We start from the raw sequence: 57,671 nt of genomic DNA, 5'->3' as shown, positions 1-57,671 counted from the left end.
TAGCTCACCTATCTTAGTAGAGATATTAGTACTTCTCATCAGTGCCTCTCCTACTAGAATACCATCAATCCCATGGTCAGCCAGCAGTTCTACATCATTTCTATTCTTAATCCCACTTTCACTGATGACTACCTTATCTTTAGGAATCGATCTTTTTAACCCTAAAGTTGTCGCTAAGTCAACCTCAAAGACCCTCAAATCTCGATTATTAATTCCAATTATATCACAATCTTCCTGTAAAACAAGGGTCAATTCCTTTCTATTATGAACCTCTACCAGAACACCCAATCCTAGAGATTTTGCTAAAGCTAAATAATCCTTTAATTGCTCTTTACTTAAAATAGCTACAATCAATAAGATAGCATCAGCACCACAGGCTCTAGCTTGATAAATCTGATAAGGATCAATGATAAAGTCTTTTCTTAACAAAGGTAAATCAACCTCTGCTTTTACCCCAGTTAAATAGTCTAATTTTCCTTGAAAAAACTTTTCATCAGTTAAGACCGATAATGCTTTAGCCCCTGCCTGTTGATACTCTTTAGCTATAGCAATAGGATTAAAATCTTCCCGTATTACCCCTTTAGATGGTGAAGCCTTCTTAATTTCAGCAATCAGGCTCATTCCCTCAGCCTCTAAAGCACCTTTAAAATCTCTAGTATGTTCCAAAGTCTCAATCTTCTGCTTTAACTCTGCTAAACTAACTTCTTGTTTCTGCTGCTCTACTTCTAATTTTTTATGTTCAACTATCTTATCTAAAATCAATTTAGCTTACCTCCTTAGCCAATCGGTTAGTTACATCCACTAGCTCCTCTAACTTCTTCAAAGCCAAACCTTCATCTATTATTTTAGCAGCCAACTCTATTCCTTCAGCTAGACCCTCAGCTTTATCTGCTGCTACTAAAGCTGCTGCTGCATTTAAGATTACAATATCCCTCTTCTTATCAACCTTGCCCTTGAGAATATCTAAAGTAATCTTAGCATTCTCTTCAGGATTTCCTCCTGCTAACTCCTCTATAGTAGTTTCTTCTAGCCCCAAATCTGTTGGATGGAGATTATAAGTCTTTACTTCTTCGTCTTTAAGCTGACTAATCTTAGTCTCTCCTACCGTTGATAATTCATCTAAACCAAGCATTCCATGGACTACAAAGGCTGACTTAACACCTAAGTTCTTCAATACATAAGCAATTGGTTCTGTTAATTCGGGACTATAAACTCCTAATAACTGTACTTCTGCCTGAGCAGGATTGGTCAAAGGTCCTAAAAGATTAAAGATAGTCCTTGCTCCTATCTCTTTTCTTGGTCCAATAGCATACTTCATTGCTTGATGGAAGACGGGGGCATACATAAATCCTATCCCAATCTCATCAATGCAACTTCCTACTTGAGCTGGCGAAAGATTGAGATTGACCCCTAATTTCTCTAACAAATCAGCACTCCCACTCTTACTAGAGACTGAACGGTTACCATGCTTAGCCACAGCTACACCTGCTGCTGCCACCACAAAGGCTGTAGTAGTTGAGATATTAAAAGTATTCAGCTTATCCCCACCAGTACCACAGACATCTACTAATACTTCTTGATTAGTCTCTATTTTAGAGGACTTCTCTCTCATCACCAAGGCTGCCCCTGTTATCTCTTCAATGGTCTCACCCTTCATTCTCAAAGCTGTAATAAAACTGGCTATCTGAGCTTCAGTAGCTTCACCACTCATAATAGCTTCCATCGTCTCTCTACTCTCCTCAATTGATAAATCTTCTCCATTTATCACCTGATTAATCACTCTTCTCATCTCTGCTCATCCTCCTTTTAAGTTCAGTAACAAGTTATTAGTGACGGATAACTAGTAAAAAAACAAAACAACTGACAATGGTTATCAAATCTCTTCACTCTTCACCGCTAAAAAATTATTAACAATCTCCTTACCTGTCTTACTCATTATCGATTCAGGATGGAACTGTAGTCCATATAAACCCTTCTCTTGATTCTCAATTGCCATGATTATTCCATCTTCAGTCTCAGCAGTAATTTCAAAGTTATTAGTTAAAGTACCCCGGTCAATAATTAAAGAATGATAACGAGTTGCTTCAAAATCACCTATTCCTGCTAAAATACCTTTATCTTTATTAATTATCTTAGATACCTTCCCATGAATTAGTTCTGGTGCTTTGATTATCTTAGCTCCAAAGGCTGCCCCCATAGTCTGGTGACCTAAGCAAATTCCTAAAATCGGTATCTCTCCTGACAACTCTTTAACTAAATCTAAAGATATCCCTGCATCCTCTGGTCTACCTGGTCCTGGTGAGATAATTATCTTGTTAGGTGCTAGCTCTCTAATCCTATCCACACTAACCTTGTCATTTCTTATAACTTCAATCTCATGGTCCATCTCTCCAATTAACTGTACCAAGTTATAAGTAAAGGAATCATAATTATCGATCACTAAAATCATTAATAGACACCCCCTTCAGCCAATCTTACCGCTTCCAATAATGCCTGTGCTTTATTTAAGGTCTCTTGATATTCAAATTCTGGGTCAGAATCTGCGACAATACCAGCACCTGCCTGAACATATGCCTTCTTATCTTTAATAACCATAGTCCTAATCGTAATACAGCTATCTAGATTCCCAGAATAACCAAAGTAACCAATACTTCCTCCATAAGGTCCTCTTCTAGTATTCTCTAACTCATCAATAATCTCCATTGCCCTAATCTTAGGAGCACCTGATAAGGTTCCAGCTGGAAAACAAGACTGTAAACCAGAATAGATATCCTCATCATTTTTTAGCTTACCTTGAACATCAGAGACGATATGCATTACATGGGAATAGTACTCAATCTCCATTAATCTACTTACCTCTACACTCCCATACTCGCTAACCTTTCCAATATCATTACGTCCTAGATCAACTAGCATAATATGCTCTGCCCGCTCCTTCTCATCACCTAATAAATCTTGAGCTAGCTCTCTATCCTCTTGACTGTCTTTACCTCTCTTGCGTGTTCCAGCAATCGGTCTATTCTCAATAACTCCATCCTCTACCCTTACTAGAAGCTCTGGTGATGAACCAACAATCTCAAAATCTACAAAGTCTAAATAGTACATATAAGGGGAAGGATTGACCCTTCTTAGCTGGCGATAGATATCAAAGGACCCTGCAGTTATAGGAACCTCTAACCTCTGTGATAAAACCACCTGAAAGATATCCCCTTCTCTAATATAATCTTTAGCTTTCTCTACATTCTTCATAAACTCTTCTTTACTGATATTAGATTTAAACTTTAATTTTTTTTCTTTAACTTCTGATCTACTCTCTTCCTTTAATGGGGTATCTAGCTTAGTAATTATCTTATCGATCTTCTCTTTAGCTAATCTATAGTCACTTTCAAGGTTATCACTTACTTTAACATTAGTAACTACTTTGATACTGTGATGTAGGTGGTCAAAGATTACTAAGGTATCACTTAAGATAAAGTTCATCTCTGGTAAAACCAGATCATCCTCATTATCTTGAGGGATATTTTCAAAATATTTCACAACATCATAACCTAAATAACCTACAGCACCACCATAAAATAAGGGCAAGCCTTCAACCTCTACCGATTGATACTTAGATAAAATATCCTTCAAATCTTGGAGTGGATTCTCTGTATCTTTACTCTTTAATATCTTGCCAGAGCTATCCTTTACTACTAATTGACCATCCTTGGAGCTGACTATTGCATGATAATCAATCCCAATAAAGGAATAGCGCCCTATCTTCTGCCCCTGTTCTACACTTTCTAGTAGATAAGAGTAACCCTCCCCCTTCAATTTCTTAAAAGCAGATACTGGAGTCTCCATATCAGCAACTATCTCTTTATAGACAGGAATTATATTGGCATCTTCACTTAGCTTTAAGAATTCTTCCTTAGCTGGATAGTACATTCAATATCACCTTCTTCTTATCTCTACTCATCTTAACTCATCTCCTCTTTAAAATGTTATTTATAAACAAAAAGGTCACCAGACTAAAGTCTGATGACCTTGGAATATGTATAATAATACCTGTAATTAGATACAGATATACTTACCCCTTGGCTAATCTCACACTCTACTCATCTCGTCTCAACTCTACTCTTCTCAGCTAATCATATTCAGTTTTAAATTCAGTTTCTCTCATCTCATCTATTATCTAATCTCTACTAATCTTTTAATTGTACATTGTAAATTATCAATTATTTCATTCTGATTCTACACTACCATGCTTTGTCATAAGCTCAGCTTTTCCTCTAATCTTAATTGCAGATGTATGCTCTGTAAATTGAGCAACCATCACTTCACCAGCATCTAACTTCTCTGTATGATGAAATTTAGTCTGCTGCCCACGAGTTAAACCTATAATAGTAACTCCATCCTCTAAGGCTTTAATTACTATATATTCTTCACTTTTTGGTATATTCATTATTGCCTCCTTAATGAAAACACTTAGTTAATATTATGATATACAAATTTAGTAGATGTGTCAATACTAGATTGAAGATTTACCATATTTACCAGATGATAAATCTAGACTTTAATCAATCCCTTCTTTTATCCAACCACCAAATCAACAAAACTCCTAAAACAAATCCTATAACCTCTAAAAGACCAATCTGATCTGGAATAACACTTCTCATCGATCCCAAAATCAACCCTGTTAAAAATGCCATTAATAAAGAATTATAATGTTCCAATAAGTAAGATAATACCCAAGAAAAACTCAACAACCCTGCTACTACTCCAAAGCCAAAGGAGATTATTATAGGTAAATCTAAAGTAGTAATCGCCTGTAAGACCCCTTGATATAATCCCAACATAATAAGGATTGTTCCACCACTAACTCCTGGCAATATCATCGCTACACTACCAATAGCTCCCCCCCAGAAGAACTTAAATAGATTAACCTCTTGCATGGCTTCTGCCGAATCAATATCTATTGAATATCTATAAGCAAGAATTAAGCCTAAAAGTACCAGAGCAATAGTCTTTAAATTAAATTTCTCTACCTCTTGAACGGTTACTTTGCTAGAAGCAAAGATTAATCCCAACAAAAAAGCAACCAGAAAACCACGATAATCACTTTCTAACAGACCCGTAATAACCTTAGAGCCAAATAAAACCCCTATTACTGCCCCTAAACCAATCGGTATTAAAACTTTAAGATTAATCCTCTTAATACCATTGATCAATCTCTCATATATATTCAAGATTAAAGCTATGGTTCCACCACTAATCCCTGGTAGAGTATTTGAGATTCCAATAGGAATTCCCTTGATCACTAATTGCCAAAAATCATTCATGTTTTCACCTCTATTTTTATCATTAACTCTATACTATAATTTTATAGCTAGAATTTAATATAAATAACACAAAATTAAATCCCCTCATGTTGAGGAGACTTAATATCTAGTGATTATATCTAATTCAGCTCACCTTTATACTTCTTAAGTAGAAACTTCAATAAACGTTTTTCAGCTTTATACTCCTCTATTGGTTTGGCAGGTGACCCTATCACAGTAATCCCCTTCTCTATAACTCTACCATAGGGTACAGTTGCTCCAGAACCAACAGTTGCACCATCACAGACTGTGGCTGTATGGACAACAGCATTAGACCCAATCATAACTTTAGAACCGATCTTTCCCCCTACAATAGCTCCACTACCAATAAAGGTTCCTGAATCTATAATAGTATAAATAACTTGTCTGTCTTCATCAGACTCTATTTCTGCCCTCTTACGACCGACATTAAAGATCCGAGACATAGGTCCTATTCTGACACCATCTTTGATCTGGACATTACTCTCAATATTAGCAGCTGTTCCAAGGGAAACACTATCTCCAATAGATACATTGGCTCTAATTGTCACATTCTCTTCAATAGTTACATTATCACCAATGCTAACATTATTACCTATAATAGCTCCTGTGCCAATATGACAATTGTTCCCGATAACTGTATGACCTCTGACAACTACACCACTACCTATAAAGGTTCCTTCTCCAATCTTAACATCCTCTTGCAAGATAGCATTGCCCACAATCCGGCTCAAAGCACCTATCTCTACACCATCATAAAGCTCTGATAATGAACTAACACTAGCAGTGGGAGCTAGAGTAATATCTCTGACCAGCTTATCTTTAATTGGATTATTATACTCTAATACTGGAGTGATTGCAATCACTGGATCAAGGCTACTTTCCCTAATCAGCTTTAATATTTCTTCCTTCTGCTCTTTAGGCACAATCGTAGCAAACTCTAACTTACGACCATCACTCTGCTTAACTACTTTAATCGAATAATCGAGCTTGTGGTAATTGAATATATGCCTTAAACGATAACTTATTGTTCCCCTAACTGTAGCAATAATCTGATAATAATCCATCTCCCCACTCCCTTCAAGCAATTCAAAATTTACAACTGATAATATACAATTAAATTAAATAATCTACATTATGATAAATTTAGTTTGTATTATTTTAGGCTGAATATAATAAGTCTTAAGCTCAACCTTAATCTCAAACTTATAATCCTATTACTAATCATCACTTGTACACTTTTAATTATTATGATACTTCTCTTTCTGCTTCCTCTTGCTCATTTCTCTTTTGATGGGCAATTCTAGCTGATGCTGCTGAAGCAATACCTGCTACTAAATCATCCAAAAAGGTATTAACTTTATCCTTGCTTGTATCTAGTCTTTTCATTGCTCCAAATTTATTCTTATCTAAGTATCCAAAGCTAGTAAAACCGATAGTTCCATAGATATTAGCGATAGCTAAAGCCAAACTCTCATCAACTCCATATAAGGGCTCATCCCTTTTAATAATACTAGCTAGAGGCTCTTCTACCTTACCCTCTTCTGTTAATTTATCTAAAGCTATTCCTGTTAATAAGGTATATTGTACCTCACGCTTTTCTAAAACTCTATCAACTGACTCCAAACATTCTTCTATATTCAAAGTATCACTATAAGGCTTTTGTAAGGCATAGACAATTTCTGCAATCTCTTGTATTTGAACTCCTCTTTCTCTTAATTTTTCAATAATTATATCTTTCATATATTCTCCCCCTCTTTAATTTATACATATATTATATGGTGCTAGATTTAAATTTGTTATACTTTTTATAAATTTAGTTTATTTATTATTGGATTAGCAGCCATCTTTACTCAATCATTAGTAATAGAATATCTTATCTCTAATTGTCCTAACTGCTTCTCTAGCTTCTGATTTATCTTAACATCATAGTCAGAAGATAATTTGACAATTACTCTCTTAGTCTGAATAAGTAGATGAAGATAAACTTTGCTATCCCCTTGATACCCTAATAGTATATTCTTTAGATTATCTAATATTTCTAAATCCAAAGTTTTTAATTGAATATGAAGAATTTTCTCCTTAGTAGCATTGCTCTGCTTTTGAGAAAAATCATCTTCTATACCACCTAATCTACTGGCAATAACCTTACCTTCTTCATTCAACTTACCCTCAACTAGGATAACCTCATCCTCTAAAAGAAACTCTTGATAATTTTCATAAATATTTGGAAAGACAATTACTTCAACCTCTCCAAATTCATCTTCCAAAGTTACAAAAGACATTTTCTTATGATTCTTAGTTAATATTTCGCGATTAGCAGTGATTAATCCTCCTAGGATAACCTTTTCTTTAAATTTTCCAGATTTTCTACTATCTAAAGTCCTCTTGGCTTTAATCTTTGGTAGATAACCCTTAATAGGATGTCCTGTTAGATAAAATCCTAACATCTCTTTTTCTAGGGCTAATAGCCTTCTTGAATCAAACTCCTCTATTTCAGGCACCTTTATTCCATCATCCATAAATTCATCCTCATTAAATATATCAAAAAAACTGGTCTGCCCATTACTTTTTTGTTTCTGTACCTGCTGTGCTTGAGTAAAGACATCATCTAATATATCTAAAAGCTGAGAGCGATATAAATCCAAAGAATCAAAAGCACCTGCCTTAATCAAACTCTCTATCACTCGATGATTGACTCTAGATAGATTAACCCGCTCACAAAAATCCTTTAAATCTTCAAACTTCTTCTCTTCTCTTGCTTCAATAATTGCCTCAATAGCCTTTGAACCCACATTTTTAATCCCTGCTAGTCCAAAACGAATCTTTTCTTCCTCTACAGTAAACTCAACCCTACTGTAATTAACATCTGGTGGAAGAATCTCTATCCCCATTGTCTCTAACTCTGAAATATACTCTGCTATCTTATCACTATTACCAATCACACTAGTCATTAAAGCAGCCATAAATTCTACAGGGGAATGGGTCTTAAAATAAGCTGTCTGATATGAGATATACGCATAGGCTGTACTATGGGCCTTATTAAAGCCATAACCACTAAAATATTCAATCAACTCAAATAGTTCTTCAGCTAACTCTTGGCTATATCCTCGATTGATAGCTCCATCTACAGTATCATTACCATTGATAAATATCTCATAATGTTTCTTCATCTCTTCAGGCTTTTTTTTGCCCATAGCTCTTCTGAGTAAATCTGCTTCCCCAAGAGAATATCCTGCAATCTTTTGGGCAATCTGCATTACCTGCTCTTGATATAGGATAACTCCATAGGTTGGCTCTAATATCTCTTTTAAGTCATCATGAGGATATTCAACCTCTTGTTTACCATGGCGTCTAGCAATATAGTCATCTACCATCCCACTTCCTAGAGGTCCTGGTCGATATAACGCCAGTAAAGCGATGATATCCTCAATCTCCTCAGGTTCTAATTTGGCGATTAACCGCCTCATCCCATCACTCTCTAACTGAAATACCCCGAGACTATCACCAGTACTTAACATCTCAAATACCTTATTATCATCCAAAGGAATCTCTGATAATTCCAACTCTACCCCTTGAGTCTCCTTAATCAAAGCTAAGGTTTTATTAATTACTGTCAATGTTCTTAAGCCTAGAAAGTCCATCTTCAATAGACCCAAAGCCTCCAAATCTCCCATTGGATATTGGGTAGTAACCTCACCCTTACTCTGATAAAGAGGCGTATAATTGGTAATATCATCTTTAGTGATGATTACTCCAGCTGCATGAGTAGAGGCATGGCGGGTTAAGCCCTCAATCTTTCTAGAGTAATCTATGATCTCTTTGACCTGATAGTCTTTATGATATAAGTTCTTCAGCTCTTCTGACTCATTTAATGCTTGTTCAATTGTAATTCCTAAAGAATTAGGAATAGCCTTAGCCACCTTATCACCTTTATCATAGGATACTCCTAAGGCTCTAGAGATATCGCGTATAGCCCCCTTAGCTGCCATCGTTCCAAAGGTAATAATCTGGGCTACCCTATCTTGCCTATATTTTTTGACTACATAATCTATTACTTCATCACGCCGCTCGTAACAGAAGTCAATGTCAATATCTGGCATTGAAATGCGAGCAGGGTTTAAAAACCTTTCAAATAATAGATTATATTCTAATGGATCAATCTCTGTAATGTCAAGTAGATAAGAGACTATACTTGAAGCAGCACTTCCTCTCCCAGGACCTACAATAATCTCATTATCCTTAGCATACTTGATAAAATCTCTGACAATCAAGAAATAAGCAGGATAACCCATCTGATTGATTACACCTAATTCATATTCTAACCTCTCTTCAATCTCTGCTGTTAGTTCATCATACTTATCCTCTACACCTTCATAAACCAGCTTGCGTAAATAAGACTCTAAACTCTCTCCTTCCGGTACTTGATAATGGGGTAAGAGAATTTGGTCAAAGTCCAGCTCTACATTACAACGCTTAGCAATCTTGACTGTATTCTCAATAGCCGCTGGATAATCCTTAAAGATTTCAGACATCTCTTCAGCTGATTTAAAGTAGAATTGGTCATTAGGAAACTTCATTCTATTTTTATCGTCAACATCCTTACCTGTCTGAATACATAAGAGCAGATCATGTACCTTATTATCCTCCTGATCTAGATAATGGACATCATTAGTTGCCACCAGAGGAATCTCTAACTCTTGGCTTAGCTCTATCAATCCTTTATTTGCTAAATGCTGATCAGCTAAGCCATGATCTTGTAGCTCTAAGAAGAAGTTTCCTTCTCCAAAGATTCGCTGATATTGTAATGCCACTTCCTTGGCTCTTTCCTGCTGATTATTCCTTACTAAAGTAGCTAGCTCTCCTGCTAGACAGCTACTTAAACAGATAATCCCTTCACTATAATCACGTAATAAGTTCTTATCAACTCTAGGTTTATAATAAAATCCCTGTAAAAAAGACAAAGAAACTAACTTCAGTAAGTTTTGATAGCCTTGATTATTTTCAGCCAATAAGACTAGATGGGCTAGTTTTCTATTATTGATATCCTTCTTCAGATGGTTATCAGCAACATAGACCTCACAACCAATAATCGGCTTAATCCCCTCTTTTTTTGCCTGCCGATAAAAATCTACTGCCCCATACATTACTCCATGATCGGTCATAGCAACAGCAGGCATATTGTGCTGTTTTGCCTTCCTAACTAAATCCTTGATTCTAACAGCACCATCTAATAAACTATACTCTGTATGCAAATGTAGATGAATAAATTTTCCCATAGATTACACCTCCTTAAATTAAAATTGATAATTGAAAGATTTTAAACCGAAAAGATTCACAATATATTTCTTATTCTAAATAATAAACTCCATCGATATTTTAATGATGCTATGAAAATTTCTAAAAATCTAATACTTTATTATTTCCCGATTGACCTCCTTTTATCCTCCTTATTAATAGATATGGTATAATTAATTTATACGTAAAATAAATATATTGTACGGTTTGTATTTTAACCTATTAGAACTTATATCTTTTTACGACTTCTATAAAAAACTCTATACAGCAAACTCAATTTATATAATTTTAGTCTAAGCTAAGTATAAGCTTGAGTTAAAACAGAGTATTTATTTTACTTTTACAAATTTACTTATCCTTAATCTTAAGCTTAATCTAATTGTACTTTCTAATCAGAAAGCTTATTGACCAGAATTATTAATTTTAGATTATCAACTAACAACTAAATTACTGTGGGTGATAAAATGGAAAGGTTAATCTTAGTCTTTTTTGTATCTTTAGGGGTTGTACTTGGTGGGTCTATATTAGGGAGTATAGGAGCTACTTTAGCCAAGCAATCACCTATCAAAGTAATGTCACAGCTAGCACAAGAGATTAAACTTTGGGCTGTAGTCACAGCTATGGGCGGAAGTTTCTCTTATTTAAGGATGATTGAAGGTGGGGTCTTTGAGGGGAAGGTGATTGTGATATTCAAGCAGTTTATCATTTTAACTGTAGCCTTTCTAGGAGCACAATTAGGTATCTGGATCATCTCTGTTTTAACTGGAGGAAATTAAATTGAGCTTTAACTTCCTAACTTTAACCAAGGATGATATTTTACGTCTATTTGCGGCTTTTCTTTTAGGAATAATTGTCGGGATAACTATACTTAACTTATTGGTTGGACCCCAGCTAGACCAACTTATCTTTGAAAAAGAGGAGCTATTATCTAAAATAGAGAGTCAACAGACTACCTTAGATAAACTAGAAGAGAGCTTAGCAGAAGAACGGAAGAAGGTAATTCAAGATTTAACTATAGAGATAGAAAATAAGATGGATAAGCATGTTAAACAGGAACTGAAAAAAGATATCTTTGAAATATTAAAGAGCTTAATAGGTAGAGATATCTCAAAGATAGATGGTAAATTATTAGCTCAAACTCTTGATGGTAGAATAATTATAGTAGAAAAGAAGAGTTATAAACTAGATTTTCTCTGGATTGTAATTCAGCCTGATACAACTATATCCTTTAAGATAATTGAAAAGAAATAGGGAGCATGATTTCCCATGCTCCCTACAAGTATATTAACCTACAAATTTAGCAATTCTCTTAATTGCTTCATTAATTTCAGCTTCACTAGTAGCATAAGATAATCTAATATAACCAGCCATCCCAAAAGCTGAACCTGGTACTGTAGCTACTCCAGCCTCTTCTAGCAATAGCTCTACCAATTGATAATCATCTTTAATCTTTTCTCCTAATAAACCTTTTACATTCACAAAGATATAGAAGGAACCTTCTGGTTTATTAACTTTTAAACCTTCGATATTATTTATTCCATCAGTAATGATATCCCTTCTTGCTTTAAAAGCCTCTACCATCTTATATGTAGGTTCTTGAGTCCCACCAATAGCAGCTAAACTAGCCTTTTGAGCAATTGAATTGGCATTAGAGGTACTATGGCTTTGTAACCTACCCATAGCTTGAATAATCTCTTTAGGTCCAATAGCATAACCTATTCTCCAGCCAGTCATCGCATAAGCCTTAGAGACACCATCAATAATAATAGTCCGCTTCTTTACCTCTTCACCCAAAGTAGCAATGCTGACTACCTCTTTAGTGTAACTTACCTTCCGATAGATCTCATCAGAGATTATGAAAATATCATTCTCCACAGCTATTTGAGCAATCTCTGCTAACTCATCTTTAGTATAGACAGAGCCTGTAGGATTAGATGGACTATTGATAATTACTAATTTAGTCTTAGCGGTAATTGCAGATTTAAATCCTTCAGCAGTCATCTTAAAGTCATTCTCTTCAGAAGTCTCAACTATTACAGTCTTTCCTCCAGCAAACTTAATCTGTTCAGGATAACTCACCCAGAAAGGAGCAGGTAAGATCACTTCATCCCCTTCATCTATCAGTGCTTGAATAGCATTGAACAATGAACTTTTTGCTCCACTAGAAACTATTACTTGATCAGTGGTATACTCTAATCCTCTCTCAATCTTACAACTACTACAGATTGCCTCCCTCAACTCTTGAATACCTACAGTAGCAGTATATGTAGTAAAGCCTTCTTCAATAGCTTTAATAGCAGCTTCTTTCACATGTGCAGGAGTTTTAAAGTCAGGTTCCCCTGCTCCTAAACTGATAATCTCTCTCCCAGCTTCCTTTAAAGCCTTTGCCTTAGCAGTAATTGCTAATGTAGGAGAGTTTGCAATTCCTTGAACACGTGCTGATAATTTCATTTAATTTATTCCTCCTCAATCCTTCACTACTTATATTCTTATGTGAAAATAATATCTTTATTAGAGCAAGGGTAAATAGAATCTACCCCTGCATAATATATCAGACTCACTACTTACCAGATTTAATACGCTTTTTCTTATCCAAAATCTTCTTTCTCAATCTAATGTTAATTGGAGTAACCTCAACAAGCTCTGCACTTGTAATATACTCCAAAGCTTCCTCTAAAGTAAACTTGGTAGCTGGTGTCAGCATAATTGCATCATCAGAACCAGAGGACCTCATATTATCAAGCTTCTTCTCTTTGCAGATATTCACATCTAAATCCTGCTCTCTAGAGTTTGAACCCACGATCATTCCTGCATAAATCTTAGTTCCTGGATCCACAAAGATAGTACCTCTATCTTGAGCATTAAAGATTCCATAACGAGTTGCCTCTCCTGCTCTATCAGCTACTATCGAACCATTTCTACGAGTATTCATATCTCCACGATAATTATCATAGTGGGAGAAAGTACTATTTAAAATCCCTTCACCTTTGGTTTTAGTCAAGAATTCAGACCTAAAACCAATCAACCCACGAGCAGGGATTTCAAAGGTCAACCTAATTCTAGTTTGGCTTAAGTGAGTCATATTCTTCATTTCACCTTTACGCTTGCCTAGCTCTTCAATGATAGTACCCATAAACTCTTCCGGTACATCGATAGTAACCTCTTCAATCGGTTCCATCTTTTGACCATCTACTTCTTTAATGATAGCTTCTGGCTTAGATACTTGCAACTCATAGCCTTCACGTCGCATCGTCTCAATTAAGATAGATAAGTGTAGCTCACCTCTACCTGAGACTTTAAAGGTATCAGGGCTTAGCTCCTCTACTCTTAAGGCCACATTCTTCTCTAATTCCTTTAATAATCTATCCTTTAGTTGGCGAGAAGTAACATAATCTCCTTCTTGCCCAGATAAAGGACTATCATTGGTGGTAAAGGTCATAGTTACAGTCGGCTCTTCTATAGTAATAAAAGGTAAAGCCTCTGGATTTTCAGCATCAGCAATGGTCTCACCAATATTGATATCCTCAGTTCCAGCAAGAGCAATGATATCACCCATCTTAGCACTTTCAACCTCTTCCTTACCTAAGCCTTGGTAGGTAAAGATTTTAGTGATATTCTTATACTCTATACTCTCATCCTGCTTACAGACAGCTACCTTTTCACCTCTTTTAACCTCTCCTCGATTGACCTTACCAATAGCCATTCTTCCTACATAATCATTATATTCAATAGTAGTAACTATCATTTGAAATGGTGCCTCTATCTCCCCATAAGGAGCTGGAATATGCTCAATAACAGACTTAAATAAAGGTTCTAAATTATCACTATCCTCATCCAAATCTGTCTTAGCAAAACCTTCTAAAGCCGATGCATAAACTACTGGAAATTCAATCTGCTCTTCACTGGCACCTAACTCAATAAATAAATCTAAGACCATATCCTCTACAACCTGTGGTCGTGAGTCAGGACGGTCAACCTTATTGATTACCACAATTGGTGTCAAATCTAACTCTAACGCTTTAGTTAACACAAACTTAGTTTGAGGCATTGGACCCTCAAAAGCATCAACAATTAACAATACTCCATCAACCATCTTTAAGATACGCTCTACCTCTCCTCCAAAATCAGCATGACCTGGAGTATCAACAATATTAATCTTAGTATCTTTATACTTGATAGCAGTATTTTTGGCTAGAATAGTAATTCCTCGCTCTTTCTCTAAATCATTACTATCCATTACTCTCTCTTCAACTTCTTGTTTAGCATGGAAGATTCCACTTTGCTTTAACATTCCATCTACTAAAGTAGTCTTACCATGGTCAACATGAGCAATAATTGCTATATTTCTAATATCATCTCTTCTTTTCATCTTTTCCTCCTTGGGTATAAAAGCAGATTACACTAATCTATTTTTCCTTAAATTGTAATTTTCATTAAAGAAATTATACTATGCTTAGATTATAATATCTGACGATAATTGTCAATAATAATTGGAGTTAAAAGAAATTATTCTTAAAGAAATTTGCTCAACTACAAAATTTTACTGATAATTATAATCATTCTAAATTAGAAAAAGATCTAATTCTATTCAACTTTGATAAAATAAAACAATATTGATCAGACAAAACAAATTAAAAAGACATCCGTACGGATGTCTTTTTAATTTCAAGCAATATGCTTTAAAACTGGAACCGCTTCATCATCAATTGTAATTTTTGAGCCATATCTGATAGCTCTTGGGCAGAATTGGTCATTTCATTAGACATATGAGCTACATTTCTAGAAGCACCTATTACTTCATCACTATTAACTGCTAATTGTTCTGTTACCACTGTAGCTTGACTTATCTGGTTAGCAGTATTATCTACCAAGTTCCTAATTAAAGCAAAGATATTACCAGTCTCTTCTATTACCGTCTTGCCTTTCTCTGCCTTAGCCTCTACCTCTTTAACTACCTCTAATCCTACCTTAGATTTATCCTGGGTCTCTTTGACTATAGTGACGATTTCATCAGTAGCCTTAGCAGTCTCTTCAGCCAGCTCTCTAATCTCATCAGCAACTACAGCAAAGCCTTGTCCATATTCACCAGCTCGTGCTGCTTCAATTGCAGCATTGAGTGCTAATAAATTGGTCTGATCAGCAATATTAGTAATCAATTCTACTATTTGCCCTATCTCCTTAGATTTCTTCTCTAAATCTCCAATTACTTCTACGGATTTATGTACTGAACTATTGATCTCTTTGATATTATTTACTGCATTAGTTATATTCTCATTACCTATATCAGTTTGAGTACTTGCCTTTTGAGCTAAACCACTTACTTCCTGACTACTAGCAGACATCTGTTCTATTCCTGCATTTATCTTCTCTAAGTTGCTATGGGTAATATCAATAGTAGCATCCCCCTCCTCAGCTACTGCATATAACTCCTGACTATATGCAGACAGATGCTCTATATCCTCCAATATTTCACTTACAATCTCTTTTAAACTATGACTCATTTTATTGACACTATCTAGTAATTGACCTATTTCATCCTCCCTATCTACATTAAGCTTAACCCTTAAATCTCCATTGGCTATCTTCTTAGTCATTGTTATAACCTGATCTAAGGGGTTAAATAATAGCTTATTAAAGGGGATAATTAATAAAGACTGGATAATAATTTGACTGATAATAAATATTCCAAAAATCCACCAGAATATCCTCTTAATTACTGGATTGACTAAATGATTAGGCGCTCCTATGTACCAGATTCCTATAATCTCACCCTGACTATCATAAATAGGTGTGTAAGCAGTATAATAGCTGTTACCTACCACTTCTGCTTTACCATAATAATTTGTGCCATCTTTTAATACTTGAGCAGCTACTTTCTTGGAAACCTCAGTTTTAACAGCTCTAGAACCATCTTCTTTCTTTACATTAGTAGCAACTCTAAGGTTATCAGCAAAGACAGTTACTGTACCACCAGTCATCTTTGCAATATAATCAACAACCTCATTATTATCATTTATTAAAAGATCACCTTTATATAAATTTTTACCTTCTTTATGCCATTTTCCTGGATACTTAACATCAAGGATTTCATATGCCATCTTAAGCTCCCTTTTAACAAATTGTACTGAGACCTGTTTACTAACTACCATATCTACACCGACTAAAACAGCAATAGCTAATATCAGCATTGATAATCCAACAATAAAGTTTAATTTAAATTTTAATGATATCTGCTTTAACATCTTCCCACTCCTCACATTCTCCTCTAATTCATCCTATATTATTAAAAATTATAACAAAAATTTGTCAATTATACAATAAATTATACGATGTCTGACTTGATTATTAGTTAATCTTACAGATAAATACATTAATCCTCTAGTTTTAATCTTTGTATACTAATGAAAAAAGGTAGCCCATGTTAGGGACTACCCTTAGTATCTGGCTAATTAATTATCCTTTTAAGCTTGCTAAGGTCTCTTCTAACTGTACCTTTTTAGCACTATATTCTTCTTTCTTTCTTCTCTCTTCTTCCACCAGATGATCTGGGGCATTATTCACAAATCCTGGATTAGATAACTTACCTGTAGCACGTTTAATCTCAGCTTCCATCTTCTTAATCTCATCCTCTAAACGAGCAATCTCCTTCTCTATATCTACCATACCAGCAAGGGGTAAGATAATCTCAATCTCACTAGTAATTGCAGTAGACGCCTGTTCTGGTCGAGCAGCTACTTCCTTACTGATAGTTAGCTCTTCAATATTAGCCAGATCAGCAATATAATCCTTTCCTTCTTCTACTACCGCTAACTTACCCTCAACTTCAGAGCTTAAAATGGCTGTAATCTTTCTACCTGGATTGACCTTCATCTCATTTCTGATATTTCTGATACTACGAATTATATCCATCACTAACTCCATTTTAGACTCTGCTTGATTATTTGTAACTAAGCTATCAGCTTCTGGCCAATGAGAGACCATCAAGCTCTCTTCTTCTTTAGCAGTTACATGTTGCCAAATCTCCTCAGTAATAAAGGGCATAAATGGATGTAATAATCTCAAGATATTATCTAAGGTAAACCAAGTTACGTACTGAGCAGTCTGACGGTCAACTGAATTCTCTTGTTGATATAATCTAGGTTTAACCAATTCGATATACCAATCACAGAACTCTCTCCACACAAAGTCATATAACTCTTGAGTTGCTTGACCAAATTGATACTCTTCCAATAATTCAGTTACTTGATTTATCTTCTTATTCAGTCTACTTAGAATCCATTGATCTGCTAAAGTATAATTTAGCTCTCCATAATCTATCGCTTCTAAGTCAAAATCTTCTAGGTTCATCAATACAAAGCGGGAAGCATTCCATAGTTTATTAGCAAAGTTACGGCTTGATTCTACTCTTTCGGGGCGATATCTAATATCATTACCTGGAGTATTTCCAGTAATCAAACTGAATCTTAAAGTATCTGTACCAAATTCTTCAATTACCTCAATTGGATCTACACCATTTCCTAAAGACTTACTCATCTTACGACCTTCAGAGTCTCTAACAAGTCCATGAATATAAATATCCTTAAATGGTATCTCACCTTTACACTCTAATGCCATAAAGATCATTCTAGCTACCCAGAAGAAGATGATATCTCTACCAGTTACTAGTACATCAGTTGGATAGAAGTAATCTACATCCTCTTTATTGTCAGGCCACCCTAGAGTAGAGAAAGGCCATAGTCCTGAGCTAAACCAAGTATCTAGTACATCTTCATCCTGCTTTAGATTAGTGCTAGCACACTTTGGACATTTTGCTGGCTCTTTTGTTCTTACAATTACCTCATCACAGTCTTGGCAATACCAGACTGGAATCTGATGACCCCACCATAGTTGGCGAGAGATACACCAATCTCTGATATTCTCCATCCAGTTGAAGTACACTTTAGAGAATCTATCTGGAACAAAATTAATATCACCATCTTTAACCGCCTCAATAGCAGGCTTAGCTAGCTTGTCCATAGCTACAAACCATTGCTTAGATACTAATGGTTCAATAGTAGTATCACAACGATAGCATTGTCCAACAGAATGGTCATGCTCCTCTATCTTCTCAATTAATCCTGCAGATTTCAAATCATCAATTAACTGGGTTCTACATTCATAACGATCTAAGCCTTCATATTTTGCTGCTGCTTTGGTCATCACTGCATCATCACCAATTACTTTGATAATCTCTAAATCATGGCGTTCACCGATTTCAAAGTCATTAGGGTCATGGGCAGGAGTTACCTTAACTAGACCTGTACCAAATTCAGAGTCTACATAATCATCAGCTACTATCTCAATCTCCCGATTGACTACTGGTACAATAACCTGTTTACCGATTATATCTTGATAACGTTCATCATCAGGATTTACTGCTACCCCTGTATCTCCAAGCAATGTCTCTGGACGGGTAGTAGCTACTACAATATAATCATCACTATCCTTAAGATTATATCTAATATGATATAGTTTACCTGGCTTGTCCTCATGTTCTACCTCTATATCCGATAGAGTAGTCTTACACTCTGGACACCAGTTGACTATATAATCTCCTTGATAGATTAAACCTTTCTCATATAATTGAACAAAGGCTTCTTTGACAGCCTCATTACATCCTTCATCCATGGTAAATCTCTCTCTCTGCCAATCACAAGAGACACCTAACTTTTTAAGCTGTTTAGTAATTCGTCCACCATACTCCTCTTTCCATTTCCAAGCTCTCTCTAAAAATCCATCACGACCAACGTCCTCTTTATTTAAACCTTCCTCTTCTTTCATCTTCTTAACTACCTTAACCTCAGTAGCGATACTAGCATGGTCGGTTCCTGGCACCCATAAAGCTTCATAGCCTTGCATTCTCTTCCATCTAGTTAAGATATCTTGGAAAGTCATATCTAAGGCATGACCGATATGTAATTGACCAGTTACATTTGGAGGAGGCATCATAATTGTAAAAGACTCCTTCTCAGCATTCGGTTCTGCATGGAAATAACCTTGGGAATTCCAATATTCATACCATTTCTCTTCTACTTGACTAGGATCATAGGTTGTTGATAAATTCTTCTTCTCTTCACTCATAATCTCACTTCCTTTATTTATTGAAATATTTTAATAATTATAGATAAAAAGACCCCTCCATCCTTAAATTAAGGACGAAAGAGTCTCTATCTTCCGCGGTACCACCTTATTTCTAGCTTAGCACTCACTTCAGGTATATGTAAGAATAAATAACTGTTCTAATGAACCTGATACTAGATAACGGCTAGCTTCCGATTAAGCCTACTGAATTTTCAGCTTAACAGCTCAAGAGCTACTTCAGCTAATATCCCTAAAAATACCTTCCAGCCTAAGGGTATTTATCTCTGTTAGGGAGGGATTAACCTACTCCTCTCCTTCATTGCTTTTGATAATCTATTTAACTATCACATATTATCATATAATTAATAGTTCTTCTTGTCAACTATTAACTCGCTGCTTGTCTTAATCCATAAACTGACCAATAAATTGAATCACCTTATCCTTACCTTCTCCAGTTTCTGTAGAAAAGAAGGTAAAAGGTGCAAGATCGGTAATACGCAAAGTATCCTTAATTAACTTCTCTTGCTTCTTTCTTTGGCTCTTCTTAAGCTTATCTACCTTAGTAGCCACTATCATAGCAGGCATATTCATTTCAATTATCCAATCCAACATCTGCACATCATCTTGAGTTGGTTTATGGCGAGCATCTATTACTAATATCAAAGCCTCTAAGTTACTACGATTAATTAGGTAATTCTCAATCATTCTACCCCATTCTTCTTTCTCTTCTTTGGATACTCGGGCAAATCCATAGCCTGGTAAATCTACAAAGTAGAAATAATTATCTATTTGATAGAAATTGATTGTTTGGGTTTTCCCAGGCTTAGAACTAGTAAAGGCCATCTTCTTTCTATTAACAACCTTATTAATCAAAGATGATTTACCTACATTAGAACGACCTGCTAAAGCAATTTCAGGAAGATGATGAAAGGGATAGTCCTTAGGGTAAACTGCACTAAGAATATACTCCGGATTATTAATCTTCATTTTCATCGCCCTCCACTATTGCCTCTGCTAGTACTTGTTCCATCTCTTCAACTAAGACAAAATTTAAATCTCGCTTGATATTGTCAGGAATATCTTCTAAGTCTTTTTCATTCTTCTTACATAAAATTATCTTCTTGATTCCTGCTCTGTGGGCAGCCAAGACCTTGCTTTTGATTCCACCAACTGGTAAAACTCTACCTCTAAGGGTTACCTCTCCTGTCATCGCTACTTCTCCATCTACCTCTTTGTTTGATAAAGCAGAGATTAAAGCAGTTGCTAAAGTAATTCCTGCCGATGGTCCATCTTTAGGAATAGCCCCTTCAGGAACATGGACATGGATATCATATTTTTTATAGAATTCTTCTGGGAAATTATACTCTTTAGATTTAGTTCTAGCATAACTTAATGCTATTCGAGCAGACTCCTTCATTACATCTCCCAATTTACCAGTCAAGATCAACTTTCCATCACCTGGAATAATCGACACCTCGATATCGAGTATATCTCCACCCAATTGAGTCCAAGCCAATCCAGTTACTACCCCAACTCTATTTTCACCTTCAGCTTTACCATAATCATATTTAGGAATTCCCAAATATTTGTCTAAGTTTCTGATATCAATTCTAGTAGCAGTCTCTTTTCCTTCTACAACATCTTTAGCTACTTTACGGCAGATTTTTCCTAAGGTTCTTTCTAAACTCCTTACACCAGCTTCTCTAGTATAATTTCTAATAACCTTTTTGAGAGCATTTTCTGATAGATTAAAATTGTCTTCTATCAATCCATGATTTTTAATCTGCTGTGGTAATAGATGGCGCCCAGCAATCTCTATCTTCTCACCTTCGGTATAGCCTGAAAGGCTGATAACTTCCATTCTATCTAATAATGGTCTAGGAATGGTGCTAATAGTATTAGCTGTTGTAATGAACATAACATCAGATAAATCAAAGCTCAACTCTAAATAATGATCAGTAAAATCATTATTCTGTTCAGGGTCTAATACTTCCAATAAAGCAGCTGCAGGATCACCTCTAAAATCACTAGTAATCTTGTCAATCTCATCTAATAAGAAGACTGGATTCATCGTTCCTGCATCACGCATAGCATTTATTATTCTTCCTGGTCTAGCACCTATGTAAGTTCTACGATGTCCTCTAATCTCAGCTTCATCTCTAACCCCCCCTAAAGACAATCTAACAAACTCTCTGTTGATAGAGTTTGCAATAGATTTACCTAATGAGGTCTTTCCAACCCCAGGAGGTCCTACTAAGCATAAGATTGGACTTTTTAGCTCATCACTTAACTTTCTAACAGCTAAATACTCTAAAATCCTCTCTTTAACATCATCTAGTCCATAATGCTTCTCATTCAATTGGTTTTCTACCTCTTTAATTACCAATTTATCTTCACTGTAATTATTCCATGGTAAATCAAATATGCAGTCTAAATAATTTCTAACTACAACACCTTCACTTGAATTTCTAGGCATCTTTTGAAGCTTATCCAGCTCTTCTTCTACCTTCTTCTCAACATCCTCTGGTAGCTCTAGTTCTTCTAATTTAGATTTGTACTCATTTATCTCTTCAGTAAAGCTATCTTCTTCACCTAACTCTTTCTTAATCGCTTTCATCTGCTCTTTTAAATAATACTCTTTCTGCCTCTTCTCTACTTGCTTTCTAACTTCATTATTGATCTTATTTTTAACCTTTAAAATCTCTATCTCTTTCTCTAAAAGCTTATATAACTTAGTTAAACGCTCTTCATAAGAGATTGTAGCTAAAATCTCTTGTTGCTGTTTAACCTTTAAAGAGATATGGGAAACAATGATGTCAATTAACCTGTCAGGATCTTCTATATTAATTATTGTCATCATAGCTTCTGGTGGTACTACTTTATTAAGCTTTATGTACTCCTCAAAACTATTAATTACCCCTCTCATTAAGGCCTCTATCTCTGTATCTACCTCTTCTTCATGCAGAATCTCTTCAATTCCAATCTCAAAATAAGGTTCTTCTTGAATAAAATCTGCAATCTTTACCCTTCTTAATCCTTCTACTAAGATTTTAACAGTTCCATCAGGCAATCTCATTAACTGTTTTATCTCTCCAACAGTACCTACATTATAAATATCATCTTTAGTTGGATCTTCAACAGTCTCATCATGCTGAGCAGCTAATAAAATCTCTTTATCCTCTACCATTGCTTTTTCTAAAGCTTCTAAAGATTGTTCTCTGCCAACAAGCAAAGGAATTATCATATTTGGGAATATAACTAACCCTCTTAAGGCCAATAAGGGCATAGAATTTCTCTTCTTCTTCTCATTTTTTAACTCTTTAGCCATAACTACACCTCCATTTATAGAATCATCACCTATCATTATTCTATTAATCACAATTAAAGTCCTTCAATTACTTTAAGTTATTAGTATTAATTCTTTTTAATCAAGTTGATAATTGGACCTTGAAGACTGAAAATAATGGTAATTATTTGATTATGCCAAAGGGGCAGAGACAAGGTCAGAATCTAGATCTATTTTAAGCTTCTCTTCTTCTACTTCTTCTATTAATATTGATTCTCGCAAAGCCTCATCAAAAGTAGTTATTTTAATTATATCGATTTGTGCAAACTCTTCGCCATTAAATATCTGTTGCCAATTATCTGCTGGAATCAATACCTTTTTTACCCCTGCTCTAATAGCTGCCCTTACCTTAGGAACAACCCCTCCAATTGGACGCACAATACCATTAATTGATATCTTTCCAGTCATAGCAACTGTATTATCTATGGGATATCCTGTTAAAGACGAATAAAGAGCTACTGCCATTGTTATCCCAGCAGAAGGACCATCGACAACAGCATCACTAGTAAAGTCAATATGTATAAAATAATCTCGTAAATCAACATCCATAATCTTACTCAAAACAGTAATAACATTCTCAGCTGAACCCTTGACCATACTCTTTCTTCTAATCTTTCTATATTGATTCCCCTGTTCCTCTTCTTCGGCAATACCAGTAATATTTAAATTTCCCTTACCATCACCCACTTCATTAGCTGAAACCTCCAATTGATTCACAGTACCCATATTAGCACCAATAACAGCTAATCCATTAACAACACCAACCTGTGGACTTTCAGGAATCTTATCCATAGGTCTAGGGTTATAACGACCATTCATTATTACCCTCTCTATATCTGCAACACTAATAATAAAGCGATTAGCTGTTCGAGCAATACCAGCTGCAGTTTGCACCATATTAATAGCCTGCCTTCCATTGGCAGCATACTTTTTAATAACATCAATAACTCCATCCTCAACCCTGAAATTAATCTTTGCTATTGCAGTATTTACAATCCTTTCAACATGATTAGGGTCTAAAGGATTGAAATAAACCTCTAAACAACGAGAACGAATAGCAGGTGGAATATTTTCTGGTCCTCTAGTAGTAGCACCTATTAATCTAAAATCTGCTGGTAGTCCATTCTGAAAGATTTCATGGATATGGCGTGGAATATTCTTATCATCTTCATGGTAATAAGAACTATCTAAAAAGACCTTCCTATCTTCTAGAACCTTTAGCAACTTATTCATCTGTATATGATGCAACTCCCCAATCTCATCTATAAAAAGAATTCCTCCATGGGCTTTTGTTACAGCACCAGGTTTAGGTTGTGGAATACCAGCTGTACCCATCGCCCCTGCTCCTTGATAGATAGGATCATGGACTGAACCAATTAAAGGATCAGCGATTCCACGTTCATCAAACCTAGCAGTAGTTGCATCCATCTCTACAAATTTAGACTCATCGTCAAAGGGAGAGTCTTGATTTTTTTTAGCTTCTTCTAATATTAAACGGGCTGCTGCTGTCTTTCCAACCCCAGGTGGCCCATAAATAATTACATGCTGAGGATTAGGACCACATAAAGCTGCTCTTAAAGCCTCTAATCCATCTTCTTGACCAATTACTTCAGAAAAATCACTAGGTCTAATTTTTTCTGATAAAGGTTCTGTCAGAGACCGCCTTCTCATTTTATATAATTTTTCCATCTCTTTTTTTGACTCTCTATTTATTGCTACTTTACTATTTCTCTGTTTTTTGAGCATATTCCAAAAGTAAATACCAATTACAATAGCAAAAAATAATTGAACTATACTAAAAACATTGATTGCAAGATTCATTAAATCTCCTCCTGTATGGCCTTTCAGGCAATTTATATTTTCAAAAGCCTGATTTAATTTGTCATAAATTAGTATAACCTTAGGAAGAGATTTTATCCTTAAACAGAAAAGAAACTGCTTAAATATTTAAGCAGTTTCCTCTTTTGTTTCATCAATTGTAACCAATTTAGGCTTTTCTCTCTTTTCGATTACATCCTGAGTGATAATACACTTAGCGATATCATCTCTTGATGGTATATCATACATGATATCTAAGATCGCATTTTCTACTATAGAACGTAATCCTCTTGCTCCTGTCTCCTGTTTTAATGCCTTTTTAGCAATTGATTTTAAAGCTTCCTCACTAAACTCTAGCTCTACATTATCTAGCTCAAAGAATTTAACATACTGCTTAATTAATGCATTGCGAGGTTCAGTTAAAATCTGTACAAGAGCATTTTCATCTAACTCTTCTAATGTAACAACAACTGGAATTCTTCCTACAAACTCTGGAATTAATCCATATTTCAATAAATCCTGTGATCTAATATGCTTTAATATCTCTCCGATATTCTCTTCTTTCTTACTTTGAATATCAGCACCAAAACCAAGTACTTTAGTATTCAAGCGAGATTTTATGAGCTTATCTATTCCTGCAAAAGCACCACCACAGATGAATAAAATATTTGAGGTATCAATTTGAATAAACTCTTGGTGAGGATGCTTTCTCCCACCTTGTGGAGGAACACTTGCTTCTGTTCCTTCTAATATTTTAAGCAAAGCTTGTTGTACCCCTTCTCCAGAAACATCACGAGTAATAGATGGATTTTCTGATTTGCGGGCAACTTTATCAATTTCATCGATGTAGATAATTCCTTTTTCTGCTTTCTCGATATCATAATCAGCAGCTTGAATTAATTTCAATAAAATGTTCTCTACATCTTCGCCTACATAACCTGCTTCAGTTAAAGATGTAGCATCTGCTATTGCAAAAGGAACATCTAAAATACGAGCTAAAGTTCTAGCTAATAATGTCTTACCAGAACCAGTAGGTCCTACTAAGCAGATATTACTCTTCTCTAGCTCTACATCATCGACTTTCATACCTGAATTAACTCTTTTATAGTGATTATAAACAGCTACTGCTAGAGTCTTTTTAGCATCTTCCTGTCCAATTACATAATCATCTAAAATATCTTTAATCTCTTTAGGCTTTGGAACACTTTCTAAGTTCAACTCTATCTCTTCATTTAACTCTTCTTCAATAATCTCATTACATAATTCAATACATTCATCACAAATATAGACACCAGGACCAGCCACAAGTTTCTTGACTTGATCTTGGACTTTCCCACAGAAAGAACACTTCAATTGGCCTTTCTCGTCTCCAAATTTGAACATTATATCACCCCTTTATTAATCTACCCTTCCAACTCAGTTTGGCGAGTGATAACCTCATCTATTAGACCATACTCTTTGGCTTTTTCAGCTGACATAAAGTAATCTCTATCTACATCTTTTTGAATCTTCTCAATTGGCTGTCCTGTATGATCAGCTAAAATATTATTGATAATATCTCTTAATTCAAGAATCTCTTTAGCTTGAATTTCTATATCTGTTGCTTGACCTTGAGCACCACCCATTGGTTGGTGAATCATGATTCTAGAATAAGGTAAAGCAAATCTCTTCTTACTAGTTCCACTTGCTAATAATAAAGCTCCAGCACTAGCAGCTAACCCCATACAAATAGTAGACACATCAGGCTTAATGTATTGGATTGTATCATACATTGCTAAAGCTGCTGTAACAGAACCTCCTGGACTATTGATATATATGTATATATCCTTATCTGGGTCCTCAGCTTCTAAGAATAATAACTGTGCAATTACTGAATTAGCTACTCTATCATCAATTGGACTACCAAGAAAGATAATTCTATCCTTTAATAAACGAGAATAGATATCATAAGAACGCTCTCCTCTATTAGTTTGCTCAACTACCATTGGTACCAAATTCATAACTTTCCCCTCCTTCTTTTAACTATACCCATATTTAAAGTTTTTAAACCTATTATTTTAGAGAATTTCATAAAAGAATCTTTTATTATGAATAATTACTAGATTAGATAAGCATATCACAATAGCTAATTCTACTATTTAGGGGAATTAAGGCAATTTATGAAATTCTCTGAGTTGATTAAGATTAACAATAATTAATTATTTTCAACTAAAAAATCAATTGTCTTTTCCATTTGCAAGCTATCTTTTAATGAAGCTAATTGACCTTGCATCTGTAAGAACATCTTTATTTGATCTTTATCTTGACCTTGACGTTCAGCAATTTCAGCTAATTTTTCATCTAAATCCTCATCACTTACTTCAATTCCTTCATTTTTAGCAATTGTTTCTAAGACTAAATTAGCTTTAGCTCTCTTTTCAGCCGCTTCTTTATAATCGGCTCTAATATCTTCTTCTTTAATTCCAGACATCTCTAGATATTGATCAAATTCAAATCCCTGTTGCATAATTTGATATCTAAACCCTTCTAGCATATTATCAATTTCATTTTCGACCATAGTTTCTGGTATATTAACTTCTGTATTATCTGCTATAGCATCAACCAATTTATTTTCAAATTCTCTATTTACTCTTGTTTCTTCTCTAGCAGCAATTTTTTCTTTAATATCTGCTTTTAATTCATCTAAAGTTTCAAATTCTAAGTCTTTAGCAAATTCATCATCTAACTCAGGCATCTCTTTGACCTTAATCTCTTTAACAGTTACTTTAAAGACTGCATCTTGCCCTGCCAAATTTTCAGCATTATATTCTTCTGGGAAAGTAACGTTAACCTCTACTTCCTCTCCAACTTTAACTCCAACTAATTGTTCTTCAAATCCTGGGATAAATTGACCAGAACCGATCTCTAAATTATAATCTTCTCCAGCTCCACCTTCAAAAGCTTCACCATCTAAAAATCCTTCAAAATCGATTACAGTATGGTCTCCTTCTTGAACCTCTGCTCTATCAGTAGCTACTAATTGAGCATGATGACCTCTTTTGTGGTTTAATTCTTCCTCTACTTGCTCATCACTTACATTTACCTCTTCTTTTTCGATTCCAAGTTCCTTATATTCTCCAAGTTCAACCTCTGGTTTTACTTCTACTTCAGCTGTAAACTTAGCAGGCTTTCCTGCTTCAATGAATACATCAGTAATATCAGGCTGAGCAATTGGTTCAATCTCTGTCTCCTGTACAGCTTCGTAATAAGCTTCAGGAATTAAAATATCTAAAGCATCTTTATGTAATACTTCTGCTCCAAACTTCTTGATTAAAATACTTTTAGGAACCTTCCCTTTTCTAAATCCTGGAATATTAACCTCTTTAACAACTTTTTTATAAGCTTTATCTAAAGCACTAGCAACCTTATCTTCGCTAACTTCAATAACTAATTCAACCTTGTTTTCTTCAATATTTTCTTTGCTTACCTTCATTATATTTCCTCCTTATATTATTATACGTAATTATATGTATTTTATTTCATTTATCCAAAAGCTACTATCTCTTATCTTCAGTTTATATTTTAAAGAAGAAGTGTAACTTCAGAATATATCTATCATACAAAAAGCACTCTATATTATTGACTACTTCTATACAATCATAGAATCTCCTTTATATTTTAGTCAATTTTATAAAAACATTCTACATAATAAATTGAAAATTAATCTCTACAAATAGACATTATATAATGTCTATTTGTAGAGAACAAAAGCTAAAGTTAAGTTTATATTATTCTACCTCTATTCCTTACTAGTTTTATGGTAAGGTTATACAACTATATATATCCTTATACTCAATACTAATAGAATATAAAGACATAGACTAAAATCAATATTAAATTAAAAAAACAGCAGTAATAATAAAATCTTTTAATTTCTATAAGAATTTAAAGATAGCTCATAAATAAAAACAATACCTCGAGAGACGACAATTAGTAGTCGTTCCGAGGTCTTATAGTAGGATTTTAGAAAACAGATATATTTTAAAATATGAATTTACTTTAATAAATATGTATAAAGTTTGTTAATCAATCTATATATTAACTAAATTTAACAATTTTTAGTTGATGGCGCGCCCGGCAGGATTCGAACCTGCGACCTCCTGATTCGTAGTCAGTTACTCTATCCAGCTGAGCTACGGGCGCATAGTAAAACAATTAATAAATAATAGTATACAAATAACAAAAAGAATTTCATTGATCAAAAATCAATACTTAAACTCATTTAGCAACGAATCTAGCTAATTTACGCAAATTTAAACCAAAGATAATTCTAAATTATTAATTTATTCTTTTGCCTTTGATTATTGTAATTCGTGTTAATTCATTGCAAATAAAGATTTTTTAATTCTTTAAGAAAAACATTATTTCAACTTCTATATTAATTATTATTTATTCATTGTTAATTGTAATGATGGAGCGGGAAACCAGATTCGAACTGGCGACACCCAGCTTGGAAGGCTGGTGCTCTAGCCAACTGAGCTACTCCCGCACAATACTTTAGTTACTAGTTAAAGTTTAAAAATTTAAATTTTTAATCTCAAATTGACTAAGTTTTAAACATAAAAAAATATACTGCCTATAAGCAGTTTATTCTAAATGAAACTATTTTATTAAAATGGCATGCCTGAGAGGATTCGAACCTCTGACCCACGGCTTAGAAGGCCGTTGCTCTGTCCGGCTGAGCTACAGGCACATAGTAAAACAATTAATACATACTAATTCATAAATAATAAATAAAAGAATTCAAATTATTAATTATTCTCTATTCATTATTAATTGTAATAATGGAGCGGGAAACCAGATTCGAACTGGCGACACCCAGCTTGGAAGGCTGGTGCTCTAGCCAACTGAGCTACTCCCGCATGTAAAATCAGTAATCAGCTAGTAGTGAACGGTGACTAGTTTAAGAACTTTAAGATCTTAATTGCTTACTTCTCACTCGTTACTCTTCACTGTATTTAAATGGTCGGAGCAGCAGGATTTGAACCTGCGACCCCCTGGTCCCAAACCAGGTGCGCTACCAAACTGCGCCATGCTCCGTTGTTTTGCCACTTACCTCGCTTACGACATTTAATAGTATACATAAAAAAGGGGACAAGGTCAAAGGGAGAAAAGTTGAATAATAATCATTATTATAAATTAGATCTATAATTCTCTTCTTTCCTCCATATATCTATAATATCCTATTTGTTTGATTTAAAATCAAAATGCTTATAAATTATCCCATTATCTCTAATTTGAATTATACCATAAGATGGAGCTTTACCATCTCTAGGCGAAGAGATGCTTCCAGGATTAAAGAATAAAATGCCATCTTCTTCAACAACATAGCGCCGATGGCTATGACCAAAAACTACTATATCTGCTTCTACTTCCTTTGCTTTATAATATAGCTTGTCCAATCCATAATTAATCATATAATTATGACCATGAGTTAAAAAAAATTTTTTATTTCCTATATGAGCCAATTGATCTTCAGGATATTCTATACTATAATCACAATTACCTCTTACAGCTATTATCTTTACATCTTCTGATACCTTCACTTCTTCCAAATCTCCAACTATATCTCCAGCATATATGATATAATCAAGATCTGCTAATTCTTGTACCACTTGATTGATTCTTTGACCCTGTCCATGTCCATCACTGAATACTGCCAGCTTCATGATTTCACCACCTAACTATAATTTAACTGTATAAATAACCACAGGTTTAAACCTGTGGTTATTTATACTTATAACTTGATACAATTATTTTATCAAATAATCCTTCATCTTATCTAAAGCTTTAGCTCTATGGCTAATCTTATTCTTAACTTCACTTCCTAATTGGGCAAAACTCTTCTTATATCCCTTAGGAATAAATAGTGGATCATACCCAAATCCTTCTTCCCCTTGTGCCTTAAAAGTAATATGACCATGGCACTTACCTGTTACCGTATATTCTTTACCTTCAGTAGATACAAATGCCATGGCACAGATAAAATAAGCCTCTCTCTCTGCTAGAGGGATATCTTTCAATAATTCTAATAACTTTTGATTATTCTCTTGATCCGTAGCATTCTCCCCAGCAAAACGGGCTGAATACACCCCAGGCTGACCATTTAAAGCTTGAACAACCAAGCCAGAATCATCGGCAATAGTAGCCATACCTATATACTCAGCAATCTCTCTAGCCTTTTTAAGGGAATTACCAATAAAAGTATCTTGGTCTTCTATCACCTCTGGCATGGTCTCAATATCGTTTTTAGAAAGAATCTCTATATCTGTATCTGCTAAGATCTTCTTCATCTCTTCTATCTTATGTTGATTTCCCGTTGCTAAAAACAGCTTCATTACTTACTCCCCCTTAAACATCTCCACCGTCTCGCCCAAAGCTTCTTTTTGATATTGAATCAACTCTTTTACTCCCTTTTCTGCTATATGAACTAGCTTAAACATATTTTCTTTTGAAAATGGGTTTTCTTCTCCTGTTCCTTGTATCTCTATAATCTCACCTTTGCCTGTCATTACTAGGTTCATATCTACATGAGCATTAGAATCTTCTTGATAACACAAGTCTAATAATAATTCTCCATCTACTATTCCCACACTTACAGCTGCTACAAAATCTTTTAATGGTAATTGACTAATCATTTTATTTTCTATCATATAAGAAAAGGCATCTACCATCGCTACAAAAGCTCCTGTGATAGAGGCTGTTCTCGTTCCTCCATCTGCTTGGATAACATCACAATCTATCCAGATAGTCCTCTCACCTAATTTCTCTAAATCAACAACTGAGCGTAGTGCTCTACCAATTAATCGTTTAATCTCTTGAGTCCGTCCACTTAACTTACCTTTCGCTGCCTCTCTAACATTCCTATCTTGGGTTGCTCTAGGTAGCATTGAATATTCTGCTGTCAACCATCCTTGACCTTGCCCTCTTAAGAAATAAGGAACACTATCTTGAACACTGGCATTACAGATTACTTTTGTATCTCCTGCTTCAATTAGCACAGAACCTTCCGCATATTTAGTAAAATTTCTAGTTATTTTAATCTCTCTTAATTGCTCTTTTCTCTCTCTACCATCAACTCTTGACATTAACATCTCTCCCTTTCAAACGTATTTTTCTATGTATGGTGTTTGTGTTAACATAATTATATGCTCTATTTTATTCTTTCAATAATTATAATAATTATCCTGTAGAAATGGAATTTAAGTTTAAGAGCGAGCCGAAGATTAAGTGGAAATAATTCTTAGACTTAGACTCAAACTCAAATTTAAACTTAATGTTAGTCTCTTCTATATAAGTTATTACCTTGGCTATCAATCACACAGATAACAGGTAAATCTTCTACTAGCAATCTTCTTACTGCTTCTGTTCCTAAATCATCATAGGCAATAACCTCTGCTTCTTTAATACATTTGCTGATTAAGGCTGCTGCTCCTCCAATTGCACCTAAATAAACAGCACCTTGAGCTTTCATTGCATCGATTACCTCATCATTTCGCTCACCTTTACCAATCATAATTCTTAATCCTTCTTTGATTAACCTTGGTGCAAAAGGATCCATTCTATAACTAGTAGTTGGCCCAGCAGAACCTATTACTTCTCCAGGCTTGGCAGGACATGGTCCTACATAATAGATAGCATTTCCTTCTACTGCAAAGGGTAACTCCTCCCCTTCATCTAAAGCTTCAACCAACCTCTTATGGGCTGCATCACGAGCTGTATAGACTACTCCAGATAATAAGACCTTATCTCCTGCTTCTAAACTCCTAATCTGCTCTTCTGTAACTGGCGTTGTTAAGCTAACTTTAGCCATGATTTAATCCTCCTTTATTAGTATCAGTGTCGGTGTGAGTGTGAGTATTAAAGCATCTTAGTTTTTAGCTCACACTAATCCCTCACACTCACACTTTTTATAAAACTACCTCTTTATGTCGTGCTACATGGCAGTTGATATTAACCACTACTGGTAATCCAGCAATATGGGTTGGATAGGTTTCGATATTTACTGCTAGAGCTGTTGTCAGTCCTCCTAGACCCTGTGGTCCAATATCTAATCGGTTTACCTCTTCTAATAGCTCTTGCTCTAAATTCTTAAACTTCTCATCATCATTATAGACACCTAGAGGTCTTAATAAAGACTTCTTAGCCAATAGTGCTGCCTTCTCTACTGTTCCTCCAATTCCTATTCCTACTACAATAGGGGGACAGGGATTTGGTCCAGCCTCCTTGACTACCTTTAAGACAAAGGTTTTAAGCCCTTCTACTCCATCAGTCGGTCTAAGCATCTTCAACTGGCTCATATTCTCACTACCAAATCCCTTTGGTGCTACTGTTATCTTCAATTGATCTCCAGGAACAATCTCGGTATGAATGACTGCTGGAGTATTATCCTCAGTATTCTTCCGTTGAATCAAAGGATCATTAACTACAGACTTTCTCAAATAACCCTCGGTATATCCAGCACTTACACCTTGGTTAATAGCTTGATATAAATCTCCTTCAACTACCCTTAAGTCTTGTCCCAGCTCTAAAAAGATAACAGCCATCCCTGTATCTTGACAGATTGGTACTTGATCCTCCTTGGCAATCTCAGCATTCTTACTTAGCTGCTGTAAAATCTCCTTAGCTACATCAGAGTTTTCTCGCTGATATGCTAATTTATACTCATTAACTATATCTTCTCCTAAGTTATAGTTTGCATCAATACAAAGCTTGGCTACTGCTCTACTAATCTCCTCAGCTTTTATAGTTCTCATCTTACTGCCTCCCTATTTTTATAATTGAAAGTTGATAGTTCTCTTCATCTATATACTTACAAATAATTGGCTAAATATCAATATTAAATCCCAAAAATAAAGACTCCCCTCTATAACTTCTGCTTAAATAGAGGAAAGTCCTTTTAGGATTTATAATTAGTAATTAAGATTACACTTGATAACTCACTCCTACCCTGCTAATCTCCACAGGAATATCTACTTGTTCTACCTCTGCTTCAATCTCTTCTCTAGGATAATATGCTCCTAAATGGGTTAAGAGCAGTTGTTTAGTCTTGGCTTGTACCCCAAAGTTGACTGCTTCTTTGACAGTTAGATGTCCCAGCTTAGTCTTGTCCTTATCCTGCTCTAACAAGCTGGATTCTACCATTAATAAATCTGTACTACTTAGAAAAGAGATTAAACTCTCATCCCAACCAGTATCAGCTGTGTAACCTAAAATTTTAGTACCATTGCTAATCCTCATTCCATAACATTCCTTAGGATGCTTAGTTCGCTTAAAAGAAAAGTTTAAGTTTCCAAAGCTTAACTTAATAGACTCATCAATTGGCTGCAGATGATACTCCTTACCTACCTTTGACCTGATAAAATCTAGCTCTTGTCCTTCATCAAAGGGTAAGTAAACTGCTAAAGCTTCCTTTCGCCTACCAGCCATGATATCGAGCATTATAGCATAGTGTAAAGGCAATAAGTCCTGAAAATGATCTCCATGAAGATGGGAGATCACGATAGCAGTCAAGTCATAATAGTTGATATGCTTGTTTAACTCCTGTAATGAGTCAGGACCGATATCTATTAATATCTTCTGATTATCAGACTCTAATAAGTAACTGGGGCATCCTCCATCCTTAACTGGAAAAGGAGAACGATTGCCTAGAACTGTTAGTTTCATGGTAACACCTCCAGATTTAGTGACGATTAACGGGTAATGAGTGATAAATAAAAGCTTATTGTCACTTATGGTTTTATAATTATTATGATGAACTTTTTCTTAGAAAATATTCCGATAATTAAGTATCGATTAGTCCCTATAAATATTATTAGCTCTTTGATAGATAGCTTTATTGTCGATATATCTATTAGATATCTGTTCCCAGGTTAAATAACCATCAAAATATTCTAATGTTGGTCTATGAGGATTATACTTCCCTGAGTGAATAGAGATTATTGCAATTTTAATATCTTTATCTTTAAAGATCTCTTTTAAAAATATATCTCTATCTTCTTGTATATCTAACAACTGTTCCCCATCATAACCTTGATTAGCCTTTGCTTCAATAATCAATATGCCCTTTTCTGTGAATATGCATAAGTCAAAGGTACGCTTTTGAGGAAATATAGATTTTTGGATGCTTTTCCCTAAGTATTTATATAAATCTCTATAAAGGCAGACTTCAAAAGCAACTTCTACATTCTCTACATCACTAATGATATTAATGACATCAGTTTTATTATCACCAATAATATTTTCTTTTATAAAGGATAAACACTGTTCTTTATCTCTTTTAAAATCATGGTATAATTCAGAAACAAAAAATCTCTCTTCTCTTGATATATCACTCCACTTTTTCTCTTCTAGATAATCAAATAACATTATAATCCCTCCAAGTAATATAACAGCTGCCTCTATCAATAATCCATAAATATAACCTTACTATTAAGATAATTTTAATTAAGCTCTAACTCCAACCCCACACCTACTTCTCTAACTTCTGCTACCTTTGCTAGTTCAATCTTACTTTGCAAATCAGTACAATGGCAGGGATATAACCCTCTTAAATTTAAATTAGATATGTACTCCTTAGTCTTTTCCAATTGTTCAACATTAGGGCTTAACAAGTGAAAGCCTCCAATAATCTCACTCACCGCATCAATCCCAGTCACCTTCTTAGCCTGCTCAACTATATTACAGATACCAGCATGAGAACATCCAGTAATAATAACTAAACCAGCTGTTGAAATAAACACCAGTGCCGAATCATCTAACAGATAATCATCAACCTCTAAATCTGCTAACTTTCTAACCCCTATGGGATGATTTCCTTCAAATTTAAACTCCCGTGGAATTTCACCTAAGAAGACCAGCTTATCTGTAAGCCAAATCGGCTCTTTACTTAGCTTTAAAGAGAATATGCTTTTAATAAACTCCTCCGATAGATTAGTACCTATAGAAAACTGGTCTACATATTTAGGCTGAAAGACAAAGGGGTGGGCTATTAATTGAGGATTCTTTATCACCTTCCCCTCAAGCTTACTCTCCATATACTTACGAACAAGGGGTTCTAATCCCCAGGTATGGTCAAGGTGTCCATGGGACAAAACTATATAATCAATATCCAATAAGTCCAAATCCAGCTTAATTGCATTTTGGATAAAAGCATCGGAGTATCCCGCATCAAATAAGAGCTTGAACCCTTCACTTTCAATAAAAAAAGAGATTCCAGGTTCACCAATAAAATATCTATCAGTTAAAGTATTATTATCAATCAGAACAGTTAACTTCATCTTCCCACCTCTTAACTATTTTTTATAATCTATTAAGACTTGATTGTTATCCCAATCATCTTTAACAGTTCATCAGCTTCATTCCAGACAGAATGAAGTTTTCTGCCAGGTACTAGAATTGATTCGTCACTTTCTACTTTTATCTTCTCTCCTTCAATCTCAATACTAGCAGAACCTTCCACTATAATAAAGAGGTGATCATGGGAATGGGTATGACTCGGTCGAGGTCCTCCTCCACCACTTTCAATATATGCCACTGAAGACTCTACAATCTTCCCTTCAACCTCTCCAAGCAATTTTTTAGCTTTGAATTTAAAATGATTTGGTGGAACTATGAACTCCGACATTTATCTTAGCCCCCTAAATAAATAATATTTATCAACTTTTAAATTTTAAATCGAATAAATATAAAAATTATTTCTATGTCTAAACAAAATATACCAATATTATAACATATTACATCTTTCCCTTCCACTAGCTAACAATCATTACATTTCTAGATAACCAAAAAGAAAAAAAGCCAATCCCCAAATAGAGAATTGACCATAAAATCTAAAAAATCATATTTTCATTTACCACTATTGCAGACACTAACTTAGGAAAAGTAAGCGGAATTTAATATTAATCAAGTCTCACTATAAATAATTTACATCCCGAAATTAACCCGCAAACTCACACTCCCACCTTCAAACTCATCCAAATCATATTCACTCAAGCCCCAACCATCATCTAAATCATAACTCATTAAATATCCTAAGGAACAATCTATTCCTATAACTGGGGTTAACTGATGATGAAGATTGATAGTAGGCTCCAATAAGAGAAAATCTTTCTCTAAAGTACTACCAGTCGCCTCTGAAAAAGGATCTCCCTTATGATGCAATAACTCCAATCTACTACGTCCATATCCTATCCCAGTTCCAATAGAGATATCTGTATTCTTCTTCATATAGATGCCCCGTTGATAGATAAAGCCACCATAGGTCAAGGATAACTCAGCCGTCTCACCATTGCTACCTCTACTCCTATTTCTACCATGGAGGAGATAAACTCCATAGATATTCCCATTTCTGACTCCTCCTACCCCCTCAATTCCATAAAGCATCATCGGCTCATCTAAAGCAGGAAAGTCCACATCAGCAGTAGCCAATAAACTATTTATCTGATCTAAATTCAACTCTAATCTCTCTACTTTCAATCCAACCCCTGCCCTAATATAGAGGGGCAATTCATTCTCCATCTCCACCTCTACTATCTGACCAGACTCCTCCAACTCTTCATAACTGTCAGCAAAAGCAGGTACAGAGAGTATGATTACAGCAAATATTATCATTAATAACCTCTTCATCAAAGTCACCTCTATATATTAAACTCCATTAATAGATTTCTAGCTTAAAGCCCTTCTTCCTTCCAGCAAGTTTATCCATTAAAACCATTGGATAACTCTTTGTATTACTTTCTACTCAACTCCCATCAATATTTTAATCTGATAGACCTGCTTATTATAATTAACTAAACTATTAATATAATCAACCCTCTTCTCTTCTAAATCAACCTGTTGACTAAGTAATTCATCGATAGAAATCAGACCAGATTTATACTTATAATCTGCAATCCTTAACTTCTCCTCTAAATTGGCTATAGCCTTCTTATAGACAGACATCTTAACTTGATAATCTTCTAACTTCAGAAAAGCATAATCAACATCAAAGCTTATATCCTCTCTAATATCTTCTAATTCCTTGGTCAATCTAGTCAACTCTATTTTAGACTTCTTAATATCCTGCTTCTGTTTTTTCTTATCATAATTATTAAAGCTATAATCTAACTTCATCGCTACTCGATAATCACTCTCATAATCACCATTATCCTTCTCCCAAACCGCTCCCCCAAGTAATTTTAAGTCAAAATCTCTATCCTTCTCTAGCTTATCAATCAAATCTTCTTCCTTCTTCTGCTTTAAACTTAAGATATCTATCTCTAACTCATTACTACAAGCTAGCTTCTTAGCTTCTTCTGCTAATGTATTAAATTCTAAAATCAATTCACTATCAGCAAAGCGAACCTGCACTGATAAGTCCACCTTCAACTCTCTTGCTAAATCTTTTAAAGCCACTCTATATTCAGAATTCAGTTGTCTTAAATCCAATTCATTCTCTTCTACTTGAAGTTTGGCTTCCTGCTTGTCAAGTTCAAGAACTCGACCTGTCTCAACCCTTGCCCTAACAATCTTCAAAGTGGCTTGACTCTTCCTTAAAGACTCTTCTTTAACCTTAATCTCTTCTCCCAACTCAATTACTTTATAATATTTATCGATAACCGCTTTCTTTAACTCATCTCTTGACTCCTTGACCTTCTTCTCTGCTTCTAAAAGTGCCCGTCTCTTTTTCATCAGCCCCTGCTTATAATCATCTTCAAGGTCATAATCCTTTAATAGATAATGGTTATAAGTTAAACTACCACTACTACCTTCTAACTCAAAATCATCATTACTATCCTTCTCCAGTAAATTTTGACTTAGGGTCAGGCTATCATCAGGTGAAAAGTTCTTGGTCAAAGAAAGCTTAGTTAAATCATTACTTCCTCCTTTTAAGCCATCCCACTTATCACCATCTTCCTCCCAGAGACTATAATCACTTGCTACATTAACCTCAAAATCTTTGCCAAAATGCTTTTGATATAACTCTAAATCTACTCTCTTCTCTTGATATAACTTTTGAAGAGCCTCTAACTCTGTGTCCTTATCTAAAGCCAAGTCCATGGCATGCTGTAAAGTTAAAACCGCTAAAGAATCATTAGCAAATACAGAACTGGACATCAAGAGGACTACTACTATTAACAGAAATATCTTCTTCACAATTCTTCGCCATCTCAGCTAAAACATCTGATATGGCTTCCCCCTTCCTAATACTACATTCAGTTAGCAGTATATTAAGCTAAATTAATTAAATATCCACTATAAATTCTAAAATCTCTATTTAACTATCTCTACATCTACATTGAAGTTTGGTAATAAAAAGTCATCATAATCATCTATAGAGACTTCAATAAGTACTATAGTCTCTCCCCCATCCTTAATAGCCATATTTGAAATTCTCATCACCTTACCATGGTACTTCCTCTTAGAGTCTGCTAAAGGTACAATAGTAGCTTCAGCCCCTACCTTGATATCTTTAATGAACTCTTCTGGAACCTCTGCCTCTACCATCACTGTAGATAAATCCATAATATCCAATAGCTTATCCTTATAATCACTACCGATTATATCACCATCTACTACCTCAAGATTATGAACAACACCATGGTCTATATCTACTACTACCTTATCTCCTGCTAAATAACTCTTAGCAAATAGTTTATCCTCTAAAACCTTAATATCACTCTCTAAATTCTTAATCTCAATCTTTTTAGCCAAAGAGTCCTTCTCCAACATAGAGCGATTCTCTTTCAAAGATAACTTCAAAGAAACTATCTTATTCTCCTTTAGCTCAAGTTCTTTCTGCAAATTTTCAATCTCATCCCTCTTATCCTCTTTTAATTTCTTCAATGAAATCTCTAAATTAACTAGATTTTCATCCTCTTGGTCATACTTCTTCTCAAATTGATCAAACTCATATTGAGGGATAGCACCTACTGCTAATAAATGCTCTTTATCGGCCAATTCTTTCTTTACCTGCTGATATAATTTTTTAGCAAATTTAATTTCACTTAATAACTTCTGGATATCTGCGCTACTTTCGTTCTTCAGCTCATTTCTTTTTCTAGTCAGCTTCTCTTTATCCTGTTGATATAAAGACTCTTGAGTCTTTAATTGAGCTTGCAAGTCTCTAATATTTATCTCAGACTGCTCTTTAATAGATTCTAGCTCCTTTTTAGCAAGCTCCAGTGCTTCCCTCTTATTCTCTAACTTCTCCATCATTTCCGTTAAACTTAAAGTAAGGAGTACATCCCCTTTATTAACCTTCTGCCCTTCTACTACATTAACGTGATCAACTCTAGCAGAGAAATCTAGCCCAATAGTCCTTTCTTCCTTGATCTTTACTTTACCAAAGGCTTCTATTGTATCTATGACATTCTCTTTAGCTGGCTTAGTTACTGGTGCCGTCACTTCTTGGGCTTTTTTATCACCACAACCCACTATAGTTACTGTAAATAGAATTATCATTGCCAAAATTAAAGTATTCTTAGTAACTACCTTCATCATTCACACACCTTTCCATCTTTTAACCTTATAATTCTCGTTCCATATTCAGCAGATCTTTCAGAGTGAGTTACCTGTACAACTGTCTTGTTCTGCTCCTGATTAATCCTTTTAAATAGCTCCATAATCTCCATTCCTGTCTTACTATCAAGGTTTCCAATAGGCTCATCAGCTAAGATAACTTCAGGCTTATTAATCAAAGCTCGAGCAATAGCCACCCTCTGCTGTTGCCCCCCTGAAAGCTCCCTTGGGGTATGCTTTCTTCGGTCACTTAAACCTACAATCTCCAATATCTCATCTAAATCACCTTGATGTTCCTTCATCGCTTTACCATCAAGCAAGATAGGCAAGAGAACGTTCTCTTCTACATTGAGGTTAGGAATTAAGTTATAAAATTGAAATACAAAACCCAGCTCCCTTCTTCTCATGATACTCTCTTCTTTATCCTTCATTACAGCCAACTCTTTACCATTGACCTTGATACTCCCAGAACTGGGCTTATCTAATCCACCTAATAAATACAGAAGGGTACTCTTTCCTGAACCTGAAGGCCCCATAATAGAGACAAACTCCCCTTCTTCAATAATCAAGTTAATATCCTTCAATACCTCTACCTCTAATTCTCCCAGTTTGAAATTCTTATATAAGTTAGTAGTTTCAATCATGAATATAGTCCTCCTTTCATTTGAGCTAATAGCCTAGTTATTCATATTTAATAGCTTCAATAATATTTAATTTTGAAGATCTTAGAGCAGGGCTGATAGAAGCTACTACCGATATAACCACTCCTAACATTACTGCTGTAATAAACATAGTAGGAGAATAGTGCATCTTTAGACTAGTGTTATTAGCTTTAAGAACAAACTTTACTATCTCTATAAACATCCACCCACCAAAGATTCCAACTAAGCCACCGATCAAACCACTAGTCATCGTCTCTATCAATATCATCTTAATGACCTGCCCTTTACTCATTCCTATAGAACGAAGTACTGCTAAACTTCTCTTTCTACTGATAAAACTAACAATAAAATTATTAAAGACTCCAAATACACCTATAATCATTGCTATTAAAGAGAACCCTTTGAGAATAATAAAGAGCTGATTATTTGATTCCATATTTCTAGTTTTAATACTTTTTACAGTATCAATCCAGATATAATCTCGAGCAAATTTATCTTTAATTGCTTGCTTAACCTTCTCTGGGTCTTTAGAGGTTTTTAAATAAATATCTCCATAATACTGCAACCCCATATCTACCTTTAGATAATTTTGGGGAACCAATGCTATATCACCATCGCGCATTACGGTATCGATAAAACCAATGACTTGATATCTCTTTCTACCCCGTTTAGTCTTTAAAGTAAGGAACTCTCCTACTTTAATCCCTAACTTTTCCTTAAGTATATTGGTAACTAAAATCTTTCTTCCTTCCTCCATTGCCTTGATTATCTCTTCTTTATCACTACTAACATCAAAGTTCCAATAATCGAAGTACTCTTTAAAATCTACTCCATAGATTGTTTTGATTTTATAGTCTCTTTCAAGGAGTTGAACATTCCATTTTTTATAACTTCCATAAGTCTCTTCTACACCATCAACAACTCTTAACCTTTGCTCTAATTGCCGATCCCCTCTAGGGTGCCACATAAAGATATCAAACTGGGCATCACCATATACACTACTTATCTCTATGGCAACACTCTGACTTAAAGTATTAATCATCAATAGACTAGCAATCCCAATGGTCAATAACGAGATATTATTCATAATATTCTTATTGTCACGGAGATTTTTGGCTGCTAGAATACCTTCGTTACCAAAAATATAAGTATATATTCGTTCAAAAACCATTACAAATAGATTAGTAATCCTTGGAATAGAGATAATAATCCCTACCCCTACAAGTAACATACAACTAACATCTATCAACATAGCCTGTTTACCAGCTACAAAACGGGGAATTATTAATGAAATTATTATTAAGCCTACTCCCAAGATCGGCTTCCAGCTTCTCTTCTTAGACTTATTATCGATATTATTAAGAACTATATCCTTAACAGGGATCTTAGAGACCTTAATAATTGGAATCAATGAACTGATTACAGATATAATCACTGCCATTAAAAAGGATGATAATAACTGAGTTGAAGTAAAGGCCATCTCAGCATTTAGCTTGGTTGATGACCAAGGATTCTTAGCCAAAACATTGGTCATACCATAAAGTATTATAAAGCCTATTCCACAACCAAGTATCCCTCCGATAATTCCATACATAAAGCTCTCTAGCAATAATAATAGATTGGTCATCTTTTTGGTGGCACCTATACTCCTAAAAGTCCCTATCATCGGTAACCTCTCCATAGTAATTACCTTAAAGGAAGTATAGATAATAAAGATACTGATGAAGATAACTAAGGGTAGCATCATCATAAACGGAGCTGTAGTACTCTTGCTATATTCCTTAATTTGAGCTCTGGTTACAGTCTTTCTAACAGTATATCTATGATACTTTTCAGATAAGCTCTTAATTGCCTCATCTACACCAATACCTTCTTTAGTTTTTAGATAGATCTGCGAAACTCTACCTCTAGCATCATAGAGTTTAGCCAACTTCTTTCTAGGAACAACTGCCCTAATATTCTGACCTCCTGGTCTAAATAGCCCTTGAGATACCGCAATTGCCGATACTATAAAGCGATATTTCTCATTATTTACCTCCAAATCTATTTTGTCACCTAAGGCTAGACCATATTTATTGGCATCAGCTCTCCCAACAATCAATTTATTCCCTACAAAAGGCTCTAACTCAGCCTTTTCTTCTATAATAATCGGATTCATCTTCTGCAAATCATCTAATTCATAGCCCTGCAAATCAATATTGACCTTCTGATGTTTAGAGTAATTATATGAGGAACTCATATCCATAGTACCTACAACGTATTCAAATTTATCTTTCAATTGCTCTGCTTGGTAAGCATAGAAGAAATCTGAAGGTGATCTATGGTTAGCATAGATCATAATCTCTGCTGTACCAAAATACTTCTTCAAACGTTCTATCTGCATCTTCTCTACTGTACTAGAAATAGCCAAAGAAGCAAAGAATAATGCTGAAGATAGTGCGATTGAAAAGAGAATCAGAAAGGTTCTAAACTTCTTCTCTCTGATATTCTTCAATGTGAATTTTAATAGTATTCCCACTCTTACACCTCCTCTAATAAAAATAAAGTATAAAGATTGCTATAGATATATGAAGCTTAGGCTTTATATAAAAAAGCGACCTTTAAAAGATAGGTGGTTAGAGGTTAAGAAAAGCCAATCACCTAACCATCTAAACTCTAATCGCCAAAGTAAAAACTGTCGCAATCTCCCCATATATTCTTGTATTTAAATTTAGATTGATAAGTCTATATTTTATGATTAAATCAAAAAAGACAATATCAATCATTTACATTATATCCATCTAGAGTAAACTTGTCTAATAATTAATAATAAAAAAAGACAAACCTGAGTTTGCCTCTAATAATAGTATATCGTATAGAAATATTTTTAAAAACAGATATTCAACTCTAAAATATATAAATTATAGCTTGCCTAATAACCTTAAATTCTCTAAATGAATCTTCTTATATTTGGAATCTAGATACCCTTCAGTTTCATTATTGATTAAACTAATAATATACTCCAAATTATCCTCAATTAGAGATTTGTCACTTATTTCACCATGACCTGGAATCACAGTAATAACCTCTAATTTCTGATACTTCTCTAAAGTCTTTTGGTAGCTCTTAATATCCTTATCCTGCAAATAAGGTATTGGTGCCTCTAAATTATCACCAGCAAACAATACTCCCTCTATCAAATCGACACAACTAGCAGAACCTTTAGTGTGACCAGGGCTATAAAAAAATTTAACCCCTTCCTCATAAAAAGTCAGCTCATCACTAAAAGTATTGGTTGGAGGAATTATATTGACCTCACCCATTCTATACTCTGAGTAGACCTCTAGCTCCTGCTTAGCTTTATCAATTATATTATTTCGACATAATTCATGAGATAGGATTAAGTTAGTATCAAAGGTACAATTTCCCCAGATATGATCCCAATCATAATGAGAATTAAAGACTATAATCGGCTTATTCCTAAAATTCATCTCAATATATCGTTTAACCTCTTTCATCGATTCTGGTCCTAAGAAGGTATCACAGACAAAAACATAATTTTTGGCATTAATTACATAGACATTTGTAGTTACTCCAAATCCTGTATCCTGTAAATAAAAGAAGGTAAAGAGTACCCCTCTTCTACCAATACGTGTTATCTCCATTATTACTCCTCCAATTATAAGCTGCTAAATTGTAGTAACAAGTGATAAGTGACCAGAAAATACTAAATTTTTAGTAAATCATCAAAATACCTATCTTATATCACAGAATTTTTATATTTTTCAACTCCATTTTCACCTAACCCCACTATCAAATCAACAATATACTTTCCATCTATAACTAAACTCTCATCTAAATCAGCTAGAGGAATTAGTACAAAGGCCCTTTCTGCAATTCGAGGATGGGGAATAATCAAATCATCGGTCTGCATATCTAAATCACCATATAATAAAATATCGACATCTATCGTCCTTGGTCCCCACTTTACTAGCCTTTTACGTTTAAGCTTAGCTTCAACCGACTGACAATTCTCTAATAATTCTTGAGGAGATAATTCAGTTTTTAGCTTTAAACATAAATTTAAGAAGCTATCTTGCTTATTATACCCCCAAGGCTCAGTTTCATAAACCTTGGATACCTCTAGTAAATCAGTTTTAGAAAAATCTTTAATCAAATCGATTGCCTGCTTTAAATTCTCTTCTCTATCACCTAGATTAGTACCTAAGCCTAAATATACAATATTCATCTTAAAACTCCCCTTTAGTCATTATTAATTCCTTCCTCTAAAGATTTCAACTCCTACATGGTCAAAGATTCCTGGAATGGGAGCTTCTGGTTTCTTGACTCTAACCATTATCTCTTCAACTTTTGTAAATTCCTCCAAAATTCTATCAGCTATCTTTTCAGCTAATGCCTCAATCAGTTGATATCGCTCCTCTTCACATATCCCCTTAACTACTTCATAAACAAGAGCATAACTGACCGATTGATTCAGATCATCACTCTTTCCAGCAGATTCTAAATCTAAATATAACTCCAAATCTATAAAGAACTTCTGCCCCAACCTATTCTCCTCTACCAATGCTCCATGATAGCCATAAAAAGATAAATCATTTAGAATAATCTTATCCATAATCTCACTCCCTCAATTAAGCATAAGTTTAAATTTGAGTCTAAGTACGTTCTGAAAACAGTTATCTTTAATAGTTGACTTAAACTCAAACTCAGACTATCCTTTACTCTCCACTAAATCTAATTTTATTTTTTTAACTATACACTATTCACTATCAACTATAAACTGTTAACTGTTATCTCACTATCGCATCTGTTACCTTTGCTGCCCTTAAATTCTCTTGTACATCATGGACTCTAACTATATCTATCCCTTGCATAATTGCCATTACAGTGGTAGCCACTGTACCTTCTACCCTCTCTTTGGGTGGCAAGTCCAAGATACGACCTATCATCCTCTTTCTGGAGGCACCAAGTAAAAGTGGATAGCCCAACCCCTTTAATTTTACTAGATTTCTCATAATCTCTAAATTCTCTGCTTGAGTAGTCCCAAAACCTAACCCTGGGTCTAAGATTATATTATTATCTTTAACCCCAGCCTCTTTAGCCAGTTTAATACTCTTATTTAGAAAATCAATCATTGCTTCCATAATATCAGTACGCTCTTGATTATCCCGACCATTATACATGATTATCACTGGAACCTCATAATCAGCTACTACCTTAGCCATCTTTCCATCCCACTGCAAGCCCCAGATATCATTGATTATATCCACACCCATCTCCAAAACTGCCTGAGCCACCTCTGGCTTATAGGTATCAATAGAGATTGGAACATCAACCTTATCTTTAATAGCCCTAATTACAGGCTTTAATCTCCTAATCTCCTCTTCTGTTGATACCTTCTCTGCCCCTGGTCTAGTGGATTCAGCTCCAATATCGATAATATCTGCCCCTTGCTCAACCATCTCTTGGGCACGAGAAACTGCATCCTCAATATTAAAATAGTCTCCTCCATCAGAGAAGCTATCAGGTGTAACATTTAAAATCCCCATAATATAAGTTCTCTTCCCAAATTCAAACATCTTGTCCACCCCTTTATTAAATACAGTGACGGGTGATGAGTAACTAGTGACGAGTTAAGAACTTAATTACTATATATAAGGCGAAAAATAATTATCAGCAACGAATCACTCTAATTTACACGAATTTAAAACAAAAGTAATTCTAAACTATTAATTTATTCTTTTTCCTTTAATTCGTGTGATTCGTGTTAATTCGTTGCAAAAAAGATTTTGAATTCTTTAAGGAGAATATTAGTTCAATTTATATAATAACTAGTTACTAGTTACTCGTCACTCACTACTCTTTACTGCCCTTTATCAAATTGATTATCTCAGCCCTAGCAGCACTATCCTCTTTAAAGAGACCCCTTGCTGCCGAGGTTACCGTTCTACTTTCAGTCTTTCTAATCCCTCTCATCGTCATACACATCTGCTCTGCCTCTACAATTACTAAAACACCTAGAGGCTCTAAGACGTTAACGATAGCATCAGCTATCATCTTGTTCATCCGCTCTTGTAATTGTAGCCTCCTAGCTACCGTCTCTACCAACCTAGCTAAACGAGAGAACCCAGTTATTCTGCCTTCCTTAGGAATATAAGCTATATGTACCTTCCCAAAAAAGGGGATTAAATGGTGTTCACAGATAGAATAAAAACTGATATCCTTGACCATTATCATGTCCTGATACTCTTCATCCTCAGAAAAGAACTCCAGATGCTCCTCTGGCTGTTGATTAGTCCCTGACAAGATATCTTGATACATCTCAGCCACTCGCTCTGGAGTTCTCTGCAATCCATCTCTAGTAGGGTCTTCACCAATAGCCTCTAATATATCTCGCACCGCTCTTTCTATCTTCTTCTTATCCATCTACTCCATCTCCTCTATCCCATATGCTTGATGATTAAATTCACTGACCAAGCTATCAAACAAACTATTCTGCTTGTCATACTCTATCTCTTCTATATTTCTGACCTTCATTAAATCCATTAAGCTATTTGTTAAGAAAGCAAAATCAAAGTCAACAATCTCATTTATATTGATCTTCTCCTGCTTAACTTCAATATCCAGCTTCTTAGCAGTCTCAATAACCTTAGCTCTGATTATCCCAGGAAGCAACTCTAATTCTTTTGAAGGTGTATATAATACTTCATCTTTGATAAAGAAGGTATTACTAATACTTCCTTCAAGTATCTTGTCATCTGTGTTTAATAAGAGAGCTTCATTATAGCCACTACCTAAAGCTTCCCGCCTAGCATAGATATTCTCCCAATAGTTAGCCGTCTTATGGCGATGTAAAGGGCTACTCCCTCGTTTAAAGGAAGCTACCTTAACTCTATAACCCTCTTCATAATCAGCAGCAGAATAGTTGATATCTCTTAAAGAAAAGTTATAACCTGCTGCACAGATAGTTACCCGTAAAGCTTGATACTTTACTCCTCCACTATAGTCTAGTATCTCATAGATTAACTCTTCCTTACTCATTTCAAAAGGTACTTTAAGCTCTTCAATCGAACTATACAATCTCTCCAGATGCTCTTTTAAGAAGATAGGGTGACTATTCCAAATTTTTATCGTCTCAAATAACCCTATCCCAAACTTAGCTAATTCACTATCAAAAGCTACATTATTCTTCATAATATCCCCTAACTGTTCTCATAATAGATTCTGCTTTATCTAAAGTCTCTTGATACTCTTCTTTAGGATTTGAATCCCAAGTTATCCCACCACCAACTTGGAAATAAATCTGATTCCTCTTCTTAATAATTGTTCTAATAGCTATATTCAAATCCAAAGAACCATCAAAGCCAAGATAACCTATAGCCCCGGTATAGACACTCCTCTGTGTAGGCTCCAATTCGTCGATTATCTCCATGGCTCTTATCTTCGGTGCCCCAGTAATCGACCCTCCAGGGAAAGTAGCTTCAATCAAATCAACCAAATCCTTATCCTCTCTCAACTCTCCTTGGACTGTTGCTACCAAATGATGGACATTAGTGTACTCCTCCAGCTCAAATAACTCAGGAACCTTAACTGTTCCTACCTTAGAGACCTTCCCCAAATCATTCCGCTCTAAATCCACTATCATCAACAACTCTGCTCTATCCTTCTCACTATTTAAGAGCTCTGATTTTAAAACTTCATCCTCATATGCTGTCTTTCCTCTTGGTCTAGTCCCCTTAATCGGTCTAGTCTCTACAATTCTGTCTCTAACCTGAATGAACCTTTCTGGAGAATTAGATAATATATCAACATCTCCAAAATTCAAAAATGCTCCAAAGGGAGCAGGGCTATTTCTTCTTAAATCTCGGTACAACTCATAACTTGAAGCAGCAACTTCCCCTGTAAAGCGTTGGGTTAAATTAGCTTGATAGATATCACCAGACTTGATATATCTCCTCACCTGCTCAATCGTCTCTAAATAATCATCCTTTGCAAAGTTAGATTTTAAGATGATAGACTGATATTCCCCTAGCTCTGAAGCAATAGTATAATTGTATTTTATCTCATTATCCCTAATTGTCTCTGTAATCTCCTTAATTCTTTCAGCCTCTTTAGCTATATTCAACTCTGGAGTTGCTAGATAAGTCTTTGACTTTAAATGATCTACCACTATCACCCAATCATAAAAACCCATATACAATTCAGGTATTCCTATATCATCGATTGTACTTTTGGGTATATCCTCTATATAATGGACTAAATCATAGGATAGATAGCCCACAGCTCCCCCAATAAAAGGAAGATCACTATTGTTTTCAACCTTATATTTATTCAATTCTTCTCTCAACTCTTCTAATGGATTTTTAGAACTATCTCTAAATTTGAGTACCTTAAAAGGGTTAGCACTGATAAAAGAATATCTCCCTAGCCTCTTCTCCCCCATAGCACTATCCAAAATGAAGCTATGCTCTTCATCCTTAAAGATAGTATATAGTTCAAAAGCTGATAATTCACTCTCTAACTCCTTAATCATCCTCTAACGCTCCCCTAGATTGTAGAATAAAATTATTGAGTAGTTCATGCCCTTGCTCTGTCAGAATTGCCTCAGGGTGAAACTGTACTCCTTCTATCAAGTAATCTTTATGCTTAATCCCCATTATCTCTCCTGCTTCACTCTCAGCAGTTATCTCTAACTCCTCTGGGAGAGTATCCCTATCTATTAACAAAGAATGATATCTAGTTACCCTTAGAGGATTATTTAAATTCTTAAAAACTCCTCTATTCTTATGTTTGATAGAATGTACCTTACCATGAACAGGCTCCTTTGCTTCAGTGATCTTTGCTCCAAAAGCATGTCCAATACTCTGATGACCTAAACAGATTCCGAGCATAGGAATCCTGCCCTTAAATCTATCGATTACCTCTAAAGAGATCCCTGCTTCCTTAGGAGTACAAGGACCAGGCGAGATTATTATTAACTCTGGCTGCAACTCTTCAATCTCAGCAAGGCTAATCTCATCATTTCTCTTGACTAGAACCTCTTCCTCTAATTGACCCAAAAACTGTACCAGATTATAAGTAAAAGAATCATAATTATCTATCATTAAAATCATTTTAACACCTAATTTCTATTACATTGTCATATTATCTGATTATTATAATTTTACAATATCATCATACTATATTCAAATTAATCTTATATTTATCATTCTTGTGAGAATTACAATATAAAATGCACAGCTTTTTCTGAAACACTTATACCCCATATAATATAAACTTTTAGGCTATTTTTAATTTATTTCCAAAAACTTTCTTCCAGATTTTAAAATCAAACATCTTCCTTGGCACTTATTCATCCATTCTTGAATGTTTTGGCTCTTTCACGACTTTTGTGAAAGTAACTAAAAAAAATATTTTTGCAGCGAATTAACACGAATCACACAAATTAAAAACTAAATAATATTAAAATTATTTTGGTTTAAATTCGCGTAAATTAGTGATATTCGTTGCTAAATAATTAAGTTTAATAATTTTGAATATAATTCAACATATAATTTTATATCTTAATTAAAATCTAGAATTAATATTAACCACTAAGTTCGTTGTTGAACCAATGTTTTTAATATCACTGCTACTAATATCTTTAAAACTACTTCCCATTGGCAGAAACCTTCTAATCATCTTATTTAAATTTTCATTACTACCTCTTTGCCAAGAACAATAAGCATCAACATAGTAATTTTAGTTCTTAGTATGTTACTTCCTGTAAATGAATACTCTTGTCAAATATACATAGTATCTTCACCACTTTTTATCTTTTTATTTTGTGTAGATACTTGATATATTCGACAAAAATAGAGTGAAGTCTTTTTTGTATAGCTAATAAATCTTGAAATATCAGCATTTATTTTTATGAAATTTGCTTATATATTAAAAAAACCCTATAAGGGACACTCTTTTTTCAAGTGTCCACTTTATAGAGTAAATTTTAAGGAGTAGCTAGTTTTTTATATACATTTATTAGTTAACTAATATTATTTAACTAATTTTAACGGAACTTTAATAAACTCTTCTACTACTTCTTCATTAGCAATTTTCTGAGCTGTTTCTACTGCTATCTCTCCAATTAAGCTTGGTTGCTGAGCAACAGTAGCAGCTATCTTACCATCTTTAACCGCTTGTACTGCATCATCAATAGCGTCAAATCCAACTATAATAATATCTCTTCCTGCACCTTCAATCGCCTCCATAGCACCTAAAGCCATTGAATCATTATGAGCAAATACTGCATCAATTTCTCGTTGTGATTGTAATATATTTTCCATAACTGTCATACCTTTAGCTCTATTAAAATCAGCCGGCTGACTAGCTACAACTTCTATACTGTCATACTTATCAATTCCTTGATTAAATCCTTTTCCTCTATCACGAGCAGCAGATGTTCCTGCAATACCTTCTAATTCTACTACTTTTCCTGCTTTATTAATCTTTTCAGCGATAAAGTCTGCTGCCATTACTCCTCCAGCTACGTTATCAGAAGCAATATGAGCAGTAACCTCTCCACCATTAGCACCTCTATCAACTGTAATAACTGGAATATTACTATTATTAGCTGATTCAATTGCAGTTACTACTGCATCACCATCTACTGGGTTAACTACTAATACATCAATACCTTTCATAATTAAATCTTCAATACTACTTAATTGTTTAGCTGCATCATCTTGAGCATCTACAGTTAATACTTCAAAACCTAATTCTTCTGCTTTAGCTTCTAATCCATTTTTCATATCTACAAAGAAAGGGTTATTCTGAGTAGAGACTGCAAAACCTATTTTTAACTTCCCATCATCTTTAGCTCCATCCTTAGCACACCCAAACAATCCCATAGCCATCAACAGTACTAACCCTAATGTTACTAATTTCTTAAACATTAATTATAACCCCCTTGAAATATTTTTTAATTATATTTTTATTTAAAAAGAGATTAATTAATCTCTTTTTTGGCTTCTTGTATCTAAAAAGATTGCAATCAGAATCACTGCACCTTTAGCAACCAACTGATAGAATGAAGATACATTTAATAGATTTAATCCATTATTTAAAATTCCAATAATTAAAGCACCGATAATCGTACCAACAATTCCACCTTGTCCTCCTGCTAAACTAGTTCCACCTAACACTACAGCTGCAATTGCATCTAATTCATAACCTGTACCTGCTATAGGTTGTGCAGAGTTCAAACGAGAAGCTAGAATAATCCCACTAATAGATGCTAAGAAACCACTAATGGCATAAACTCCAATCTTAATCTTATCAGTATTTATTCCAGATAATTCAGTTGCTTTCTCATTACCACCAATAGCATAGACATATCTACCAAAAGGAGTCTTCTTCAAGATAACATAACTGACTGCTAATAAAGCAAACATAATGATTACTGGTACTGGAATGCCTAAAACATGCCCAGCCCCCAAGAATCTAAAGGATTTATCAAAGCCAGAAATTGGTCTACCATCGGAATAAATCAAGGTCAAACCTCTAGCAATAGTCATCATTCCTAAAGTAACTATAAAAGACTGCATCCTACCTTTAGCCACTAAAAGACCATTTAATAGACCCAATAATGTACCTACACCAATACCAATTATTAAAACTAAAGCAATGTTCATTCCACTAGACATCAGCCCTGCTGTAATCACTGATGACAAAGCCAGGACTGAGCCGACAGATAAATCAATTCCACCAGTTAAAATTACAAAAGTCATTCCTATTGCTAAGACCGCATTAATAGATACCTGTCTAGTTATATTCATTAAGTTATGAACTGTTAAGAAATATTCACTTAAAAAACTCATTACAATTATAAGACCTATAAGTCCAATAGCTGACTTAAATTTAGCAGCTAACTTTATTATTTGAGATTCTTTACTTTTTGCTGTCAATTTAAATCCCCCCCTGTAGCCAATTTCATTACTTTCTCTTGTGTTGCATCCTTTGCATCAATCTCTCCCATAATCCGATTTTCGCCCATAGCTAAGATTCTATTACTCAAATTCAACACTTCTGGTAATTGTGATGATATTAAAATCACTGCAGCTCCATCATCGACTAAATGTGAAATCAGTTCATAAATCTCTTTTTTAGCACCTACATCAATCCCCCTAGTAGGCTCATCTAAAATAATAATATCTGGCTTAGTACTTAATAATTTTGAGATAACTACCTTCTGTTGATTACCTCCACTTAAATTCTTAACCTTCTGCTTGATATGAGGAGTCTTGACTTTTAGACCTTGAACATACTTTTTAGCCAATTTTTCTTCTTCTTGGTTATCAATCAAACCAAGATTAGTAATATTCTTTAAAACAGATAAAGATGTATTCTCTTCTACACTCATTCCAAGAACTAAGCCTTCATCCTTGCGACTCTCACTTAAATAATATATCCCTAAATCTATAGCCTCTTTAGGAGAATTTATATTAACTCTCTCCCCTTTAACATATATCTCTCCTTCACTAGGCTTAAATAAGCCAAAGATTGTCTTAGCCAATTCTGTTCTACCTGATCCCATTAACCCGGCTATTCCTAATACCTCTCCTTTGTATAATTCAAAAGAGGCATTTTCTACCTTACCTGGTACTACTAAATCCTTTACCTCTAATATCTTATCTGATGGTCTATGCTTAATCTCTGGAAATCTACTCTCCAACTTACGACCTACCATCATATTAATTAATTCATCCTCATTAGTATCCTCTACCTTAACTTCACCAATGTATTTACCATCTCTTAGTACTGTAACCTTATCACAGATTTCAAAGATCTCTTCCATCCTATGAGAGATAAATACAATAGCTATTCCTTTCTTCTTTAATCTATCAATCAGATTAGCTAGGATATCAATCTCTGTAGGAGTTAATGATGATGTTGGTTCATCCATAATAATAACATTAGAATTTTGTGATAAAGCCTTAGCTATCTCTATCATCTGTTGATTACCAATATTTAAATCCCCAACTTTAGACCTTGGATCTATATCTACTCCTAATCTATCTATAACTTCTTGAGTTCTTTTAATCAACTCTTTAAAATCAACTAAAAATCCTTTGCGAGGTTCTCGACCTAAAAATATATTCTCTGCTACCGTTAACTCTGGAACTAATTCTAACTCTTGATGAATAATTGCTAAACCTGCTTCTTGAGCCTCTTTTGGATTTTTAAATTCTACTTTTTTGCCATTTAAATAAATTTCTCCACCATCTCTTTTATAAATACCATTCATTACCTTCATCAAAGTGGATTTCCCAGCACCATTCTCTCCTAAAAGAGCATGAACCTCACCCTTATAAAGTTTAAGATTAACACCATCAAGGGCCCTAACTCCAGGAAAAGTTTTAACTATATCCTTCATCTCTAAGATTAAATTCTTTTCTTCCATTAAAAATCAACTCCTGAAACTAGAATGATGTTAGCATAAGAAGTAATTTCTCCAGTTCTAACAATCCCCTTAGATTGTTGGCTTAATTTTTTAAACTCTTCGTGGGTAGAAAACTCAATAGCAATATCTCCTAAAGCCTCCTTTATCTCTTCAAATAATTCTGGACTTACCTGCTTAATTTCTTCAGCCAAAATTGCCTTTTCCACTACCATCTCATCTAAGATAGGCTTTAAAACATTAATAAAATTAGGTGTACCTGCCTTTAATGCTAAATCAATTCTATTAGCATCTTGAGGTATAGGTAAACCAGCATCACAGATTACTAATTTATCAGTATGTCCTAGCTCTGCAATAGTCTTTGAAATAGGAACATTTAAGATACCTCTTTTTTTCATCTTATAAACCCCTTTCTTTTTGGAATTTATCTACTTCTTCTTTTGTTGGTAAAGAGCTTTGGGCACCCAGTTTAGTTACCGCTAAAGCTGCTACAGAATTAGCATATCTGATTGCTTCTGCTTCATCAAAACCTCTTTGTAATCCATAAGCAAAGGCTCCTGCAAAAGAATCACCAGCTGCTGTAGTATCAACTACCTCTACTTTAAGTGCAGCATAACTCTCTTCTTTACCCTTACTATAAAGAGTAACTCCATCTCCACCTTGAGTAAGTAAAATCCGCTTTACTCCCAAATCTAATAACAATTCTATCTTCTTCTGTAGAGTATTAACCTCATAATCTTCTAATAATAAATCTAACTCACCTTCATTCGGAAGTAGATAATCGATCATACTATAAAGTTCTTCAGGTAATTTTACAGCTGGAGCTGGATCTAAAATAACAGTAGTATCATATTTATTAGCAAATTCAATTGCTTTACTCACACTCTCTAAAGGAATCTCTAATTGAAGTAATAATATTTTAGCTGCTTTAATTTTAGCTTTAAAACTTTCAATAACCTCTGGAGTCACCTTAGAATTAGCTCCGGCAACTACAATAATCCGATTATCGCCATCATCTTCAATGGTAATATTAGCAACCCCTGAGCTTCCCTCTACTCGTAATACATCATCTATATTTACTCCACCTGTTTTAAGACTCTCTAATAATTCATCTCCAAAGGCATCCTGTCCACAACACCCTATAAAATTAACTTCTCCTCCTAATTTTCCTGCTGCTAAAGCCTGATTAGCTCCTTTTCCACCAGGGATTTGACTAAATTTATTCCCCATGATAGTCTCACCTTTTTTAGGTGCTCTAGGAGTTTGTACTACTAAATCCATATTCATGCTACCAATTACTAGAATATCATTACTCATCTTCATACCCCCTTGTAGAATCTCTAATTATTAATTTAGGATTTAAGATGATATCTTCATCATTAATATTTCTCTTATTATCTATCTTGGAAATCAATACATCAGCAGCAGCCTGTCCTAATTTATATTTAGGCTGAGTCATAGTAGTTAATCCCGGCTTAATAATAGAAGCTATCTCAATATCATCATAACCTACCACAGATATATCCTGTGGTATCTCCAATCCCATCTCAAAAATTGCTTCATAAGCCCCAATTGCCATCAAATCATTGGCTATAAATACTGCTTTGGGTCTATCTTCTAATGTTAATAAATTCTTCATTGCCTTATACCCTGACTCTTTACTAAAATCACCTTCGACAATCCATTTTTCCTTATAATCAAGGTCAAAAGTACCTATAGCCCTCTTAAAACCTTCCAACCTATCTTGACTGGTTTGAATCTCTAAATCACCTGTTATATGAGCTATATCTGTATGCCCCAATTCTATTAAGTGAGATGTTGCATTATAAGCTCCTAGAGTATTATCAATTACAACTGCCTGATAATTGGAATCTGGAATCTTCCTATCTATCTGGACTACATCAAAATTCTTTTCCTCTAATTTATAAATCTCTTCTTTATTGCTAATAGATAGAGATAATATTATCCCATCTACATGCTTACTCTTCATTAGATCAATAGCCTCTTTCTCTCTTTTCTTATCATTATCTGTATTACAGAAGATAACAGAGTAATTTAATTCTCGTGCTCTATCTTCTACACCCTTCGCTACTTCAGGGAAGAAAGGATTACTTATATCGGGAATAATCAAACCAATGGTATGTGTCTTTTGTAAGACCAACCCTCTAGCAATACCATTTGGATTATACCCTAGCTTATCTATAACTTTTTGAATCTTCTTCTTAGTTTCTTCACTAACATCTGGCTTATCATTCAATACTCGAGAGACAGTAGTAGTAGAAACACCTGCTTCCTTAGCAATATCCTTAATTGTAACTCTAATTTTTAATCACTCCCATCCAAATTTCACAATATATAACCTTACTTCTTCAATATTATCAAAATTAGTATTATTATAAAATAAATTTAAAAATCAGATCATAGACTTTATCATATTATAAACTTATAACTTAATTCTGATTTGAAATCTAATCTCAAACTTCACCTTTGAAAACGATACCGATACCGTTAACGTTACCGATAGTGTTAATAAAAAGAACCCACCAATACCTAACAAAGATAACTCTTTATCAGGTAAAGTGGGTTCTTATAATCCTATAGTTTTATAACCACTTAATATTTAATTATAATTTTCAGTTCCGTAAGCGATACCGTTAACGTTACCGGAAAATCTTATAAAAATAATTTTATTATCACCTTATGGTTAAATTATAACCTAAGTAATTTTAATTGTCAATAAAATTTATTGTTTGTTATGAAAATTGAATTGCAAGTTGAAATACACACCATTCTCTAATTGACCCAAAAACTGTACCAGATTATAAGTAAAAGAGTCATAATTATCTATCATTAAAATCATTTTAACACCTAATTTCTATTACATTGTCATATTATCTGATTATTATAATTTCACAATATCATCATACTATATTCAAATTAATCTTATATTTATCATTCTTTCAATTTATTATAACGCTTAATTGTAAAATGAACTTGAACTAATAAAAATTAATAAAAAAATGCCCATAGTAGACCAAACTGTAATATAATTAGATCACCACAAAATAACTAATTACAGGCAGGTGCATACTATGGACTACTTAAATGAT

49 protein-coding genes, 5 tRNA genes, 1 pseudogene and 1 other annotated feature (1 of these 56 running past the window's edge) are annotated in these 57,671 nt (G+C 34.5%); of the genes and pseudogenes, 2 read left to right on the top strand and 53 right to left on the bottom strand.

Going from position 1 to position 57,671, the window contains the following annotated elements; all coding sequences use genetic code 11:
* The 9 genes from trpC to BX659_RS09150 all read right to left on the bottom strand — a co-directional run.
* Window positions 1-762, bottom strand: partial view of an indole-3-glycerol phosphate synthase TrpC gene (gene trpC / locus BX659_RS09190; protein ID WP_097018248.1) — the 5' portion only. Its footprint begins 9 nt before the window's first position; only the first 762 of its 771 coding nucleotides appear in the window; it begins with the start codon at window positions 760-762; the stop codon falls past the left edge of the window.
* 1 nt (window position 763) lies between these two features.
* Window positions 764-1,789 carry an anthranilate phosphoribosyltransferase gene (gene trpD, locus BX659_RS09185; protein ID WP_097018247.1) on the bottom strand — a complete coding sequence of 342 codons (1,026 nt, stop codon included), beginning with the start codon at window positions 1,787-1,789 and terminating at the stop codon, window positions 764-766.
* An 84-nt stretch (window positions 1,790-1,873) separates the two neighbouring features.
* Complete coding sequence (locus BX659_RS09180) at window positions 1,874-2,449, bottom strand: anthranilate synthase component II (RefSeq protein ID WP_097018246.1); 576 nt, start codon at window positions 2,447-2,449, stop codon at window positions 1,874-1,876.
* The gene (gene trpE / locus BX659_RS09175; protein WP_097018245.1) at window positions 2,449-3,927 is read right to left on the bottom strand and encodes an anthranilate synthase component I; all 1,479 of its coding nucleotides are present in this window, start codon (window positions 3,925-3,927) and stop codon (window positions 2,449-2,451) included. Before trpE ends, BX659_RS09180 begins: the two co-directional genes overlap by 1 nt.
* A 295-nt stretch (window positions 3,928-4,222) precedes the next feature.
* A complete protein-coding gene (mtrB, locus tag BX659_RS09170; protein ID WP_068719247.1) occupies window positions 4,223-4,444 on the bottom strand; it encodes a trp RNA-binding attenuation protein MtrB in 222 nt (73 codons plus the stop codon).
* Between the two features lie 115 nt (window positions 4,445-4,559).
* A complete protein-coding gene (locus tag BX659_RS09165; protein WP_097018244.1) occupies window positions 4,560-5,321 on the bottom strand; it encodes a DUF368 domain-containing protein in 762 nt (253 codons plus the stop codon).
* A 119-nt stretch (window positions 5,322-5,440) separates the two neighbouring features.
* Window positions 5,441-6,406, bottom strand: coding sequence for a DapH/DapD/GlmU-related protein (locus BX659_RS09160; protein WP_097018243.1), 966 nt, complete (start codon window positions 6,404-6,406; stop codon window positions 5,441-5,443).
* A 181-nt stretch (window positions 6,407-6,587) separates the two neighbouring features.
* Complete coding sequence (locus tag BX659_RS09155; protein WP_097018242.1) at window positions 6,588-7,082, bottom strand: phosphatidylglycerophosphatase A family protein; 495 nt, start codon at window positions 7,080-7,082, stop codon at window positions 6,588-6,590.
* Window positions 7,083-7,192: 110 nt separating this feature from the next.
* Entirely contained in the window at window positions 7,193-10,618 is a 3,426-nt protein-coding gene (locus BX659_RS09150; RefSeq protein WP_097018241.1) for a DNA polymerase III subunit alpha, read from the bottom strand.
* 483 nt (window positions 10,619-11,101) lie between these two features.
* Between BX659_RS09150 and BX659_RS09145 the strand changes: the two genes are divergently transcribed.
* Together BX659_RS09145 and BX659_RS09140 are read left to right on the top strand one after the other, a co-directional pair.
* On the top strand, window positions 11,102-11,413 hold the full coding sequence (locus BX659_RS09145) for a YtrH family sporulation protein (RefSeq protein WP_097018240.1): 312 nt from the start codon (window positions 11,102-11,104) through the stop codon (window positions 11,411-11,413).
* 1 nt (window position 11,414) lies between these two features.
* Window positions 11,415-11,888, top strand: coding sequence for a hypothetical protein (locus tag BX659_RS09140; RefSeq protein WP_097018239.1), 474 nt, complete (start codon window positions 11,415-11,417; stop codon window positions 11,886-11,888).
* Window positions 11,889-11,921: 33 nt separating this feature from the next.
* On the opposite strand, the gene BX659_RS09135 is transcribed toward BX659_RS09140, so the two are convergent.
* The 44 genes and pseudogenes from BX659_RS09135 to BX659_RS19675 form a co-directional block, all read right to left on the bottom strand.
* Window positions 11,922-13,088: a pyridoxal phosphate-dependent aminotransferase gene (locus BX659_RS09135; protein ID WP_097018238.1), complete on the bottom strand. Its 1,167-nt coding sequence runs from the start codon at window positions 13,086-13,088 to the stop codon at window positions 11,922-11,924.
* Between the two features lie 109 nt (window positions 13,089-13,197).
* Window positions 13,198-15,006 carry a translational GTPase TypA gene (typA, locus tag BX659_RS09130; protein WP_097018237.1) on the bottom strand — a complete coding sequence of 603 codons (1,809 nt, stop codon included), beginning with the start codon at window positions 15,004-15,006 and terminating at the stop codon, window positions 13,198-13,200.
* A gap of 310 nt (window positions 15,007-15,316) precedes the next feature.
* A complete protein-coding gene (locus BX659_RS09125) occupies window positions 15,317-16,879 on the bottom strand; it encodes a methyl-accepting chemotaxis protein (protein WP_097018236.1) in 1,563 nt (520 codons plus the stop codon).
* Window positions 16,880-17,090: 211 nt separating this feature from the next.
* On the bottom strand, window positions 17,091-19,757 hold the full coding sequence (locus BX659_RS09120; protein ID WP_097018235.1) for a valine--tRNA ligase: 2,667 nt from the start codon (window positions 19,755-19,757) through the stop codon (window positions 17,091-17,093).
* Window positions 19,758-19,824: 67 nt separating this feature from the next.
* Window positions 19,825-20,086: a binding site (T-box leader), on the bottom strand.
* A gap of 73 nt (window positions 20,087-20,159) precedes the next feature.
* A complete protein-coding gene (gene yihA, locus BX659_RS09115) occupies window positions 20,160-20,744 on the bottom strand; it encodes a ribosome biogenesis GTP-binding protein YihA/YsxC (RefSeq protein ID WP_097018234.1) in 585 nt (194 codons plus the stop codon).
* The gene (gene lon / locus BX659_RS09110; RefSeq protein WP_097018298.1) at window positions 20,734-23,085 is read right to left on the bottom strand and encodes an endopeptidase La; all 2,352 of its coding nucleotides are present in this window, start codon (window positions 23,083-23,085) and stop codon (window positions 20,734-20,736) included. The genes yihA and lon overlap by 11 nt, the downstream gene beginning before the upstream one ends.
* 150 nt (window positions 23,086-23,235) lie before the next feature.
* The gene (gene lonB, locus BX659_RS09105) at window positions 23,236-24,924 is read right to left on the bottom strand and encodes an ATP-dependent protease LonB (protein WP_097018233.1); all 1,689 of its coding nucleotides are present in this window, start codon (window positions 24,922-24,924) and stop codon (window positions 23,236-23,238) included.
* 126 nt (window positions 24,925-25,050) lie between these two features.
* On the bottom strand, window positions 25,051-26,304 hold the full coding sequence (clpX, locus tag BX659_RS09100) for an ATP-dependent protease ATP-binding subunit ClpX (RefSeq protein WP_097018232.1): 1,254 nt from the start codon (window positions 26,302-26,304) through the stop codon (window positions 25,051-25,053).
* Between the two features lie 20 nt (window positions 26,305-26,324).
* The gene (clpP, locus tag BX659_RS09095; protein ID WP_097018231.1) at window positions 26,325-26,921 is read right to left on the bottom strand and encodes an ATP-dependent Clp endopeptidase proteolytic subunit ClpP; all 597 of its coding nucleotides are present in this window, start codon (window positions 26,919-26,921) and stop codon (window positions 26,325-26,327) included.
* Between the two features lie 194 nt (window positions 26,922-27,115).
* Window positions 27,116-28,393: a trigger factor gene (gene tig, locus BX659_RS09090; RefSeq protein ID WP_097018230.1), complete on the bottom strand. Its 1,278-nt coding sequence runs from the start codon at window positions 28,391-28,393 to the stop codon at window positions 27,116-27,118.
* Window positions 28,394-29,026: 633 nt separating this feature from the next.
* Window positions 29,027-29,103, bottom strand: a tRNA-Arg gene (locus BX659_RS09085).
* A gap of 269 nt (window positions 29,104-29,372) precedes the next feature.
* Window positions 29,373-29,449, bottom strand: a tRNA-Gly gene (locus tag BX659_RS09080).
* A gap of 127 nt (window positions 29,450-29,576) precedes the next feature.
* Window positions 29,577-29,653: transfer RNA gene (locus tag BX659_RS09075), tRNA-Arg, on the bottom strand.
* A gap of 92 nt (window positions 29,654-29,745) precedes the next feature.
* Window positions 29,746-29,822: transfer RNA gene (locus BX659_RS09070), tRNA-Gly, on the bottom strand.
* A 101-nt stretch (window positions 29,823-29,923) separates the two neighbouring features.
* A tRNA-Pro gene (locus BX659_RS09065) sits at window positions 29,924-30,000 on the bottom strand.
* Between the two features lie 143 nt (window positions 30,001-30,143).
* Window positions 30,144-30,629 carry a metallophosphoesterase family protein gene (locus tag BX659_RS09060; protein ID WP_097018229.1) on the bottom strand — a complete coding sequence of 162 codons (486 nt, stop codon included), beginning with the start codon at window positions 30,627-30,629 and terminating at the stop codon, window positions 30,144-30,146.
* A gap of 84 nt (window positions 30,630-30,713) precedes the next feature.
* Window positions 30,714-31,298, bottom strand: a complete 585-nt coding sequence (locus tag BX659_RS09055) for an XTP/dITP diphosphatase (RefSeq protein ID WP_097018228.1) — start codon at window positions 31,296-31,298, stop codon at window positions 30,714-30,716.
* Between the two features lie 3 nt (window positions 31,299-31,301).
* On the bottom strand, window positions 31,302-32,048 hold the full coding sequence (gene rph, locus BX659_RS09050) for a ribonuclease PH (RefSeq protein ID WP_097018227.1): 747 nt from the start codon (window positions 32,046-32,048) through the stop codon (window positions 31,302-31,304).
* A 191-nt stretch (window positions 32,049-32,239) separates the two neighbouring features.
* On the bottom strand, window positions 32,240-32,773 hold the full coding sequence (locus tag BX659_RS09045; RefSeq protein ID WP_097018226.1) for a Fe-S-containing hydro-lyase: 534 nt from the start codon (window positions 32,771-32,773) through the stop codon (window positions 32,240-32,242).
* A gap of 97 nt (window positions 32,774-32,870) precedes the next feature.
* The gene (locus BX659_RS09040; protein ID WP_097018225.1) at window positions 32,871-33,716 is read right to left on the bottom strand and encodes a fumarate hydratase; all 846 of its coding nucleotides are present in this window, start codon (window positions 33,714-33,716) and stop codon (window positions 32,871-32,873) included.
* Window positions 33,717-33,885: 169 nt separating this feature from the next.
* Window positions 33,886-34,626: an MBL fold metallo-hydrolase gene (locus tag BX659_RS09035; protein ID WP_097018224.1), complete on the bottom strand. Its 741-nt coding sequence runs from the start codon at window positions 34,624-34,626 to the stop codon at window positions 33,886-33,888.
* 129 nt (window positions 34,627-34,755) lie between these two features.
* Window positions 34,756-35,328: a hypothetical protein gene (locus tag BX659_RS09030; protein ID WP_097018223.1), complete on the bottom strand. Its 573-nt coding sequence runs from the start codon at window positions 35,326-35,328 to the stop codon at window positions 34,756-34,758.
* 74 nt (window positions 35,329-35,402) lie between these two features.
* Complete coding sequence (locus BX659_RS09025) at window positions 35,403-36,239, bottom strand: MBL fold metallo-hydrolase (RefSeq protein WP_097018222.1); 837 nt, start codon at window positions 36,237-36,239, stop codon at window positions 35,403-35,405.
* 32 nt (window positions 36,240-36,271) lie between these two features.
* Window positions 36,272-36,586, bottom strand: a complete 315-nt coding sequence (locus BX659_RS09020) for a cupin domain-containing protein (RefSeq protein WP_097018221.1) — start codon at window positions 36,584-36,586, stop codon at window positions 36,272-36,274.
* Window positions 36,587-36,885: 299 nt separating this feature from the next.
* A complete protein-coding gene (locus BX659_RS09015; RefSeq protein WP_106231821.1) occupies window positions 36,886-37,587 on the bottom strand; it encodes a hypothetical protein in 702 nt (233 codons plus the stop codon).
* Between the two features lie 111 nt (window positions 37,588-37,698).
* Complete coding sequence (locus BX659_RS09010) at window positions 37,699-39,096, bottom strand: TolC family protein (RefSeq protein WP_106231819.1); 1,398 nt, start codon at window positions 39,094-39,096, stop codon at window positions 37,699-37,701.
* Window positions 39,097-39,213: 117 nt separating this feature from the next.
* Window positions 39,214-40,440, bottom strand: a complete 1,227-nt coding sequence (locus tag BX659_RS09005; protein ID WP_172431915.1) for an HlyD family secretion protein — start codon at window positions 40,438-40,440, stop codon at window positions 39,214-39,216.
* On the bottom strand, window positions 40,440-41,105 hold the full coding sequence (locus BX659_RS09000; protein WP_097018217.1) for an ABC transporter ATP-binding protein: 666 nt from the start codon (window positions 41,103-41,105) through the stop codon (window positions 40,440-40,442). Before BX659_RS09000 ends, BX659_RS09005 begins: the two co-directional genes overlap by 1 nt.
* A 37-nt stretch (window positions 41,106-41,142) precedes the next feature.
* Window positions 41,143-43,641 (bottom strand): ABC transporter permease, encoded by a 2,499-nt coding sequence (locus BX659_RS08995; protein ID WP_106231817.1) that lies wholly within the window; start codon window positions 43,639-43,641, stop codon window positions 41,143-41,145.
* Between the two features lie 382 nt (window positions 43,642-44,023).
* Complete coding sequence (locus BX659_RS08990) at window positions 44,024-44,767, bottom strand: MBL fold metallo-hydrolase (RefSeq protein WP_097018215.1); 744 nt, start codon at window positions 44,765-44,767, stop codon at window positions 44,024-44,026.
* 95 nt (window positions 44,768-44,862) lie between these two features.
* Window positions 44,863-45,351, bottom strand: coding sequence for a 2-amino-4-hydroxy-6-hydroxymethyldihydropteridine diphosphokinase (gene folK, locus BX659_RS08985; protein WP_097018214.1), 489 nt, complete (start codon window positions 45,349-45,351; stop codon window positions 44,863-44,865).
* A 24-nt stretch (window positions 45,352-45,375) separates the two neighbouring features.
* Entirely contained in the window at window positions 45,376-45,738 is a 363-nt protein-coding gene (folB, locus tag BX659_RS08980; RefSeq protein WP_097018213.1) for a dihydroneopterin aldolase, read from the bottom strand.
* A gap of 175 nt (window positions 45,739-45,913) precedes the next feature.
* Window positions 45,914-46,702 carry a dihydropteroate synthase gene (gene folP, locus BX659_RS08975; protein ID WP_097018212.1) on the bottom strand — a complete coding sequence of 263 codons (789 nt, stop codon included), beginning with the start codon at window positions 46,700-46,702 and terminating at the stop codon, window positions 45,914-45,916.
* Window positions 46,703-46,979: 277 nt separating this feature from the next.
* The gene (folE, locus tag BX659_RS08970; RefSeq protein WP_097018211.1) at window positions 46,980-47,549 is read right to left on the bottom strand and encodes a GTP cyclohydrolase I FolE; all 570 of its coding nucleotides are present in this window, start codon (window positions 47,547-47,549) and stop codon (window positions 46,980-46,982) included.
* Entirely contained in the window at window positions 47,550-48,317 is a 768-nt protein-coding gene (locus BX659_RS08965) for an aminotransferase class IV (protein WP_097018210.1), read from the bottom strand.
* Window positions 48,307-49,656 carry an aminodeoxychorismate synthase component I gene (gene pabB, locus BX659_RS08960; protein WP_097018209.1) on the bottom strand — a complete coding sequence of 450 codons (1,350 nt, stop codon included), beginning with the start codon at window positions 49,654-49,656 and terminating at the stop codon, window positions 48,307-48,309. Before pabB ends, BX659_RS08965 begins: the two co-directional genes overlap by 11 nt.
* A complete protein-coding gene (locus BX659_RS08955; protein ID WP_097018208.1) occupies window positions 49,649-50,236 on the bottom strand; it encodes an anthranilate synthase component II in 588 nt (195 codons plus the stop codon). The genes pabB and BX659_RS08955 overlap by 8 nt, the downstream gene beginning before the upstream one ends.
* A 921-nt stretch (window positions 50,237-51,157) precedes the next feature.
* Entirely contained in the window at window positions 51,158-52,057 is a 900-nt protein-coding gene (rbsB, locus tag BX659_RS08945; protein ID WP_097018207.1) for a ribose ABC transporter substrate-binding protein RbsB, read from the bottom strand.
* Window positions 52,058-52,114: 57 nt separating this feature from the next.
* Window positions 52,115-53,068: an ABC transporter permease subunit gene (locus BX659_RS08940; RefSeq protein ID WP_097018206.1), complete on the bottom strand. Its 954-nt coding sequence runs from the start codon at window positions 53,066-53,068 to the stop codon at window positions 52,115-52,117.
* Window positions 53,065-54,564 carry a sugar ABC transporter ATP-binding protein gene (locus BX659_RS08935; protein WP_097018205.1) on the bottom strand — a complete coding sequence of 500 codons (1,500 nt, stop codon included), beginning with the start codon at window positions 54,562-54,564 and terminating at the stop codon, window positions 53,065-53,067. Before BX659_RS08935 ends, BX659_RS08940 begins: the two co-directional genes overlap by 4 nt.
* Entirely contained in the window at window positions 54,564-54,959 is a 396-nt protein-coding gene (gene rbsD / locus BX659_RS08930) for a D-ribose pyranase (protein WP_097018204.1), read from the bottom strand. The genes BX659_RS08935 and rbsD overlap by 1 nt, the downstream gene beginning before the upstream one ends.
* Window position 54,960: 1 nt before the next feature.
* Window positions 54,961-55,878 carry a ribokinase gene (gene rbsK, locus BX659_RS08925; RefSeq protein WP_097018203.1) on the bottom strand — a complete coding sequence of 306 codons (918 nt, stop codon included), beginning with the start codon at window positions 55,876-55,878 and terminating at the stop codon, window positions 54,961-54,963.
* The gene (locus BX659_RS08920; protein WP_258176128.1) at window positions 55,871-56,863 is read right to left on the bottom strand and encodes a LacI family DNA-binding transcriptional regulator; all 993 of its coding nucleotides are present in this window, start codon (window positions 56,861-56,863) and stop codon (window positions 55,871-55,873) included. Before BX659_RS08920 ends, rbsK begins: the two co-directional genes overlap by 8 nt.
* A 492-nt stretch (window positions 56,864-57,355) precedes the next feature.
* A pseudogene (locus BX659_RS19675) lies at window positions 57,356-57,421 on the bottom strand (anthranilate/aminodeoxychorismate synthase component II); the annotation flags it as partial.
* Window positions 57,422-57,671: the final 250 nt, after the last annotated feature.

The organism is Orenia metallireducens (genome assembly GCF_003001995.1).
Taxonomy (GTDB): domain Bacteria; phylum Bacillota; class Halanaerobiia; order Halobacteroidales; family Halobacteroidaceae; genus Orenia; species Orenia metallireducens_B.
This window is presented reverse-complemented; position numbering and strand designations above follow the sequence as displayed.

Bases quoted from the DNA above. Each gene is read 5' to 3' on its own strand.
- BX659_RS08990 (WP_097018215.1), bottom strand. From the start codon at position 44,767: ATGGAGATAACACGTATTGGTAGAAGAGGGGTACTCTTTACCTTCTTT.
- BX659_RS09150 (WP_097018241.1), bottom strand. From the start codon at position 10,618: ATGGGAAAATTTATTCATCTACATTTGCATACAGAGTATAGTTTATTA.
- BX659_RS09135 (WP_097018238.1), bottom strand. From the start codon at position 13,088: ATGAAATTATCAGCACGTGTTCAAGGAATTGCAAACTCTCCTACATTA.
- BX659_RS09035 (WP_097018224.1), bottom strand. From the start codon at position 34,626: ATGAAACTAACAGTTCTAGGCAATCGTTCTCCTTTTCCAGTTAAGGAT.
- lonB (WP_097018233.1), bottom strand. From the start codon at position 24,924: ATGAATCTTGCAATCAATGTTTTTAGTATAGTTCAATTATTTTTTGCT.
- typA (WP_097018237.1), bottom strand. From the start codon at position 15,006: ATGAAAAGAAGAGATGATATTAGAAATATAGCAATTATTGCTCATGTT.
- clpX (WP_097018232.1), bottom strand. From the start codon at position 26,304: ATGTTCAAATTTGGAGACGAGAAAGGCCAATTGAAGTGTTCTTTCTGT.
- trpE (WP_097018245.1), bottom strand. From the start codon at position 3,927: ATGTACTATCCAGCTAAGGAAGAATTCTTAAAGCTAAGTGAAGATGCC.
- BX659_RS09015 (WP_106231821.1), bottom strand. From the start codon at position 37,587: ATGAAGAGGTTATTAATGATAATATTTGCTGTAATCATACTCTCTGTA.
- BX659_RS09045 (WP_097018226.1), bottom strand. From the start codon at position 32,773: ATGGCTAAAGTTAGCTTAACAACGCCAGTTACAGAAGAGCAGATTAGG.
- clpP (WP_097018231.1), bottom strand. From the start codon at position 26,921: ATGAATTTGGTACCAATGGTAGTTGAGCAAACTAATAGAGGAGAGCGT.
- BX659_RS08955 (WP_097018208.1), bottom strand. From the start codon at position 50,236: ATGATTTTAATGATAGATAATTATGATTCTTTTACTTATAATCTGGTA.
- yihA (WP_097018234.1), bottom strand. From the start codon at position 20,744: ATGAAGATTAATAATCCGGAGTATATTCTTAGTGCAGTTTACCCTAAG.
- BX659_RS09120 (WP_097018235.1), bottom strand. From the start codon at position 19,757: ATGAGTGAAGAGAAGAAGAATTTATCAACAACCTATGATCCTAGTCAA.
- folP (WP_097018212.1), bottom strand. From the start codon at position 46,702: ATGTTTGAATTTGGGAAGAGAACTTATATTATGGGGATTTTAAATGTT.
- rbsB (WP_097018207.1), bottom strand. From the start codon at position 52,057: ATGTTTAAGAAATTAGTAACATTAGGGTTAGTACTGTTGATGGCTATG.
- folB (WP_097018213.1), bottom strand. From the start codon at position 45,738: ATGGATAAGATTATTCTAAATGATTTATCTTTTTATGGCTATCATGGA.
- BX659_RS09030 (WP_097018223.1), bottom strand. From the start codon at position 35,328: ATGTTATTTGATTATCTAGAAGAGAAAAAGTGGAGTGATATATCAAGA.
- BX659_RS09155 (WP_097018242.1), bottom strand. From the start codon at position 7,082: ATGAAAGATATAATTATTGAAAAATTAAGAGAAAGAGGAGTTCAAATA.
- BX659_RS09060 (WP_097018229.1), bottom strand. From the start codon at position 30,629: ATGAAGCTGGCAGTATTCAGTGATGGACATGGACAGGGTCAAAGAATC.
- lon (WP_097018298.1), bottom strand. From the start codon at position 23,085: ATGGCTAAAGAGTTAAAAAATGAGAAGAAGAAGAGAAATTCTATGCCC.
- BX659_RS09125 (WP_097018236.1), bottom strand. From the start codon at position 16,879: ATGTTAAAGCAGATATCATTAAAATTTAAATTAAACTTTATTGTTGGA.
- pabB (WP_097018209.1), bottom strand. From the start codon at position 49,656: ATGATTAAGGAGTTAGAGAGTGAATTATCAGCTTTTGAACTATATACT.
- BX659_RS09165 (WP_097018244.1), bottom strand. From the start codon at position 5,321: ATGAATGATTTTTGGCAATTAGTGATCAAGGGAATTCCTATTGGAATC.
- mtrB (WP_068719247.1), bottom strand. From the start codon at position 4,444: ATGAATATACCAAAAAGTGAAGAATATATAGTAATTAAAGCCTTAGAG.
- BX659_RS09005 (WP_172431915.1), bottom strand. From the start codon at position 40,440: ATGAAGGTAGTTACTAAGAATACTTTAATTTTGGCAATGATAATTCTA.
- BX659_RS09000 (WP_097018217.1), bottom strand. From the start codon at position 41,105: ATGATTGAAACTACTAACTTATATAAGAATTTCAAACTGGGAGAATTA.
- folE (WP_097018211.1), bottom strand. From the start codon at position 47,549: ATGGATAAGAAGAAGATAGAAAGAGCGGTGCGAGATATATTAGAGGCT.
- rbsD (WP_097018204.1), bottom strand. From the start codon at position 54,959: ATGAAAAAAAGAGGTATCTTAAATGTTCCTATTTCAAAGACTATTGCA.
- BX659_RS08935 (WP_097018205.1), bottom strand. From the start codon at position 54,564: ATGGAAGAAAAGAATTTAATCTTAGAGATGAAGGATATAGTTAAAACT.
- folK (WP_097018214.1), bottom strand. From the start codon at position 45,351: ATGAATATTGTATATTTAGGCTTAGGTACTAATCTAGGTGATAGAGAA.
- rph (WP_097018227.1), bottom strand. From the start codon at position 32,048: ATGTCAAGAGTTGATGGTAGAGAGAGAAAAGAGCAATTAAGAGAGATT.
- BX659_RS09145 (WP_097018240.1), top strand. From the start codon at position 11,102: ATGGAAAGGTTAATCTTAGTCTTTTTTGTATCTTTAGGGGTTGTACTT.
- BX659_RS08965 (WP_097018210.1), bottom strand. From the start codon at position 48,317: ATGAAGAATAATGTAGCTTTTGATAGTGAATTAGCTAAGTTTGGGATA.
- BX659_RS09180 (WP_097018246.1), bottom strand. From the start codon at position 2,449: ATGATTTTAGTGATCGATAATTATGATTCCTTTACTTATAACTTGGTA.
- BX659_RS09040 (WP_097018225.1), bottom strand. From the start codon at position 33,716: ATGAGAACTATAAAAGCTGAGGAGATTAGTAGAGCAGTAGCCAAGCTT.
- BX659_RS09025 (WP_097018222.1), bottom strand. From the start codon at position 36,239: ATGAAGTTAACTGTTCTGATTGATAATAATACTTTAACTGATAGATAT.
- BX659_RS09020 (WP_097018221.1), bottom strand. From the start codon at position 36,586: ATGTCGGAGTTCATAGTTCCACCAAATCATTTTAAATTCAAAGCTAAA.
- tig (WP_097018230.1), bottom strand. From the start codon at position 28,393: ATGAAGGTAAGCAAAGAAAATATTGAAGAAAACAAGGTTGAATTAGTT.
- rbsK (WP_097018203.1), bottom strand. From the start codon at position 55,878: ATGAGTAATGATATTCTAGTAATTGGTAGCATGAATATGGATTTAGTA.
- BX659_RS09055 (WP_097018228.1), bottom strand. From the start codon at position 31,298: ATGAAGCTGTTTTTAGCAACGGGAAATCAACATAAGATAGAAGAGATG.
- trpD (WP_097018247.1), bottom strand. From the start codon at position 1,789: ATGAGAAGAGTGATTAATCAGGTGATAAATGGAGAAGATTTATCAATT.
- BX659_RS09160 (WP_097018243.1), bottom strand. From the start codon at position 6,406: ATGGATTATTATCAGATTATTGCTACAGTTAGGGGAACAATAAGTTAT.